Here is a 57,671-nt window from a genome sequence, read left to right as displayed (position 1 = left end):
GCGGGTAAGGCAGATGTTGCGCGTGCCGAAGCGCAGCGCCTGTTGAACAGCATGGCCGATGAGCCGGGGTTTGTGTGGTTGGTGGGTGCCGGGCCTGGAGCTGAGGATCTTCTCACGCTTCGGGCTCAGCGCCTTCTTCAGGAGGCTGACGTCATTGTCCATGATGCCTTGGTCCCGGCCGATGTGGTGGCCATGGGGCGCCGGGATGCGGAACGGATTTCCGTCGGCAAGCGCAAGGGCGCTCACTCCGTGCCGCAATCCGAAATCAGTGAACTTCTGGTCAAGCTGGGATCCGAAGGCCTCAAGGTTGTCCGCTTGAAAGCCGGGGATCCGATGATCTTTGGCCGGGCGGCAGAAGAAATGGAGGCGCTCCGCGCCGGCGGGATCGGCTTTGAAATCGTTCCCGGTGTGACAGCAGCCTTTGCCGCCGCAGCCTCGGCGCAGATCCCGCTGACGTTGCGCGGTGTGGCCTCCAACCTGGTCTTTGCCACAGGTCATAATGCGAAGTCGGAGACACTGCCTGATTGGGCAGGTCTGGCGCTAAAGGGCGCAACCGTTGCCGTCTACATGGGTCGGACCGTTGCAGCGTCCGTCGCGGACCGTCTCATTGGCGCGGGCATGACCCCATCCACCCCCGTTGCGGTCATCGAGAATGCCGCGCATCCCGATGAACGTCAGTTTGCCGGTGATCTGTCAGAGCTTGCGGTCCTGTCGAACCGCGCTGAGATCGATGGCCCGGTTTTGATCGTGATTGGCGAGGCCGTCGGCCATGCCGCCCTTGAACAGGCCGAACCGCTGGCGCCGCAGCTCGTGCGCGCTGTTGCTGCGGCTTGAGGAGAGAAGTTTATGAAAGTCATTACAGCCAATCGCCTTTTGGATGGCGATGTCGTCTGGCTCGGTGAAAATGATGTTTGGGTCGAGCGTGTCACGCTGGCTCGAACCTTTGACGGCAAGGATGCTGTTGCCGAAGGCCTTTCCATTGGCGCAGCGGCAGAAAAAGACCAGAAGGTCGTCGGCGTCTACGAGATGGATGTGACCATTGAAGACGGCGTCATTGTCCCCGTGCGCTTGCGCGAACGTATCCGGGCGAAAGGTCCGACCACCCATCCCCAATTCGGAAAACAGGCTCAGGCCGTTTCCGCCTGACATGAGCACACGCGGCGGGCAGCGCCAGATCGAGCAGCGCCCGGCAGGAGAGACAGATGTACCGTTACGATGAATTTGACGCGAGTTTCGTCAACCAGCGCACAGAACAGTTCAAGGACCAGGTCCGCCGCCGCATGGTCGGTGAATTGTCCGAGGACGAGTTCAAGCCGCTGCGCCTGATGAACGGCCTTTACCTGCAGCTTCATGCCTACATGCTGCGTGTTGCCATTCCCTATGGCACGCTGAACGGTCGGCAGATGCGCAAGCTGGCGCATATTGCTCGGACCTATGACAAGGGCTATGGCCACTTCACGACGCGGCAAAACATCCAGTTCAACTGGCCGAAGCTCGAGGACACTCCGAAGATCCTCGAAGAGCTGGCGGAAGTGGAGATGCACGCCATCCAAACCTCCGGGAACTGCATCCGCAACGTGACCGCTGACCATTTTGCCGGCGCTGCAGCCGACGAAATCGCGGATCCACGTCCCTATGCGGAGATCTTGCGTCAGTGGTCCTCGCTCCATCCGGAGTTTTCGTTCCTGCCACGCAAGTTCAAGATCGCGATTACCGGCGCACCGAATGACCGCGCGGCCGTTCAGGTGCATGACATCGGTCTGCAGTTGACCCGCAACGAGGCCGGTGAGATCGGTTTTGAGGTCTTTGTTGGCGGCGGCCTCGGCCGCACACCGATGATCGGCCGCAAGGTCCGCGACTTCCTTCCCGAAGAAGACCTGCTTGCCTATTCCGAGGCAATCCTGCGCGTATACAACCGCTACGGCCGCCGGGACAACAAGTACAAGGCGCGGATTAAGATCCTTGTGCATGAAACCGGCTTGGAAGACCTGAAAGCGGATATCGAAGGTGAATTTGAGAAGATCCGCTACGGTGTTCTTCGTCTGCCGGACGAAGAAGTGCGTCGGATCGAAGCTTACTTTGCGCCTCCTCCGCTCGAGGTCGGGTCAGACATCTCGTCCAAGGTCGAAGTGCGCCGTGAGACGGACGCTGCTTTTGCACAGTTCCTTGCCCACAATCTCAATCCGCACCGCGTGCCGGGCTACACATCCGTGACCCTGTCTATGAAGCCGATCGGCGGTATCCCGGGCGATGCATCCGATGCGCAGATGGATGTGATTGCGGATCTTGCCGAACGGTATGGACAGGATGAAATCCGGATTTCCCATGAGCAGAACGTGATCCTGCCGCATGTGAAACTGGATGACCTGCCGGCTCTGTTCGACCAGTTGGTCGCAGCGGACATTGCCGAGGGCAACGCCGGGCTGATCACCGACATCATTGCCTGCCCGGGCATGGATTACTGCGCGCTTGCAACGGCGCGCTCAATCCCTGTGGCTCAACGGATTTCCGAACGCTTCGGCACAGCTGAGCGTCAGGCCGAAATCGGTGAGCTGAAGATCAAGATTTCAGGCTGCATCAACGCCTGTGGGCACCACCATGTTGGTCACATCGGCATTCTCGGTCTGGAGAAAAAGGGCGAGGAGTTCTACCAGGTGACGCTGGGTGGCTCGGCCAACGAGAACGCATCGATCGGCGAAATCGTCGGGCGCGGGTTCTCCTCTGAAGAAGTCGTCGACGCGATTGAGACACTGGTCGACACCTATCTTGAACTTCGGTCCGGTAAGCACGAAACCTTCCTAGATGCGTACCGCCGGGTCGGGGAGGCGCCATTCAAGGAGGCCCTTTATGGCGCTGCATGAGACCTTCAGCCTCGGTGTTGATCCGGAACTCGGGCTTCAGGCGGAAATTGCCGCGCTGAACGCCCAGTTCGAGGATGCCGTTGCGCAGGACATCCTTCAGGCGTCCATACGGCACCAATTCGCCGGGGAAATCGCCATGGTATCCAGCTTTGGGGCAGATTCTGCGGTGCTCTTGCACATGGTTTCGCAGGTGGATCCATCCACGCCGGTATTGTTCGTCGATACGGTGAAGCTGTTTCCGGCAACAATCCTTTACCGGGATGAGTTGGTTGCCAAGCTTGGCCTCACCGATGTGCGCACGTTCAAGCCATCCAAGGATGACCTTGCCGAAAAAGACCCAGCCGGCATGCTCTGGATGAGCGATACGGATGCGTGTTGTCACATTCGCAAGGTCGTGCCGCTCGAGCGCGCATTGCATGGTTTTGAAGCCTGGATTTCGGGCCGTAAACGCCATCAGAGCTCGACACGGTCTGAGTTGGATTTTTTCGAAATCGACGCCGGGCGAGTCAAGATCAATCCGCTCGCCGACTGGTCAGCGGCTGACGTCCTGGACTATGCGAAGAGCCACGACCTGCCGCCGCACCCGCTGGTCGCCGAAGGCTATCCGTCAATCGGTTGCTTGCCCTGCACAAGCAAGGTGGCGCCGGGCGAAGATCCGCGCGCGGGGCGTTGGCGCGGACAAGACAAGACTGAGTGCGGCATTCATTGGCCGACCCATGGCAAGGAAATTGACGGCAGCGGCATTTGAGCTGCATCGCTGAGAGAGTTTGAGGACGCTTAGAAATGGCAACGATCTACAAAGACGGTGAGTTCGTCGAGGAAACCTGGGTCAGGGCAGACAGTGAAACCGGTCCGGTTGCAGACGGGGATCTGCTGGTCCCGGTGTCGCTGTTCCTTGAAGCGCCGGGAGCGTACCTAAGCCGCGCCGGGAAAACGGCGTTGCTGGTCGAGGCCGGGGAAAAAGTCGGACTTGCTGCGGAACATTTGCGCAAATTTGCGTATGTCGCTGTGGCTTTTCCGAGCTTCGCCGATGGCCGTGGATTCTCCACGGCCCGCGACCTGCGGGAGCACCTGAATTATCAGGGCGATATCCGCGCGGTTGGCAATTACATCCTGGACCAGGTGCCGCTCGCCCGCCGTTGCGGTGTCTCCAGCTTCGAGATCTCCAAGCCGGAAGTGCTGAGAGCTCTGAAAGCCGGGGAGTGGCCAGAAGTCACCAAGTACCTGCAGCCGGCTTTCGGCTCGATCGAAGAAATCCCGGAAGGCACCCGGCCTTGGGCCCGCCGCTCGCACCGGGATGTAGCCATCGCGGCAGAATAGCTGCGCAAACAATGAGCACTGATAAAAAAGACCGGGGCCAGCGCTGCTGCCCCGGTCTTTTTGTTTATTCAAAGCTCGCCTTAAAGGCCGCGCCAATCTCCGCTAGGGCCTTGTTCCGGGCTTGGAACTCTGCCTCATTTTCGGTGACATAAACGGCAAGAGCGACGGGTGTGTGGTTGGGCGGCCAGATGATCGCAATGTTGCCGCGGGAACCATAAGCTCCGGCACCTGTCTTGTCTCCGATGCGCCAGTCATGCGGCAGGCCTGCACGAAGCGTTGCATCACCGACCTTGTTCGCCTCTAACCATTGTATCAGTTGTTTGCGGGACGATACGCTCAACTCATCCGAAAACAGGACCTTGTAAAGAGACTGAGCTGCGGCCAACGGTGTGGTGGTATCGCGTGGATCGCCTGGAGTTCCTTCGTTCAAGCTTGGCTCATAGCGGTCCAGGCGGGTGACGTCATCGCCGATGGAGCGCATGTAGGTCGTCACCCTGATTGGACCGCCAAGTTCCTCCAGAATGATATTCGCAGATGTGTTGTCGCTGATCGTGATGGTCGCCTCGCAGTGATCGGCGAGAGTCATATCCGCTGTGTTGATATGTTTTTCTGTAACCGGCGAATAAGAGACGATCATATCGCTGGTGATTATGCTGCGCTGATCGAGACTGCTCTGCTTCTTGTCGACCCGGTCCAGCAGTGCCGCGCAGGCAAAGGCCTTCATGGTGCTGTTCATCGGGAACCGATCGTCGCCATTATAGTTCCAGTTCAGCCCGCTGGCCGGATCGAAGACGGCAACGCCAATGCGTGTGTTCAAACGGCTTTCGATCGCCTTGGCGGCTTTGGAAAGTGGCGCCGGATCGAACTCTGGTCCACCGGAATACGCTGATCCTTGAAGAGCCAGAAACAAAGCGGCTGCGCCCAACGTGAGCGCTTTGGGAAACGTCATGAGAAGTGTCCATTCGTTTTCAATGATGGGCGCTCCAGCCGCGGTTCTGAAGCAATGCCGATCGGTGAAGAGGAATATGATTGCAGCTCAAGGGATCGACAAATGATGGTTTCTCTGGTTAGGCATGAGAATAACTTAGCCTTGGATAGGCCTTCATGAATATTTCGCAATTGCCGTTGAACGCTCTTCGGGCGTTTGAAGCGTCTGCGCGCCTTGGAAGTTTCACAAAGGCGGGCATGGAACTGCGGGTATCCCAGACCGCCGTCAGCCATCAGGTAAAGTCGCTTGAGACAATTCTGGGTGTGTCGCTGTTTGACAGATTGCCACGTGGCGTCGTGCTGACAGATGAAGGCCAGACACTTCTACCAGTCCTAAGCGATGCCTTTGGCCGAATGAGTGCAACGCTTAGCCGCTTCGAACATGGCAATTTTCAAGAGGTGCTCACGATCGGTGCCGTTTCTACTTTCGCTTATGGCTGGCTGATTGATCGGCTCACTAGTTTTTCGCAGGCTTATCCCGATGTCGATGTGCGGCTGAAGACCAACAACAACCGGGCCGATTTTCTTGAAGATGGCCTCGACTACTTTATCCGGTTTGGAGATGGGGCCTGGCACAGCACCAATGCGGTTCAGTTGATCAATTCGCCTTTGTCTCCGGTTTGCGCACCTTCAATGGCGGAAGCCCTGAAGTCACCCGCTGACCTAAAGGCTGTTCCGCTCTTGCGGTCGTATAGGTTGGATGAATGGAGCCGGTGGTTTGAGGCGGTAAATGTGGAACCACCGAGCATTAGAGGTTGGATGTTTGATTCATCGGTGACAATGGCTGCCGCAGCCGCCAAAGGCGCAGGTGTTGCGCTCGTACCTGTGACGATGTTTCGGGAGGAGTTGGAGACGGGCCGGCTGAAACAGCCATTCCCGCAAACCGTATCGCTCGGTCGGTACTGGTTGACCTGGTTGAAATCCCGCAATGAAACACTGGCGATGCGCCAGTTCAGGGATTGGATCGAAGGGCAGGCTTCAGCTTCCTAAAGCCTGCCCGATGGTGTCAGCCCATCCACCCATCGCGCTTTAAGATGCGATAGGTATCGTTCAGTGTTTTTTCCGCAGTCGCGACTAGATGATCTGCCTCTTCGTGGGACAGCACCAAAGGCGGTGAGATGATCATGCTGTCACGAACGGCGCGCATCACCATCCCATGTTCAAACGAAACATCGCGGCACAGCGTGCCGGGCACGCCGACATCTGAGAATTTCTTGGTCGGGTTCTTTTTGTCCGGGACCAATTCCAGAGCGCCAACCAAACCCGTCATGCGGGCTTCACCAACGAGGTCATGCTCGCCGAGTTTCAGCCAACGTTCCTTGAGATACGGACCAATATCGGTCTTGACCCGGTCCACCAGTCTTTCGCGTTCAATGATCTCCAAGTTTGCGAGCGCGGCAGCGGCACAGACCGGATGTCCGGAATAGGTATAGCCGTGGTTGAAGTCATCACCGGCCAGCATCAAGCCTTCGACGACGCGGTCAGAAACCAGAACACCACCCATCGGCAAATAGCCGGAGGTGAGCCCTTTGGCGATCGGCATCAGATCTGGCTTCATGCCGTAATAGGTTGAGCCGAACCATTCTCCCAAACGGCCAAAGCCGCAAATGACCTCATCCGACACAAACAGGATGGCGCGTTCCTCAAGGATGCGTTTGACCTCAGGCCAGTAGGTTTCCGGCGGGATGATAACGCCACCCGCACCCTGGATGGGTTCTGCAATGAAGGCCGCGACCTTGTCCTCGCCAATCTGGTCGATGGCTTCCTCTAGTTTTCGGGCCACATGAACACCGAAGTCTTCCGGGCTCATGTCCTGACCTTCACCGAACCAGTAGGGCTGGTCGATATGGCGGACACCAGAAACAGGCAGATCCCCTTGTGCGTGCATGGCTTTCATGCCGCCAAGGCTGGTGCCGGCGAGGGTCGAACCGTGATAGCCGTTCCAGCGGCCGATGATCACCTTCTTGTCCGGCTTGCCCATCTTGTCCCAATAGGTGCGCACCATGCGGAACACAGTGTCGTTCGCTTCCGAGCCGGACGAGCAGTAGAAAACGGTGTTAATATGATCGGGCGCGAGCTTGGCGAGCTTTTCCGACAAAGCGATTGCGGGTGGGTGGGTCGTCTTGAAGAACGTGTTGTAATAAGCCAACTCGTTCATTTGTTTGGTGACGGCCTCGGTGATTTCCGAGCGGCCGTGTCCGACCTGTACGCACCAAAGCCCGGCCATTCCATCGAGGATCTTGTTGCCGTTGGAATCCGTCAACCAGACACCATCTGCGCTGGTAATCACCCGGCTGCCTTCGGCGTTCAGAGACTTCATGTCCGAAAACGGGTGCCAATGGTGTGCGGCGTCCAGTTCCTGAAGCGCCTTGGTCGGATAGATGTTGGAATGGGCAGTCATAAAAGGATGCTCCGGAAGAAGGCCAATCACACGTTCAGCAGAAGGTATTCCCGCTCCCACGGGCTGATTACCGACATGAAGGTTTCGAATTCTTCGTATTTGATGGCGCGGTAAGTCGCGACGAACTTCTCTCCAAAGACCTCGATCATGTCTTCAGAGTTTTCGAACAACGTAAGAGCTTCCGGCAATCCGCGCGGCAGAGATTTTGTGAGCTCGGTGCAATCATCCATGCGGGGCGCATCCGGTTTCAGGCCCTTGACGATCCCGAGATAGCCGCAAGCTAGAGATGCCGCGATTGCAAGGTAGGGGTTTGCGTCAGAGCCGGGGATACGATTTTCCAGGCGCCGCGCATCCGGACTTGAATACGGCACGCGCAGCCCGACTGTCCGATTGTCATAGCCCCAGTACACGTTGACCGGCGAGGTCGAGGTCTTTGAGAACCGGCGGTAGGAATTCACGAAGGGCGCCATTATTGGGGTGACCTGCGGCAGATATACCTGATGCCCGGCAATGAAGGACAGGAATGCCTCCGTTTCCATGCCGTTCTCGCCGGCAAAGATGTTCTGACCGGTTTCCTTGTCGATCACCGATTGGTGGATGTGCATCGCCGACCCGGGCTGGTTCGACATCGGTTTCGACATGAAGGTCGCATACATCTCATGCCGCAGCGCGGCTTCCCGGATCGTGCGCTTGAACAGGAATACCTGATCTGCAAGCTCCAGCGGATCGCCGTGGCGCAGGTTGATCTCCATCTGCGCAGCGCCTTCCTCATGGATCATTGTGTCGATTTCCAGTCCCTGCTTTTCAGAAAGGTCATAGATGTCGTCGATCAAGTCGTCGAATTCGTTGAGGGCCGAAATCGAATAGGACTGACGGCCAACCTCAGGACGGCCGGAGCGACCTGTCGGCGGTTCCAGCGGATAGTCGGGATCGGTGTTGGGACGGACCAAATAGAACTCGATTTCCGGCGCGACGACCGGTTTCCAGCCCTTGTCATCATAGAGTTTAAGAATATGCCGCAAAACGTTGCGCGGGGCGGTTTCAACAGGGGCCCCTTCGCGGGTGTAGGCATCATGAATGAGCTGCGCCGTTGGGTCGCTTTCCCAGGGCACTGTCGTCAGTGTGCTGTAGTCCGCCCGGAAATAGAGGTCGCCGTCAGTCGGATTGTGTTGGAAGCGCTCGTCGTCCTCCGGATAGTCGCCGGAAATCGTCTGCGCGAAAATCGAGGCAGGCATGGTCATGACAGGGCCGGAAAAGAATTTTTCCGTCGGCATCATCTTACCCCGGGCAACGCCCGCCAGATCCGGAACGATACACTCGATATCCTGAATGTTCCGATGATTAAGCCAATCTCGCGCGGCATCAACGTCTGAAACGCCGCGGAGACTTTCTTCCTTGTGCGGGGTCGAATGGGCAGGTGGGGTTTCAGTCACGCGAGGCTCCAGAGATTTTTGTCCGTGATCGGCGGAATCGAACAGCCGTGAAAATCACGAAATAGCCGCTGTTCAATGGCTATCCGAATGTCGTCAGAACTATTTTGTGATCACAAAATGACACAAGGTCGGGGCGGGATCAACCGGGCTCTTCGCCTTGAAGAATTTCCCGGCCGAGGAGGCCCATGCCATCGGCGATATCTGCCGTGATCGCTTCACGCAGTTTATTGGCATCTTGCACTTCGATCGCACGAATGGCGGCCTTGTGCTGGTCGATCAAGTTCACTGTGCCAACCCGCCCGTAGACGGTGCGCATGAAGGGGGCGAACTGTAGCCAGAGACTGTCGATCAGCGGCAACAAAACACGGGAGCCGGATGCTCGATAGATATGGAAGTGAAAGGCGTGGTTCAGCCGCATATAGGCTTCCGCATCGCCAGAGCTCAGCCGCACGTCAATGTCGTCATCAATGCGCCTCAGTTCTGCAATGTCGCCGGAACTAAGGTGAGGCATGGCGCGTACGGACAGTTCCGGTTCGAGCAGGAGACGGGCCATCAACACCTCGTCAAATCGCTCCGGTGTCATGTCGGGAACCTGGATGCGCCCATTGGGTTTGACTTCAAGAGCGTTTTCAGCAGCCAGCCGTTGAAGCACCTCGCGCACCGGCATCGGGCTGACCCCGAGCTCTGCTGCAAGACCCCGCAGCGTTACCGCCTTTCCGGGAATAAACCGTCCGGTCAGCAGGCCAGATCGCACAGCGATATCCACTTGATCGCGGGTTGCGCTGCGCGTTGAAGCGGTCGTTTGGGTCTTATCAGGACCCGCATTGAGTGCGGAGCGCCGGACCGGCAATAGTGATATCCTTCTACGTCGGATTTGCGAATTCATCGCGATTGTCTTGACAGTCTATCTAGAAAGTGATCACATTTTTTTCGATACCGCAATCATAAGCTGGTGGTCCAAAGAACCAACAAGGCCAGCAGAAACACAGGACGTAAATGAACGAGCTTCCTCACCAGATTCTGGAACATCCGGCGGAGCCCGGTTGGAAGTCGGCTTTCGAAGCCTTTTTGGAAGAACATCCAGACTTGGATACACTCGAAGTAGTTCTGCCGGATACGAACGGGGTTCTACGCGGAAAATGGCTGCCCGGAAAAGCGCTGGCGAAAGTCTTCGAAGGCGGTGTCGCGTTTCCTTATTCCCTGTTCGGGCTGGACGTGTGGGGCCGGGAAGTTGAAGCGACCGGTATGCACCTGGAAACTGGCGACAAGGATGGTGTGTGCTGGCCAATTCCGGAATCTTTAAAGCTCGTCCCGTGGGCGGATCGAAAGACCGCTCAGGTGCTGTTGTCGATGTACGATCGCGATGGTGAACCTTTCCTCGCTGATCCGCGGCATGTTCTTGAAAACACCGTGGCGCAGATGAAGGAAGAGTTCGGCGTTACAGCCACATGCGCCTTTGAGCTGGAGTTTTACCTTTTCGAGGAGAGTGACGGCGACTGGACCGAGCAGCCCAAGCCTTTGTTCTCGACCCATCTCGGGCCAGCACGGCAAAACATGTATGCACTTTCAGATCTGGAAGCGTTGTTGCCAGTGGTCGATGACTTGCGTAAGGCCTGCGAGGCGCAGGGCATTCCTGCAGACGCAGCCGTTTCGGAAGCCGCGCCCGGACAGTTTGAACTGAACTTGCATCACCGGAACAATCCGCTTTTGGCCGCCGATGATGTCGTGCTTCTTCGCCGCCTTGTTGCCGGCGTTGCGCGAAAACACGAACTGAAAGCGTCCTTCATGGCCAAGCCGTTTGTGGAATGGCCCGGCAATGGCATGCATGTTCATGTCTCGATGGAAGATGATAACGGCAACTTGTTTGCAGATCCGGAACATGGCCGCGAGAGGCTTGGATATGCGATCAATGGCTTGTTGAAGACGATGCCGGAAGCTCTGTTGCTCTTCATCTCAACATTCAACGGGTTCCGGCGCATGCAACCGGGATCCTACGCTCCGGCATCAATCTGCTGGGGGTTTGACAACCGTTCTGTGGCTCTACGGGTTCCCGCTTCTTCTCCAGAGGCCGCACGCGTGGAGCACCGGATTGCAGGCGCGGATGCCAATCCATATCTGGTTCTCACCGGGATCCTTGCAGGCATGATGGAGGGGCTGCGTCTGAAGAAAGATCCACCAGCGGCAGTAACGGGCAATGCGTATGAAAAGCGCAAAAAACGCCTGACGCCTTGGATGGACGAAGCCATTGATGCGTTTGAGGCTTCCAAATTGATGAAGAAGGCGGTCGGTCCTGAAATGCACAAAGTGCTGACGGAAATCAAACGGGAAGAATTGAACGAGTTCGGCCGTGAAATTTCCTCACTCGAACGACAGACATATCTGTAAGCAAACCGGAAAACGAACATAAGCTAAGCAGGCTTGCCCAAAATCGACTCTGGACAAAAATACCGTGCGTGGCAAAGTTCGCGTCAAACCAAAGGGAACCGCAAACGGTTACCGCCGTTTGCAAAAAGATGACGGTCAACGTCCTCCGAAACAAAACAGGGGAACATGAATATGAAACTCAAGACAATGCTTCTCGCCGTAACTTCACTCAGTGTGCTGGGTGGGGCAGCGCTGGCTCAGGACCGCACGGTCAATGTCTACAACTGGTCCGACTATATCGATGAGTCGATTCTGGAAGACTTCACCAAGGAAACCGGCATCAACGTTGTCTATGACGTGTTTGACTCCAACGAAGTGCTTGAGACCAAGCTTCTGGCTGGAGGTACCGGGTATGATGTTGTGGTCCCGACCGGCACGTTCCTGTCGCGCCAAATCCAGGCAGGTGTCTTCGACAAACTCGACAAATCCAAGCTGAGCAATATCGGAAATATGTGGTCTGATATCGAAGCGCGGGTTGCCAAATACGACCCGGACAACGCCTATTCCATCAACTACATGTGGGGCACAACCGGCCTTGGGTACAATGTCGAGAAGGTAAAGGCTGCACTTGGCGAAGACGCACCGGTTGACAGCTGGGACCTGTTGTTCAAGCCGGAAAATGCCGCAAAACTCCAAGAATGCGGTATCCATGTTCTTGATGCGCCGACCGAATTGTTCCCAGCTGCACTGAACTATCTTGGACTGGACCCGGACAGCAAGGACACCGGCGAAATTGAAAAAGCGACTGAGCTTTTGAAATCGGTCCGGCCCTACGTCCAAAAGTTCCATTCCTCGGAGTACATCAACGCGCTTGCAAATGGTGACATCTGCCTGGCCGTCGGTTGGTCTGGCGACGTTCTGCAGGCCCGTGACCGTGCAGCAGAGGCCGACAATGGCGTAACCGTGGAATACGCCATTCCGAAAGAAGGTGCACTGATGTGGTTCGACCAGATGGCGATCCCGGCAGACGCAAAAAACAAAGAGGAAGCGCATGAATTCCTGAACTACATCATGCGCCCGGATGTGATGGCGAAGGCCTCGAACTACGTCTACTACGCAAACGGCAACAAGGCCTCTCAAGAAATGCTGAATGACGATGTCATCGGCGACCCGGCGATTTATCCGCCGGCAGAGGCTGTCGAAAACCTCTACACCGTGACGTCCTACCCGCCGAAGGTAAACCGCGTTGTGACACGGTCCTGGACCTCTGTGAAAAGCGGACAGTAACCCAAGACAACCACCGGACGGCGTTTGCTGTCCGGTGGACTTTTTGTGTCTTAGTTCTTCGTGGGGTGGGGGCTAACTTGGCTAAAAAGACGATCGGACCAGTGCGCCGCGAATTTGTTCCCTGGGAAGATCCAGAGCAAAAGCCGTTTATCGAATTTCGCAATGTTACCAAGAAGTTTGGTGACTTTATCGCGGTCAACAATCTCTCACTCAAGATCTACAAGCGGGAGTTTTTTGCGCTCCTTGGCGGGTCCGGCTGCGGCAAAACCACGTTGATGCGCATGCTCGCCGGGTTCGAGACGCCCACCTCCGGTGAGATCTTTCTCGATGGCCAGGATTTGTCTGGCATTCCGCCTTTCCGGCGGCCATCCAATATGATGTTCCAGTCCTATGCGCTTTTCCCGCATATGAGCGTTGAGAAAAATATTGCATTCGGCCTGGAGCAGGACAATCTGCCGAAATCGGAAATTGATGATCGGGTCGCCGAAATGCTGCGGCTGACCAAACTTGAGCAATTCGCCAAACGCAAGCCGCACCAGTTGTCCGGCGGTCAGCGGCAGCGTGTTGCGCTGGCTCGGTCTCTCGCAAAACGCCCTAAGGTCTTGCTGCTCGATGAACCACTGGGCGCGCTGGATCGCAAGCTGCGCGAAGAAACGCAGTTTGAGCTCATGGCGCTGCAGGAAGATTTGAAAATGACCTTCCTGATCGTGACGCACGATCAGGAAGAAGCAATGACAGTCGCCGACCGGATCGCTGTCATGGATCGCGGTGAACTTGTTCAGGTGGCAACACCCTCAGAGATTTATGAAGCGCCGAACTCCAAGTTTGTTGCCGACTTTATCGGCGATGTGAACTTGATCGAGGCGAAGGTTCTGGAGAAGGCCGATAACGGCACGCGTATGCAGGCGGTTGTTGGCGACTTTGCCATTGATACGGAGCAGACAACGGCTGCTTCTGTCGGAGATACAGTCTGGTACGCCATTCGACCGGAAAAGGTTCGGATTGCGCAGGGGCAGCCAGAAGGTTCGGTGACCAATCAGATTGGTGGCATCGTTTGGGACATCGCCTATCTTGGCGACGTTTCCATCTTCCATACGAAGGTTGGTGAAGACGGTCACGACATTTTACGTGCCACCAAGGCCAACATCTCGCGCATGGTCGAAAACCCGATCACATGGGATGAAAATGTTGTCCTGACATTTGACCGGGACGCCGGTGTAATCCTGACTGGATGAGGAGGGCGGCATGAGCAAAGCGGCATCTAAATCCAAACGGGGTCTCGGCGGCTGGGGGATAATCGCAGTTCCTTATCTCTGGCTGCTGATTTTCTTCCTCGCGCCGTTCCTGATCGTCTTCAAGATTTCCCTGTCACAGGTCGCGGTTGCGATACCGCCTTATTTTCCAACGTTCGATTTGGCCGAAGGCTGGCAGGCTTTTTGGGAAGGACTTGGCGAGCTCTCCCTGGAGAACTACGTCTGGCTGACGGAAGACGCCCTCTACTGGAAGTCCTACGTCTCCTCGGTCTACATTGCCGCGGTTTCCACACTCATAACCCTCCTGATCGGTTACCCGATCGCTTACGGTATGGCGCGGAGCCCGGAAGCCTGGCGGCCTACTCTGTTAATGCTTGTGATCCTGCCTTTTTGGACCAGCTTTCTCATTCGCGTCTACGCCTGGATCGGCATTCTCAAAAACGAGGGTCTTCTCAATCAGTTTCTGATGATGTTGGGCCTGATTGACGAACCGCTGGTGATCCTGAACACCAATGCCGCGGTCTATATCGGCATCGTATACTCCTACCTGCCGTTCCTCGTGCTGCCGCTTTACGCCAGCCTTGAAAAGCTGGATGGCAGTTTGCTCGAAGCCGCAGAAGACCTTGGCTGCCCGCCATGGAAAGCCTTCTGGAAGATCACCGTTCCCTTGTCGCTTCCAGGTGTTATCGCGGGCTGTTTTCTTGTCTTCATTCCAGCTGTTGGTGAGTTCGTGATCCCGGACCTTCTCGGCGGATCGGAAACCCTGATGATCGGCAAGACGCTGTGGGTGGAGTTCTTTAACAACCGCGATTGGCCGGTATCTTCTGCGGTCGCAGTGATCCTCTTGCTGATCCTTGTGATCCCGATCGTTCTTTTCCAGAACCAGCAACAGAAAATGGCGGAGAAGAACCAATGACTCGCGGCCCTTCCTGGTTCAATGTGACGTCGATCGTCCTCGGCTTTTCGTTCCTATACCTGCCAATTGTGCTTCTGGTCATCTATTCGTTTAACGAAAGTCGGCTCGTGACGGTGTGGGGCGGGTTTTCCACCAAGTGGTATGCGGAACTCCTTCAGAACGACCAGTTGCTGGATGCGGCGTGGGTGACGCTTCGTGTTGCCTTTGTTTCGGCATCTGTCGCGACGGTGCTCGGCACAATGGCCGCATTGGTCTTGGTGCGTTCAGGGCGGTTTATGGGGCGCTCAATGTTTTCGGGCATGATCTTCGCCCCGATTGTTATGCCGGAGGTGATCCTCGGGTTGTCGCTGCTGCTTCTGTTTGTGGCGATGGATCAGGCGCGCGGGTTTTGGACAGTGATCATAGCGCACACCACGTTTGCCATGTGCTACGTGGCTGTGGTCGTGCAATCGCGGTTGGTCGGGTTCGACAAATCCGTCGAAGAGGCGGCCGAAGATCTTGGGTGCCCGCCTGTTAAAACGTTCTTCTTGATCACGCTACCGATCATCCTTCCAGGTGTTATCGCAGGCTGGATGCTGGCATTCACCCTGTCCCTGGATGATCTCGTCATTGCAAGCTTCACAACGGGGCCGGGTGCAACCACCTTGCCGATGAAAATCTATTCCCAGGTCCGCCTTGGCGTAACCCCGGAAATCAATGCGGTCTGTACGATCCTGGTCGTGCTTGTGTCGATCGGTGTGATTGCAGCGTCCATTGCCACCAAGCGGCAGCAGGTGCAGCGGGAACGGGATGAACGGGCAGCCTTCGGCGCGGACGGTTGAGGTTTATGCGCGCGGCGGGCGGAACAGGTAAATCACCAGCCAAACCGGCACCACGATGAACGCGCCGAGGATCATGTTCGGGATCGCCCAGTCCCGGAACTCAAGCATGTAGATCCACAATTGGATTGGGCTGAGACCGACGGAGCCGAGCACATCTTCTGCCGTGATGTTGATGAACGACAATCCGGCGCCGACCAGCAGCGAAATCACCGCAATCTTAAAAAGGGTCGACAGGAATTGATACAAGGTGGCAGCGTCTCTCGTTGATAATCTTGGTTTGACCGTTAAGGAATTACATACCATATCCGGTCCGGCACAAAACCATATCCATGGATCAAGATGCTGTTCGCATACGACAATCCGCAAAAAGGGTAAACCTTGCGATCTGAATGAAGGTTCATGTTTTTCGCTGCGATGCATCATTGCCCCTTGACCGAAGGAAAACTTGCAGCGAATGTGCCGCCGATGTGCCTTACGACACCAAACGGGAGTGAAAAATGAACAAAGTCTACCCGGACGCAAAGGCTGCCCTGGAGGGCCTGACCTTTGACGGAATGACTGTGATGGCCGGTGGCTTCGGCCTTTGCGGGATACCGGAGAACCTTATTGTGGCTCTGCGGGAATCCGGCGCCCAAAACATCACCGCGATCTCCAACAATGCCGGCGTGGATGATTTTGGTCTGGGCTTGCTGCTGCAAACCCGCCAGATCAAGAAAATGGTGTCGTCCTATGTGGGCGAGAACGCAACCTTCGAAAAGCAATACCTCAACGGCGAGCTGGAGCTCGAGTTCAACCCGCAAGGTACACTTGCCGAGCGGATCCGCGCTGGCGGTGCAGGCATCCCGGGTTTCTACACCAAGACCGGTGTGGGCACGCTGATTGCCGACGGCAAGGAGCACAAGGACTTCAACGGCGAGACCTACATCATGGAGACCGGCCTTGTGTCCGATGTTTCCCTGGTTAAAGCTTGGAAGGCCGACAAGGAAGGCAACCTGATCTACCGGAAGACTGCGCGGAACTTCAATCCGATGATGGCGACTGCCGGCAAAACCACTGTCGTGGAAGTGGAAGAGCTGGTTGAGGTCGGTGAACTCGACGCGGACAACATCCACACCGCCGGTATCTTTGTCGACCGCATCATTGTCGGCAGCCATGAGAAGCGCATCGAAAAGCGCACCACCCGCGAAGCCTGATCGAGTTGAGGAGATAAAAACATGGCCTGGACACGTGACGATATGGCCGCGCGCGCGGCAAAAGAACTTCACGACGGCTTTTACGTCAATCTCGGTATCGGCATTCCGACACTGGTTTCCAACTACATTCCGGATGGCATGCATGTCACCCTACAGTCGGAAAACGGCATGCTCGGCATGGGCCCGTTCCCGACCGATGATGAGGTTGATGCCGACCTGATCAACGCCGGAAAGCAGACAATCACCGAACTGCCGCAGACAAGCTATTTCTCCTCTGCCGACAGCTTCGGCATGATCCGCGGCGGTCACATTGATCTGTCGATCCTCGGCGCGATGGAAGTCTCCCAGAACGGCGATCTCGCCAACTGGATGATCCCGGGCAAGATGGTCAAGGGCATGGGCGGTGCAATGGATCTGGTCGCCGGCGTAAAGCGTGTCGTCGTCATCATGGACCACACTTCCAAGGCTGGCGATCCGAAGCTTTTGAAAGAGTGCACCTTGCCGCTGACCGGCGTGCGCTGCGTTGACCGGGTGATCACCGGCCTTGGCGTCTTCGACATCACACCGCATGGTCTGACGGTTGTGGAACTGGCTCCGGATGTTTCCCTGGATGAAGTCAAATCCAAGACCGAAGCGAACGTTGTCTGAGTATCTGAAACTGATGGTTTCCACTCTGCCGTCCCGGCCTCCGAGCCGGGACCTCGGGCATTGACGAGGCCCCGGTTCAAGTCCGGGGCGGCAGATGTGAAAGTCAAAGATCTGGAAAACGCCCGCAGTTTGCGGGCGTTTTTGTTTGCTCACTCCGCCGCTGCGGCGGCGTTGCGCTCGGCGATGGGGCGGATCGCCGGGAAGTCCTGATCGGTCAGGGTTTCCTTGGTCAATAGCAACTCCGCACCGGCATCTAGCTCGGACCGGTGATCGTTCAGGATTGCTTTTGCTCTTGCGAAGGCCGCCTCCACCCGGGCGCGGATTGCCAAATCAATCTCCCGCTGGGTTTCTTCTGAAACATCCGCCCTGTCCGGCACAGGCTGGCCAAGAAAATTCTGCTGCGGGCTTGCGTAAACCCGGTTCCCGAGTCCGCCTTCCATGCCATAGCGCATCACCATATCGCGGGCGACTTCAGTGACTTTTTGAAGATCGTCCGACGCCCCGGTCGATATCTCATTGAAGATGATTTCTTCTGCCGCACGCCCGCCCATCAAAACAGCCATCCGGTTTTCCAAGTCCTGTGTTGACAGCAAGAACCGGTCTTCGGTCGGCCGCTGCATTGTGTAGCCGAGCGCTCCGATGCCCCGCGGGATGATCGAGATCTTGTGCACTGGATCGCAGCCTTCAAGATTGGCGGCAACAAGCGCATGGCCCATCTCATGGAAGGCGACTGTCTTGCGTTCCTTTTCGGACAGAACCCGGCTGCGTTTTTCAAGCCCTGCAATCACGCGTTCGATGGCCTCGTTGAAGTCTTTCAGGGTAACGGCATCCGCATTTCGGCGGGTCGCGAGCAGGGCGGCTTCATTGATCAAGGTTGCAAGATCGGCTCCAGAGAAGCCGGCTGTCAATTGGGCGACCTGATCAAGGTCCGTGTCAGGCGCGAGTTGGATCTTCTTGACATGGACATCGAGGATGGCCCGCCGCCCGCTTTTGTCGGGGCGATCCACCAGCACCTGCCGGTCGAACCGGCCGGCACGCAGCAGTGCCTGATCCAGTATCTCCGGCCGGTTGGTCGCGGCCAGCAGAATAATGCCGCTTGAGGGATCAAACCCGTCTAATTCGGTCAGAAGCTGATTGAGGGTTTGTTCCTTTTCATCATTAGTACCCATGGCACCGCTTGACCGGGCACGCCCCAGCGCATCGAGTTCGTCGATGAATATGATGGCCGGGGCCGCCTTGCGTGCCTGTTCAAAGAGGTCCCGGACACGGGCCGCGCCAACACCAACGAACATCTCGACAAACTCGGAACCCGAGATCGAGAAGAACGGAACACCTGCTTCACCGGCCACTGCTCGGGCAAGCAACGTCTTACCGGTACCCGGAGGGCCCACCAGGAGAATGCCCTTTGGCACATGCGCGCCAAGCCGGCCGTAGGACTTCGGGTCTTTCAGGAAATCGACGATCTCCTTCAGTTCCCGCTTGGCCTCATCAACCCCGGCGACATTTTCAAAGCTGACCTCAACGTCGGTCTCCACATAGACTTTCGCCTTAGACTTGCCGACAGTCATCATCCCGCCAATGCCCTGCTTTTCGGCGAACTTCCGGATGAAGAACATCCAAAGGCCAAAGAGCAGCAAAACCGGCAACACCCAGGAGAGAATGTCCCGGATGAGCGTGCTCTCGATCACCCCGGTGAACTTTACATCGTATTTCGTGAGTTCTTCAGCGAGCGGCAGTTCCACGCGGGTCGTCACAAAATACTGTTTGCCATCCTTCAGAGGCTCCTTGAATTTGCCTTGAATGGTGTTTTCCTTGACGGAAATCTCCTCGATTTTCTTGTCCTTGAGGTACTGTTCGAACTGGCTATAGGGGATCTCTTCAATGGTCTTATAGGCCGTCCACCAGCTCTGAAAGGTCAGCACCAGCATCATTGCGATGAAGGCGTACCAAAGATTGATCTGGTGCTTCTTCTCCATGGGAAGGGAGTCCTCTAACCGTTGAATTTGACGATGCCCATTGGTGGGTTTCGGCACAAATGTGTCAAGCCGGTTGGCGGTCCCTTTCCCCGCCAACCGGTATGATGCCCTGGTGTCTTTTGCCTGGAGTGGACGTGCAATCAGATGCGCATACGGGGCACGTCATGCGGATCAAGCCGCAACTCGATCAGGATTGGTCCCTTGCGGTTTTCCAATGCATTCAGCGCTGTTTGAAGCTCGTCATCCGACCGGACTTCAACGCCCGTTCCGCCAAGCGAAGTCGCGACCTCGGCGAAGGACGGCCACTGGAATGTCGTGAGGCTCGGGTCCATTTGACGATCGAGGAACTGGATGTGTTCAGCGCCATAGGCAGAGTCGTTTGCCACGATAATGATTAGGTCCAGCCCAAGGCGAACAGCCGTGTTGAACTCGTTGATGCCGCCCATCATGAAGCCGCCATCGCCGGTAAACAGCACAACCGGACGGTCGGGAGCTGCAACCCCTGCACCAATTGCTTCCTGAAGGCCGAGGCCAATGGAACCGAAATTGGCCGTGTTCACGAAACTCTTCGGGTCGGGGGCGGAGATGCGGCACCACACCTCAGTCATGAAGCGGCCGCCATCGGATACAAGAACCCTGTTCTTGGGCAGTGCTTCTTCAAACCGCTCCAAGGCGCCGACATAATTGACGAAGCCGTCAGCCGTTGTTTTCTTGTCCACCGGATGTGCCATCAATGTGGCGGTGTCGAGTTCGCGGGTGAAGCCACTTGCCGGAATTTCTGCCTCGTTGAGCCAATAAAGGATCGTTTCGGCTGTCAAACCGGCATCTGCAAGAAGCGCAGCGTCCGGGTGAAGCGCGCCGCCGATGGCCGTCGGTTCGACATCCACTTGCACAATCCGCTTGTCTTTCATCAGCTTGCCGCGATCCGTTGTGAAGTCGTGGAGTCCGGTTCCGAAACAGACAATGCAGTCCGTTTGCGCAATCAGATCGTAGGCGGCTGGCGTTGAGAGCGTTCCAAAAATATCAATGTTGTATGGATGGTCCTTGAAAAGGCCCTTCGCTTTCAGGGTCGTTGCAAGCGGGGCTTCCAGCCGGTCGGCAAGTTTGATCAATTGGTCCCGTGCATCAATGGCCCCACCGCCGGCGAGGATCATTGGACGGCGTGCCGATGCGATCATACCAATGGCTTCATCCAGAATGCCGCCTTCCGCAACACCGCCCGGAGCGGTGAAGACGTCCAGGATATGCTTTTCATAAGCAGCTTCCTGCCACATGAAATCTGCTGGCATGTTCAAGACGATCGGACGGCGCTCCACCTGAGCGCGGTAGAAGGCCCGCGCGACATCCATGGCGACCGTCTCCGGTGTGCGCAGCTGCTCAAAACCTGCGCCCGTTGCCTTGATTAATTCGCGCTGGTCAATGCCTTGCAAGTGCCGCGGGTTTTCAGCAGGCGTGTCCCCGGCAAACAGAACGATTGGCAAGTGTCCGCGGACACCTTCCGTGATCGCAGTAAGACAGTTCGTAAGCGCGGGGCCATGGGTTACCGTTGCAACACCAACGGCTCCGCTCACATGGGTGTAGGCGAGAGCCATGAGGACAGAACTTCCTTCATGAGCAGCTGGAACGAAGCGGCCACTGCAATCCCGCACAAAGCTGTCGACCATGAACAGATTGGCATCGCCCATCAGGCCGAACATTGTCTCAACGCCATGGTCTTTGATCGCCCTGGCAATAGATTGATAGACATGCAGCTTTGTCGTCACCGGTCGTACTCCTCATGAAATATTAGCTTACTCATAAACGATTTGTTGTGCGGGAACCGTGCATTTGCGGATAATGATCGGGGTAGAGTGCATACTTTGTGCAAAGTAGAGCGTAGGGCGCAGGAAACATGCGTTAGGCGCCTGTCCAGTCATTTGCTCCTGCTGGCAAACCGGAAGCGAGGGAGAGGTGCCCGGTAGATCCTTCAAACCTGATTTCAACGCGGAACTCAAAAACTGGAATGTTAGGTTCCGATTTTACTTGACCCAGCCTCAGATTTCTATACTTGAGAGCGCAGGTCATGTTTTGTCCTAACGAAATAACAGGGAGTGCCCAAATGCCTTCATTCCGTTCAACAGTATCCCGCGCCGGTCTGGCTGCTGCGTTGTTGATCGCATCATCCCCGCTTGCCTTGGCGACCGGTGAGCTGAACCTCTATTCTTCGCGCCATTACGATACAGACGAACGTCTGTACTCTGATTTCGAAGAACAGAGCGGCATCAAGATCAACCGCATCGAAGGTAAAGCGGATGAACTGCTGACCCGCATGGAAGCCGAGGGCCAAAACAGCCCGGCCGACATTCTTTTGACTGTTGACACGTCGCGCCTTGAGCGTGCGAAGGGTATGGGCCTTCTTCAGTCTGTAGAGTCCCCTGTTCTGGAACAGCGTCTGCCAGGTTATGTGCAGGACGACGATAATCAGTGGTTCGGCTTCTCTCAGCGCGCGCGCATCATCTTCTACGATAAGGAGAAAGTTGCCGAGCCGCCGCGGACCTATCAGGATCTGGCAGATCCGAAATACAAAGGCATGATCTGTATCCGCTCATCGTCCAACGTCTATACGCAGACCATCACGGCCGCTCTGATTGAGCACCTGGGTGAAGAAGCCGTGAAAGACTGGGCAACGGCCGTGGTCGGCAACTTTGCCCGCGATCCGCAAGGCGGCGACACCGATCAGCTGCGCGGTATTGTGTCCGGTGAGTGCGCGATCGCCATGTCCAACACCTATTACTTCGGCCGTGCGCTTCGCAAGCCGGTCAAGGGTCTGTCTGACGATGTTGCGAAAATCGGCTGGGTCTTCCCGAACCAGGACACGATTGGCGCTCATATGAACCTGTCCGGTGGCGGTGTTGCCAAGCACGCACCGAACAAGGAAAACGCTATCAAGTTCCTCGAGTACCTGGCATCTGATCAGGCACAGCAGTATTTCTCTGCCGGTAATGACGAATATCCAGCTGTCCCGGGCGTCGGCATCAGCCCGTCAGTTGCTCAGCTTGGTTTCTTCAAGCCGGATGATGTGGATGCATCTGCAATCGCGGAAAACGTACCGGCTGCCCAGAAGCTTCTCAACGAGGCTGGCTGGAAGTAACAGGTTCATCTGTACAACGCAGTTGAGATGAAACAAACCCCTTCGCGCAGCTGCGCGGAGGGGTTTTTTGTTTGGTGCAAGGGAGAAATGGATGGCCTTCGCGGACCCCAAGCGTAACACTCGAGAAAAGCGTGCGGCGCCAACATGCCAACTGACAAGGTTAGACTGCGCTGGGTCGGCTCGACTGGCGGCCTGGGCGCCGTGCCAGAGCCTTGCAAAGCAGGATGACGGGAAGCAATCCGACAGCAACAATCACCAGTGACGGTACTGCGGCGCCTGACAGGCGCTCATCGGATGCCAGCCTGTAGGCCTGTACGGCAAGTGTGTCGAAGTTGAAAGGACGCATGATGAGGGTGGCGGGCAGCTCCTTCATCACGTCCACAAAAACGATTAGCATCGCCGTAAATACGGTCGGCCGCAGAATTGGGAAGTGGACGCTCCAGAGCATGGTCATCGGAGACCGCCCGAGCGTTCGGGCAACTGCATCGGTCGTGGGGTGTATCGTCGAGAGTCCGGCTTCGACCGTGTTGAGGGCCGCGGCCATGAACCGCACCATATAGGCCATGACGAGCACCGTGATCGTGCCGGTGAACAAAAGTCCGGTCGATATGCCGAACCAGTCGCGCATCAAGCCGTCGATGCCATTGTCGAGTGCGGCAAACGGAACAAGCAGGCCGACAGCAATGACGCCGCCGGGAACCGCATAGCCAATCCGGCTGACATGTGCGGCTGACAGCGAGAGCCGGCCCGGATTAAGGCGCAGGTTGAACGCCACCAGCATGGCCGCAAGAACTGTCACAACGGAGGCAACGCCTGCCAGGATGATCGAATTGGTGATAAAACCGATGTACCTGCTGGAAAACAGGTCCTGCTCGGAGTCGAAGCTCATTTCTAACAGGAGCACCAGCGGCAGGATGAAACCGAAAAACACCGGTGCCCCGCAAGCGGCCATTGCGCCAATTTTTGCCCAGCCAGTCAGCTGCGTAGGGGGAACGCGTTCGATCCGTTTGCCGGCGTTGTGGGTTTTCGCCGCGCCGCGCTGCATTCGTTCCAGGATCGCGATGAACAAGGCAAATGTCAGCAGACAAAGCGCCAATTGGGCGGCACCCCCACGGTCAGCAAGGGAAAACCAACTTGTGTAGATGCCGGTCGCAAACGTCTGAATTCCGAAGTAGCTGACGGTTCCGAAGTCGGCGATGGTCTCCATCACTGCCAAAAGCACGCCGCCGGCAATGGCCGGACGGGCCATCGGCAGGGAGACAGTCCAGAAGGCGCCCCACGGGCCGCGGCCGAGAGATCGGGCTGCGAGTGTTGCCGTCGCGGATTCCTGTAAGAAGGCTGTACGGGCCAAGAGATAGACATAAGGATAGAGCACCAGGGTCAGCATCAGCGCTGCCCCTTCTACGCTCCTAATTTCCGGGAACCAGTAGTCCCGAGGTCCCCATCCGGTGACATCTCGCAAGAAGGTCTGGACCGCGCCTGGATGATCCAGAAAGTCGGTATAGGCATAGCCCATGACATAGGCCGGAAAGGCGAAGGGAAGGGCGAGTGAGATCTCAAAGAAGCGTACCCCTGGAAACCGTGTCATCGTCACGAGCCAGGCCGTGCCCGTCCCGATGATTGCGGTAAAGATGGCCACGAGCACCATAAGGGCCAGTGTTGTCAACGTGTACCGAAGCAGCACGGTGTCGATCAGGTGAGACAGGGTATCGAAGGAGCCGAGCGCCGCTGCGATTGCGACCGCAACCATCGGCAACAGGCACATTGCTCCGATGACGATTGTGCAAATGATCAGCGTTCGGCTACCCATTGCAGACCGTGTTCTGAACCACTTCGTCGCCGACAAACTGAAGCTGAATGTGGAACTGGACAGGATCTAACCTCAGCCGGAAAGCTATTTCGTTACTTGAAACTGGCTAACCCTTTCGAGATGCCGGTCCCCGCAGCATTGGTTTCTAGGAGCCGAAGCCTCTCACGATGCCAATAACCGTCGTGTTAACTGGCAAATAAGAGCCAAAAGGTCAAGTTATGCTTAGACCCCTTGGGCGTGTCATTCTGACAGCACGCGTTCGGTCGGAAATGTGATCTCGACCAGCGTCCCCTGATCCGGCGTGGAATCAATATGGAACTGAGCCCGGTTGGCTTCCGCCAATGCCTTGGTCAATGGCAAGCCCAAGCCGGTACCGCCGCCACGGCGGGCCGTATGGACTTGGCGGAACGGTTCCAACGCAGCGGCGAGTTGCTTTGGGTTCATCCCCGAGCCGGTGTCTCGGACACGGATGGAGACTTCGCCATTTGGTTCCAATGTGGTCGACAAGATCACTTGTCCACCGGACTTGTTGTACTTGATCCCGTTGGAAAGCAGGTTGAGCACAATCTGACGCAAGGAACGCGGATCGGCCACAATATTCGGCACTGCATCCGGCAGGCTGGCCCGAATGATGACCCGTTCCCGGTTTGCTTGCGGTTGCATGAGCGCGACGCACTCATTGATGATGTCGTTGGCGGAAACGGCCGAGAATTTCAGATCCTGTTTGCCGGCCTCGATCTTGGAAAGATCCAGAAGATCATTGATCAGGCTCATGATATGTGAGCCCGAAGTCCGAATGTCCTTCAGGTAATCCTTATATCGGTCGTTGCCGATCGGACCAAACCGTTCTTCCATCATGACTTCGGAGAAGCCAATAATGGCGTTGAGCGGCGTCCGGATTTCGTGGCTGATCTTGGCTAGAAAGTCGGATTTCTGGGAGCTGGCGTTTTCGGCCTGGCGCTTGGCTTGTGTCAGTTCTTCTTCGGCGGTTTTCCATTGGGTGATGTCACGCAGAACCACGCAGAACTTTGTGTCATCCTTGTCGCCGATCCGGCCCATTGTCATGAAAAGCGGGATCAGACCTCCGGTAGGTACCTTGCCCAAGACCTCCCGGCCATCATTCAAAATGCTGGCAACGCCGTTGCGCGCCAGACCGTCGAGATAATCTTCGGCGGAACGGTGGCTCTCTGGCGCCAGGAACTCGATGAACGGAGAACCAATCATCTCGCCGCGGCTCGCGCTAAATAGGGCTTCCGCGGATCCGTTGACCTTCAAGATCGTACCATGCTCATCCAGCACAAGAACGCCGTCGGTGGCCGTTTCGAGGATGGTTTCCATCTCGGAGATTTGCGTCCGGGCACCGTCCAGTTCGCTGCGGACTTCTTTGAAGAAATTGGGCGCTGTTCCTTCTGAAGCCGCCGGTGCAGGCTTGCTGGTCCGTTCGGTGATCGAAATCATGAGCCCGCGGCTTCCGTTCCAAGGTACGGAATGCATGTGGGCATCTACCGAGCGTACGCCGCCATCCGCGAGCCTGACTTTCATGGTCTCGTCGACCTCGCCTTCCATGCCGTCGGCATCGGGGAGGTCTTCAGCTTCATCAATGAAAAGCGCTTCCAGGCCGCCTGCTTCACTCAATTCACGGATCGATCGGTATCCCAAGATGCTCAAGAGCGCCTTGTTTGCATAAAGCACATCCCGGTCATGGGCGATGGCGATTCCGATTGGGAGACGGTCAAGGAGGCTTGGGTCAATCGGTCCTGCTTCTGGCACTTCAGGCGGCAGATCCGGCAGATCCTCTTCTTGGCTGTCTGCTTCATCCGCATCCGGTTCATCCCAGCCTTCCAGGTCCCCTTCCAGCCGGGCACCAAGCGCTTCTGCGATCTTCCGGAACGCCTGACGTTCCGGGCGCGAGAGGCCGGATGTATCAACCGGGACAACACGCGGGTTGACCGTTGCAAGCGGGATCACATTGTCGGAAGAAGGCTCTGGCTTGAGAATGTCGGCCGTATCGGTCGCCTGTAGATCTTCCTCAAACTCGGCCGCGAGTTCTTCGGCTTCAAAGGCGGCAGTTTCTTCAAAAAACTCACGCTCTTCGTTTTCTTCCAGATCAGTGCTCAAGAGGCCGGCATCGAAGGTCGCTTCGTCTGCTTCATCGACTTCGGCAACAGCCTCAACATCTGCCATATCATCGACAGCCTCTTCGAGGCCTTTGCCCTGGTCCTGAACTGTTTCTGTTTCCGCATCGACTTCTTGATCCGTCGCCGGGATTTCCGTTTCGGTGTCAGCGAACAAATCCTGTTCCGGCGCGGGTTTAGGTTCCTTCTTGAATGACTTTTGGAGCGAGCGGACAGCCGTTTCGATCTCTGAGGCGTCGAGCGGGGCTGGCCCTGAAATACCTGAAGGTTCTGGTGCCTTATCGAGTACTTCATGCTCAATGCTTTCTGAGGCTTCGGGCTCCTGCAGATCTGCGTTCTCAGGTTCCTGCGCGTCCGCACTGCTTGGTTCGACCGCTTCTGACAGGCTATTCGCACCGGCCTCGTCAGCTACTTTCACAATGTCGCTGTCCATTTCCGGCGTTTCCAGGTCGAAATCATTGCCGGACACACCCTGTTGGAGCGCTGCGTCCATTTTCATGGCAGCCTCAAGAGGCGAGTTCTGCTCCTCTGCAGTATCGTCAATGGTCGTTTGTTCGTCCGGCAATGGCTCTTCCGATGGGCTCGCAGACTGGCCGATTGCTTCTTCCACCTTTTCCGGTGTGTTTGGCTCAGGGGAGCTTTTCGGTGTGGTGTCTGAAAAGCGTGACAGGGAGCCAACCAACGCTGCCGCGCTCGCACCAATTGCCATCTTTCCGGCCAAAGCGTCCGGTTGTTTGGGCTTCAGGTCTTCTGCAGCGGGGACCGGTGATGCTTCGGTTTCTGAGCGCTCGGCTCTTTCGACCAGACGCCCTTCATTGACATTATGATGATCATCAACCGGCTCAGTCTCATTTGATGCGTGAGTGTCCTCAGCTTCTTCGTCAGCCTCTGAGTGCCCGCCTTCCAACTGCTCATCAAACGCTGCCATTGCCGGGCTGAGCGCGGCGATCCTTGCGCCGGGTTTGGCATCAGCCGCTCGGCAAACACCGAACCCGCGGTAGCCTTCGAAAGTCCGGTTCCGATCAAAAGCCGGAAGCGCTGCCATATCAACGGGGACGCGCAGGGCAGCGTCCGTGACTGGCCAGTCAACCGTTTTGCCACTCCATGTGTCACGGCGGTCAAGCGCTCTTGCAATGCTGCCGCGTGGGTCGAGATCAAATCGGTTGGCAACCTCGGCCCAGGTCAGTCCGACAATGTCCGCGCTGGCTGGTCCGACCACGTTGGCAAACTCATCAGAGAGGAACGTGAAACGCTGGTTGATATCCATCTTCCAAGCAAAACGGACTGGGCGCCTGCCAGGCTGGAACACAAAGTCAGATTCTTCTTCCGCGGCTGGGACGCTTTCTGGATCATTGGCACTGGCGTCGAGATCTTCGGAAGCCTCCAACGCCTGCGGGCTGTCTATCAAGGCAGTGTCATCTGAAATATCTGCAGGTTCTTGTTCCTGGTCGTCCCCATCTGCGGGTGACTGGGCAGCCTCGGCTTGGTCAGCAGAGACCTCTGTGGCCAACTCAAGGCTGTCTCGTGGTTCCGCAGTTACCACTTCGGGATCTGCCACGGCCACGGAAGGCAGCGCTTCTGCAGCTTCCTCGAGTACATCGGCGCGAGCCCACACAGATCCTGCTGGGTCAGCCGTGACATCGACTTCGGGCTCTTCCACCTCCGGCGCTTTGATCCGTTCATTGTCCAACGCGATCAGTTTCTGGTCCTTGGAGAGTTGAAAAAGCGCGCCTTCGTGCAGTGAGCCATCAAGTTCAATTGGACCAAACACCGCGCGATGTCCGTCCAGCGGAGCCATGTCCTCTGGGGTGCCGGTCAAAGGTCCATAGTTTGCGGAGACAATGCCTCTGTCTGTGACGAAGACAGTTACGTCGGTATTGCTCACAAGCTGAGCGAAGGTCACGACCGGATCTTTCGTCGTCGAGAAGCCTTTGTCAGCGCAGATGATGAGGGCTGCAGCCGATCCGTCCTCAAGAACAACCTTTTTACACTGACAGGTGAGCAGCATCACGCGCAGGCCACGATAGAAGCGCAGCCGGTCGATGCTGAACCGATCTTCAAATCCGGAGGCTGCAATACGCGCAATATGCGGGCGGGCCGGGGAGCGCTCGAGCGAATTCAGGTTCGCCAATGCAGAAACGGAGTCCGCTGAGAAGAATGCTGCACCAGCGGCATTCGCCCACAAGACGCGCCCTCCGTCAGCGGACCATAACCAGGCAGCGCGCCGATCCGCCACAAGCTCGACCAGGTCGTTCATGCCTGTCAGGTCAAGAAAGGTACGGGTCTGATGGTCCATGCTCTGCTCCAAAGGATCAAGTGGCACCGGGCGCACGACGCAATAACCCAGCATTTTTCAGCAGCGTTAACACTCTGTTAATACCGGGAAACAGCGTCACCGTCCACGATAAGCATGGTTGCTAAAGGGGTTACATGAAGGCGTGGTTAATCGGCGCATGCGAATTTGCGGCACTGCCATATGCGTGTTACGAATTTTTGGCATGGAAATATCTCACGAGATCACGTCCTATCCATTTTCGATATCCAAGGAGCGCAATGATGACTGCTGACAAAACCGGCTTTGAAGTGCCCGAACAAATGCGTGACTTTGCCGAAAAGAGCGTTGACCAGGCGCGCAAGGCTTTTGATGATTTCATGGGTGCCACCCACAAGGCCGTAACCAATGTTGAAGAGAGCGCCAACGTCGTTCAGGCCGGAGCAGCTGATGTCAACAAAAAGGCGCTTGGATATGCAGAAGAGCATGTAAATGCGGCCTTCAAGTTCGCGCAGGATTTAGTGAAGGCATCGAATGTCGAAGACATGATGAAGCTGCAGCAGGACTACCTTCGGACCCAGATGGAATCCCTTGGCGAACAAGCTCGTGAATTCTCCAACTCCGCGACGAAGGCTGTCTCTGACGCCACCAAGGCCGCTCAGAAAGATTGAGTCTCTCATGAGTGTCTGATTGACGCTGGCGCAGATTATCTGCGCCAGTCAGTGTTGGTCCGAACCCGACTATATGTGATCGTGTCGGAGCTGGTTCTGTCCCCGACCTTTTCTGCGTGGCTCGTCCAGGTGATATGTGTTGACGCGTTTATTGCCAGCCATGCCTGCGCCCGGCCAAAAAAACTCCCGAAGACGCAACGGAAATTTTATTGTGCGCTGCAAAAAAATATTGCAATGCAGCAAAAGATGTCCTATGTAGGGGATGCGGATGACGACAGGGTCCGTCGGGAGATGACCGGCGGAAATCATATTCACCAATGATCGCATCCGAACTCTAGGAGATGAGATCATGACTGACACGACAACTGCTACCAAAACAGCTTCTAAAACCCGCGCAACCAAAGCAAAGGCTGCACCGGCTGCTGCTTTCCCGGATTTCGAAGCATTCGCAATGCCGAAAATGGAAGTTCCGGCTGCTTTCCGTGAAGCAACCGAGAAGAGCATCGAGAGCGCACGTGAGACCTACGCTAAGGTCAAGACTGCTGCTGAAGATGCAACCGATCTGATGGAAGACACCTTTGAAACTTCCCGTCAGGGCGTTGTTGAATTCAACCACAAAGCTGTTGATGCTGCCAAAGTTAATGCCGACGCTGCCTTCACTTTCATCAAGGACATCATGTCCGTGAAGACCCTGGCAGAAGCCATCGAGCTGCAGTCCACGTTTGCACGTCAGCAGTTCGACAGCCTCAGCGCTCAGAGCAAAGAAATGCAGGAACTGGCAACCAAGCTGGGCACCGACGTTTCCGCTCCGGTTAAAGAAGCTATGGAAAAAACCTTCAAAGACATGAAGGTAAACTAAGTCTATCGGCACATGGTGTTTGGACAGCGTATTGTGCCCGGAGCTGAAAGCTCCGGGCATTTGCTTTTCAACAAGCAAAAATTTCTGAAAATTGACGCTTGCCGGTCCGGCAAAACGGCGTTAGAAGACGCCCTTGAAATTGGTGGACGGAAGCTTCACACCGTGCCAATTTAAGGACCTTGTGCAGACGTAGCTCAGTTGGTTAGAGCGTCGGATTGTGGCTCCGAAGGTCGGTGGTTCGAATCCACTCGTCTGTACCATTACTCTCCCACACACAATTGTTCGCCCTCAATATCCTGATGGGTCGCAGAACTCCCTTAACGGAACCGTGTTAGCTTGCATCGGATTTTGAGATGCGGCGGCTATTCGCGCGTCCGCCCATCAGATTTTCAGGGAGTGAGTTTTATGGCGAAGGAACGGCTGGGATTGTGGGGCAGACTGATCCGGTTGCCCGGGAATTTGCTTCTGGCCTTGATAAACGCAACGGCTCTTCTGATCATTGTGGCCTGTGTTCTGGCTCTTCTGGTGATGAACAAGGTTGAGGAAACCGGAACCCGGGTTGCAGGGGCCGTGACTGGAGCAACGCTTGCCCGTCTCCAGGTCACACCGGCTGAATTCAAAGACAATTTGGAAAGCCTGGACACCAGACTGAGCGAGATTTCCGAGCGCCTGAAAAATCGTGGAGAGGAATCTGATGCAGCACTCCGGCGTCAGCTCAGTGAATTGAATGCCAATTTGGTCGGCTTGCGTCAGGCCGCAGATGGCATCCGATCTGCTGGGCCGGACATAACCGCAGCCGCGTTTGACCAGGCGGGCGATCTTTTGACAGATTCGCTCTACACCTTACGCGGCTGCGGTGTCCCCACCAATGTGGTTATCCAGGAGGATGCGGACGGGGCCGCACAAGGATCATCCAATTAAGGTCAGCCTTGAAAGACGTCGGCCCATTCGGGGTGTTTTTGCCGCTGAGCATTCACATAAGGGCATAGCGGCACGATCTTGATGCTGTGCTCCCGCGCATCTGCCACGAGCCTTTCCACAAGCGCCTTTCCAACGCCCATGCCGCGCATACTGTCGGGAACCCCCGTATGATCCGCGATGATCATGTGATCGCTGACAATCGAAAATGTTAGCTCTGCCGGCTCGTCTATGCCGGCAACCGTTGCAACGTAGCGCCCCTTTGCGCTGTCTTTCGTCAGCGTGATTGTGATTTCGGCGGAATGCGACATCATGAACTCCTTGAAGATCGGCGCGCAGAGTACCTCTGCGCGCACTTTATAGCCTGTCGTGTTCAATTGAATGCAGACTGCTTCAGGTTTCGCGTACGAGACAAAGCCGAGTGGCAGCGAAACCTGAATCCGTTTGAACGTGACTTGCTCTAGGATGTAGGGCGGTTACGCCGCCAAATCGAAGAGCAGGAACTCAGAATCTTCCTGAGCGCTCAAGGAGACGGCGCCTTGCTCCAGGAGACCGAGACCGTCGCCGGCGTTGAGTTGTTGTCCGTTAACACTCAGTGCACCCTTGACGACCTGCAGCCAGACCTTTCTGCCTGGGCGGATATCAAATGCAAGACTGCGATCGGCGGAAAGGAGCGACCCATAAAGGTCGAGGTCCTGATGAATAACGAGCGATCCCTCACGGCCGTCACGGGACCCGATCAGCCTCAGCGCATTCTGTCGCTCTTCAATCGGGAACGCCTTTTGGTCGTAGCTCGGCGCGAGTCCATCCTGCTCTGGTACGATCCAGATTTGCAGGAAGTGGACGGGATCCGTGTCGGAAGCGTTGTATTCGCTGTGGCGGACGCCTGTTCCGGCTGTCATGCGTTGCAGTTCGCCGGGGCGGATGACGGAGCCGGTGCCAATGCTGTCTTTGTGCTCCAGCCCACCAGAGACAACATAGGAGATGATCTCCATGTTCTCATGCGGATGAGTTGGAAAGCCGGCAGACGGTGCGACACGGTCTTCGTTGATGACGCGTAGCGCTCCGAAACCGATGTAATTCGGGTCGAAGTAGGAGCCGAACGAGAAAGTGTGTTTGCTTTTCAGCCAACCGAAGTCGGCATCGCCGCGGGCGTCAGAGGCGCGATAAATCTGGGACATGGTGACGATCCTTTTCATACTTTGGCGGGGATGTCCCGCGCTGCTGGGGCTAAGATCGTCATGCGTACTGTTTTATACAATGAGCCGAGTGTTTAACGATTAGTCATCGTTTTTTGAACAATCACATGGATTGCTGATGGCATCACGCAATATCAGCGAGGGCTCCGTTTTCTCTTGCGATGGCTTTTACCCGAGCCGCATCCGGTTTGACGGTTTGGCCATCCGGAGCAAAGGCTTTTTTGAACGAAAACGCCCTGACGTTTGGCCCATTGTCCATCAAATCCTCAAATCGGCTAACCGCTTCCGTCCAGTCCGGCTGGTGGCCAGCCGGGATCCACCACAAGACATATTCCGGGACACCGGGTCTTGCTAGATGCCATTTGCTGCCCTGCCGATAGGCGTCTCCATGGTGTCCGTGGTAAGTCGCCGCCATGAGGGCCTCGATCGTCTCCCAGACTGACAGGGTGGAGGGTGCCCAGCCGTCACCATTGCTGTTCTCCCAGCATTTGGGAAAGACCTGCGGTCCCCAGCTCATCGGACCTTCCTCGCCCTCGTATCCTGACCGCGCGATGAATCCGTTCGCGCGCTCCATTTCCGCGAACGCGCCGGGCTCGGCGTCGCGAAACCCTTTGACCGCATCCGATTGATAGGGAGCGATGAACTGATTGAATGTATATACGGCCAGGTGATGCGACTGCATTAAGCCTCCTTTTTTTGCGAAAGCATCAAAAGAGGCGTCGCCCAATAATATCAATTAAAAATTGCGCCCATCATGCGTGTTTGTGAACTGGTGCGTTCCATCAGCATCAAGAGTTCGTGCTCAATCTTGTGTCGGAGCCGGCGTAATTCTCCCTGCGAGCAGCTGTACTTTTTGTGCATCAGGATTCGTTCGCCGTCCCGCCGGATCAAAAACCTGTTTGAAGGAAAAGGCGGACGCGCTCGGGCCATTGTCCAGTAGGCCTTCATACCTTCCAACGGCCTCTGCCCAGTCTGGTCTGTGGTCTTCGGGTACCCACCACAAAACGTAAGAGGGGATGTCTTTTTCCCGAATATGCCATTGGTGACCGAGCCGGTACGCATGACCATGATAGCCGTGATACGTAGCCGCAATCAGTGCTTCAATTGAAGTCCAAAGCGAGAGGGTCACTGGGGCCCAACCGTCGCCGTTCAAATTCTCCCAGCACTTTGGCATGACCATTGAGCCCCAGCTCGCCGGTCCGTCTTCGCCGCGATACCCGGAGCGCGCGATGAACCCCTCGCATTGTTCGACAGCCGCGAAGGCTCCAGGCTCGACGTCGCGATAGGCCTTGTTCCTGTCCGCAAGAAACGGCGCAGCCAATTCATTGAAAGTGTATACGGCAAGGATTTTGGACTGCATTTCAGCTCCGCTACTTAAGCTGCTTCCGGAAAGATATGGCGCGCAATTCAGAAGTGCCAGTGTTGTTGCGTCGTACCGTGCGAACCAGGCTCGGGGTTCAAATGCATATCTATGCCGAACCGGAAACGCAGTTGTGGCCTTTTGTTTCTGACCAAGCTGACTATTGTGCGCGCTGCGGACCGTTTGACTTTCGGCGGGGTTTTCGATCACCGATATCCGCTCAGGAATACGACAAGGAGCCTACGTGGAAGATCTCAGTTTTGTTTCGCTCGCCTTGCTGGCGGGCGCGTTGCTTGCGACAGGCCTTGTCGCCGGGATTATCGCAGGCCTCCTTGGTGTTGGCGGCGGCATCGTGATCGTACCGGTGCTTTATTACATGTTCACCGCTTTGAAGATCGATCCCGCGATCCTGATGCATGTGGCCGTCGGCACCTCTCTTGCAACTATTTTGGCAACTGGTACCTCTTCCGCGCGGGCACATTACAACCGCGGCAGTGTTGATATGGACCTTCTAAAACGTTGGTGGTGGGCAATCGCGATTGGTGTGATTTCAGGTGCCATGATTGCCGGAAACATGTCCGGCGGCGCGCTGACCCTGGTTTTCGGCGTCGTCGCTCTTTTGGTCTCGGCCAACATGTTGTTGCGCAAAGAGGGCTCGGCGCTCGCAGACCAACTGCCGGGATCTCCAATCAAGGAAGTGCTTGGTTTCCTGATCGGCGGGATCTCGGTCATGATGGGCATTGGCGGCGGAACGCTCGGTGTTCCGACATTGACTTTGTTCAATTATCCAATCCGCAAGGCAGTCGGGACCGCGGCGGCAATCGGACTGATCATCGCGGTGCCTGGCACATTATTGTCAATCTTTTTTGGCTGGGGCGCGGAAGGCCTTCCTCCCTTGTCACTTGGTTACGTGAACCTGATCGGATTCTTTCTGATCATTCCAGCGTCAACTTTCGCCGCGCCGCTTGGGGCGAAAATTGCGCACGCGATTGATCCATCCAAACTCAAACTGATCTTTGCCTTGTTTCTCGGTTTCACGGGCTTGCGCATGATTTACGATGTCATGATGTGAGCGGGTCAATTCAGCAAATTTGGTGATCATCTTGATGAACAACTTTCATTGGTTCTTGTGTTCCGGATCAGGGACAATGACCGACAGTTGTTCATCAGCGATCGCAATTTGCCGACGACAGGAATGAAATGTTGGAACGGAGTGTCACCCTGAGCGTCAAGGGCTGTGTTCAGGGAGCTTTGCTTTGTGTGCCCGTGTTTCCGGGGGTAATTGCGCTGGGGGCCGTGTTTGGCACTATCGCAGCGCAAAAGGGTCTGACCTTTTTGGAAACCATTCTGATCAATTCCTTGGTCTTTGCCGGCGCGAGCCAGTTCGTGGCGATGGAAGTCTACAGCGATCCGCTGACCTGGGGGTCACTGATCGCGATGGTTGGTGTGACTGCCGCTGTCAACATGCGCATGCTGTTGATTGGCGCGAGCCTGCGGCCCTGGTTGGGGCAGGTGCCGGGTTACAAGACCTACCCGTCGCTGTTCTTCCTGACCGATCTCAACTGGCTGATTTCTCTTTCGGAGTATGACAAGGGCACCCGGGATTGGGGCATCTATCTCGGCAGCGGCTTGATCACATGGGCTGTGTGGTCGTTGTCCGTGATCCCAGGCTACTTTGCAGGCAGCCTCATCTCCGATCCAAAAGTGTTTGGCTTGGATGTCATATTGCCGGCTTTCTTTGCCGCGCTGCTGGTTCCGCTCTGGAAAGGAAAACGTCAAACCGTCAGCTGGCTGGTCGCAGGTGCCGTGGCCACGGCAACGTGGTTGTTGGTCGGCGGATATTGGAGCATCTTCACCGGTGCGATAGCAGGTGCGTTGGCGGGGGCTTATCTCGATGACTGAGGGGATGTTTTCCGCTGACGCAATGTTTGTGCTTGCCGTGCTCGGCATGACCGTTGCGACATATACGTTGCGTGCCGGTGGGTATTGGGTCATGGGCCGTCTTCCTTTGACCCAGCGGGTTCGCCGCGGACTTGAAGCGCTGCCGGGAGCCATCATTGTCTCGACCGTTTTGCCAATCGTTCTACAGGGTGGACTGGCGGTCGGGCTCTGCCTGATTGTTGCCGCCGCGGCGCAGATCAAGCTCCGCAAGGAATACATTGCCGTTTTCTGTGCCGCGGCTGCCGCCGCCGGCATGCGGGCCGCCGGGATCTAAATCACAGACCTGGCACGTTCCAGCGTCGTCTGCGCCGGGCCGCCCGCATCAATTATCTCCCAGAACATGGCGCCAAGATCATAGGTCAGTTGCCGGTCGACAATTTCGGCCGTTGCATCCGAAGCATCGCCGGACCGGGCGGCAACGCGGCTTTTGAGCGTATCGGGATCAGCGTCTAGCCAGATGCCGTGAAACTCGGATTCCACCCGGGCGGCTATGGTCTCGATCGCGGCCCGTTCCGTCGCCGATGCAAAGACGGCATCAAAAATTGCAGAATGTCCGGCAGCCAGCGCGGTTTGAATATCGCTATCGATAGCTTGGTAGACCTTGTCTGACGCTTCCCGCGTGTAGGCGCTTTGCGGGGCCTTTTCTGTTTCGGAAAGGCCGAGCAGACGTTTGCGTTTGACGTCTGTTCGCAGGACCCGCGCACCTGGTGCGCGGCCGACATCAGGAGCGAGCCCATAGGCAAGTGTGGTTTTTCCGGTGCCGGACAACCCGCCGACTGCGATCAGTTTTGTCGGCGTGGGTTCCAGGAAAGCCAAGGCATAGCCGAAGTATTCTTTCGCCTGGTTTTGCTGATGTTCTTTGGTGACGGGATCGGCTTGATTAAGCGCGGAAGCCGCTGCGATCTTGGATCGGATTGCAGCTCGCATCATCATGTAGAAGGGCAGCGCGGCCAAACCCTGAAGATGTTCGGGCAGATTGCTCAAGTCCAAATACCGATTGAAGACCCGATTGGCCGCTGTTCGTTGACCGCGCTCCCAGAGATCCATCAACAAGAAAGCCAAATCGTACAAGACGTCATTTGTCGCGATGGCGTCGGAAAACTCAACGGCATCGAACAAGACCAATGCATCCTCGATCAGTACGATGTTTCGCAGGTGCGCGTCGCCATGACAGCGCCGCACAAAGCCCATATCCCCGCGTCTTAGAATTAGATCGTGAATTGAGGAGAGCGCGGTACGCGAAGCAAGCGTCAGATGTTGAACGTCGTCCGGCGGGAACAGGTCCGGATGTTCCCGGAAAGCCTTGTCATTTTGCTCTACGTAGGACGTGAGTTCTGCAAAGAAGTCACCGCCTTTGCGAAGCGGGGCATTTGCATGGGCTTCCACCATCATCTTGGAGAGCTTGTCGCAAAGATCGTTGGAGAGGTCTGTGGTTTTTGCCAGGATATCCAGCTCGTCCCGGCGTTCGAACCGGTTCATTTCAACAGCCCATTCGACGGGCTCTCCGGTGCCATCCAAGGCCAGTGACCCGTCCCTATGGCGTGTTATTGCCAATGCGCGCCGGTACACTTGCGGAGCATTTGCCTGATTGACCGTGATTTCCGCTTTGCAGGCCTCTTCGCGCAGCGCCAATGTCGAATAGTCCAGGAAAGGGAACTTGACAGCCCGTTTGACCTTGTAGGCCTTGGAACCCACGAGAAACACGATGTTCGCATGCGTGTCTATGCGAACGACATCCGGGCGCGCCGGATCGTCAGACGGAAGACTGTCAAGAAAGGCAAGCGCTTCGGTCTGTGTCTCTGCATGATCCATATCGGGTCCTTCATCTGTCAACGCGTAGTCTGCCGCTTAAGGGCGTTCACAGGTTTGATTCTTCTCAATGTCAGGCAACAGCGATGTGGCACATATAGACTTCAATGTCAGTACAAGGAGGGCACCATGAGCGACTTTCCAGCTTTGAAAAAGATCAGGCTGAACCTGGCCCGGACGAAAGAGTTCCCGCAAGGCTCGGCGCGCCATGGGTATGAATTCACGGCACCGTTGGACGAGACCGGGCATATCGATGCTGGCCTCTGGAAAAAGGAGCGCGATCATTGCCGTGTCCGGCGGTTTTGGGGCGATGAAGTAGAGGAAATCGGTCACTTGATCCACCGCCCGGGCGGGTCTTGGGCGTTTCACTATGACATCGACGGCGACGACGATGACGAGGCGGGATACCGGTTCGGGACACACGCTTTCACACCGGGTGAATATGTGTCGATCAAGGATGAGGATGGGGACTTGCACACCTTCCAGGTCGTGACTGTTCAATCCATCTGATCACGACATTTGTTGCGAACAATCACGAAAGAGCGCCATTTCCGGCGCTCTTTTTGTTTTGTATGGGGCTTAAGTTTCTTACCAGTTGGAATGATCTTATTGCCAATTAATCTGATAATTCCCTCTCACCCGACTGTGTTTGTTACGCTATAGAATGACCATTAGTTTTTTTAGGCTCGGGACAATGAACATGACACAGAAAACCGGTGGCCAATTGTTGGTGGACGCTCTTGAACGCCATGGTGCAGAGCGGGTCTTTTGCGTGCCCGGCGAAAGCTACCTTGCCGTTCTGGATGCCCTACATGATGCGTCGATCCCGGTCACGGTCTGCCGTCAGGAAGGTGGCGCCGCGATGATGGCGGATGCACACGGCAAACTGACAGGCAAACCGGGGATCTGCATGGTGACGCGTGGGCCGGGCGCCACCAACGCTTCCGCAGGTGTTCATGTGGCAGCCCAGGACTCCACGCCGATGATCCTGTTCATCGGCCAGATCGAGCGCGGCATGCGCGAACGAGAAGCCTTTCAGGAAGTAGACTATCGGCAAATGTTTGGCGGTATCGCCAAGTGGGTGGCCGAAATCGATCATGCTTCGCGTGTGCCTGAATTTATCTCCCGCGCGTATCACGTTGCGACCTCCGGCCGTCCGGGACCTGTGGTTCTGGCGCTTCCAGAAGACACCCTCGTTGAACTCGCCGATGCGGCTCAGCCACCTGCCTGGCAACAGGTCGAAACGCATCCGGGACTGTCTCAGATGGCGGATCTGCAAAAGCGTCTCTGGGAAGCGGAACGCCCGATTGCGATCCTGGGCGGAAGCCGCTGGTCTGAAGATGCGGTTGCCGCGTTCACCCGTTTTGCCGAGCGCTTCGATCTACCGGTGGCCTGTTCCTTCCGCCGGCAAATGCTCTTTGACAATCTTCACCCGAACTATGCCGGCGATGTCGGTATCGGGATCAATCCGAAACTGCTGGATCGTGTAAAATCCTCAGATCTGATTTTGTTGGTGGGTGGCCGCTTATCTGAAATGCCGAGCCAGTCTTATACCTTGCTGGACATCCCTTCGCCGACCCAGCAGCTGGTACATGTCCACGCTGATCCGGAAGAACTAGGCCGGGTGTACCGCGCTGATCTTTCCATCAATGCCAGCCCGACCGGGTTCTGCAAGGCGGTCGAAGGTCTCCAGCCGTCAGCCGAGCTAAAAGGGGCAGGCGCAGCCGCCGCGGCACACCAGGATTATTTGGAGTGGTCCGGTGCCCGCCCGCAAACGCCGGGCGATCTGCAAATGTCGGGTGTCATGGAGTGGCTGGAAAACAATCTTCCCGAAGATGCCATTTGCACCAACGGGGCAGGAAACTACGCCACCTGGCTGCATCGGTTCCATCGCTTTCGCCGGTTTGGAACCCAAGCAGCGCCAACATCCGGATCGATGGGTTATGGCCTGCCGGCAGCTGTTGCGGCCAAGCTGACATTTCCGGAACGCGAAGTTGTGTGTTTTGCCGGCGACGGATGCTTGCAGATGACCATGCAGGAATTTGGAACCGCCTGTCAGGACGGCGCCAACATCATCCTGTTGGTGATCGACAACGGTATGTACGGCACCATCCGCATGCACCAGGAACGGAATTATCCAGGCCGACCGTCCGCTACCAAGTTGGTCAATCCGGATTTTGCGGCGTTGGCCCGCTGCTATGGCGCATTTGGAGAGACGGTACAAACCACGGATGAATTTGGACCTGCTTTCGAGCGGGCGCGTGCCTCAGGCAAACCGGCCATTTTGCATCTGAAACTGGATCCGGAAGCAATTACGCCGGCGGCCAGCCTTTCACAAATCCGGACTGCCGCCCAGAAGAAGTAGTCTCAAGTCACGTGTGGAATGACAAAACGTCGGGCGATTATATCAAACTGCCCGGCGCGCCGTGGTGTCAGCTGTCATCTTCCGGAAGATCGCTGACCGGCAACACCACGTTTGAGATCCCCGGATCATCGAGAGATGTCGTGATCTTGAAGCCGAGCGCCTGGCACATGGAGATCATCGACGTATTCTCCTTCAGGACTTCACCCTTGATGGTCTGAATCCCATCGGCCTTGGCATACCGGATGATCAGTTTCATGAGCGCCCAGCCAAGGCCGAAGCCCTTCAGGTCTGAGCGGATCATCACGGCATATTCACCGGTCTGGTGGTCAGGATCTGCGTGCAGGCGGACCACACCCAGAAGCGACCCGTCATCCGGATCCAGGGCGGTGAACGCCATGGCCCTGGCGTAATCAAGCTGCGTCAGACGAGCTAGAAACCGGTGGCTGAATTCCCGAACCGGCGCGAAGAAACGCAGGCGAAGATCTTCCGGTGAAATCTGTTCAAAGAATGCCTTGAACATGTCTTCATCTTCCGGCCGAACAGGCCGGACGAAAATCTGCCGTCCGCCTTTCACGGTCAGTGTTTGTTCCCATTCCTTTGGGTAAGGCGCGATCGCCAGCCTGGATCCGCCTGTCCGGCCGGGTTTTTTCTCCGGGTGGCACAGGGTCATACGGGCGTCCAAAGCGATCAATCCACTCGGCAGCAACACCATTGGATTGATGTCGAGTTCCTGAATTTCCGGAATGTCGATCGTAATTTGAGAAAGTTTGACCAAAGCTTCTGCCAGAGCTGGTTTGTCGAGTGAGGGACGGGACGGGCCGCCGCCCAAGAGGCGTGAAATCCGGGTCCGGTCGATTTGCGCTTCGGCCAATTTGAGATCGAGCGGCGGCAGCTCAAAGGCGATGTCCTCGCTTTCTTCAATAGCCGTGCCTCCTTGGCCGAAGACAAGCACCGGGCCAAATTCAGGGGTTTCAGCAAGACCAAGATAAAGCTCGAGCCCGTGCCGGTCTTCAAGCATGGGGTGCACGGAAACTCCTGATATGCGCGCGTCCGGGTAGTTTTTCTGTGTCTTGGCAATCAGTTCGCGCGCCGCATCTTCAACGGCAGCTGGGTTTTCCAGACCGAGCCGGACACCATCGATTTTCGACTTGAAGGGCAGGTCGGGAGAAATGAGCTTGGCAACGCAGTGTTTGGCTGTTTTGAAAAACGGTTCCGACAAAGCGCCGACATCCTCAGGCTTTTCTGCCATATCGGTCGCCATGATGGGAATGTCATAGGCCGCCAAAATATCGCAAACTTCCTTCGGTGTGAGCCAAATGCGCTCTTCCGCGAGGGCCGCTTCGACGATTGCCCGGGCCTGTGCGCTGTCCGGCGTAAAATTGGCCGGTAAACTCGGTGGGGCCGCCATCAGGAATTCCCGAGCCTGAGCATCATGGGCCAGATGCATCAGGCTTCGAGCGGCTTCCGCAGGGCTTGCGTAATTCGGAACCTTGGCTTCCGTCAGAACTTCGCGTGTTGCACTGTCGCCGCCGATCAGCCCGGCAACCAGAGCTTTCCGCCGTCCCGGCCGTTTCCGGTCCAAGGTCGCGGCTTCTGCAACGGCCGTTGCCAGGACGGGGAGGGGCTGGAACGCACTTGCGGCCTGCAGGACGACCGCACCATCGACATTCTTGTCTTTCAAGACAGTCGTGATCGTTTCCGTAAGATCTTCGGCAGCTGTTGCTTCGCGCAAGATGACGGACGCTTGCGCGGCGGATGTGTCGTCCAGATCGTTCGATGGGCCAAGGAACGGCTGCAGGTGTTCAAGCGTCTCCGGGCTCAGCGACGCAAATTGAGCGCCGAGGGCGTCTAGCCGGTCATACGCGAGGTTTGCCAGGCTCCGGCCGTTCGCAATGACGGCAAGGTTCCGGCATTGAGGAACGCGGACATGAGATAGCGTTTCAAGCGCTTCGAACATCTCGTCAAGGTCGTAAACCCGAAGGAGGCCGGCGCGGCGGAACGCCGTTTCATAAACGAGATCCGGCTTTGCGAGACGACCGGCGTGCGTCCGGCCCGTCCCGCCCGTATCACGGCTGCGCCCGGAGCGCAGCACGATGACGGGTTTGCCGCGGGCTGCAGCCCGGGCGGCAGACATGAACTTATGCGGAACCGCGACGCCTTCCAGATGAAGAACAATGGCACGGGTCCGGTAGTCCTGTGCGAAATAATCAATCAAGTCGCTGACATCGACGTCGATGCGCGCGCCGAGTGAGACGATTGATGAAAACCCGGTGTTGTGGGTCTTCGCCCAGGACAATGTCGCGTTCAAAACAGCGCCGGACCGGGAGAAAAAAGCGATGTCACCTTTGCCGGGCACTTCGGCACTCAACAGCGCATTCAGCCCCTTTGCCGGAACGGAAATGCCAAGACTGCCTGGTCCGATCAGCCGGAGCGTGGTCTTGCGGGCAGCCTCCCGGCAGGCCTGCATGATTGGCTCCGGCCAGTCTTCATAACCGGGCGAGGGGATTAGAACCGCGCGCGTTCCGCGGTCTCCAAGTTCTTCAATCACCTTGGGCAGATGTTCGGCCTTGGCGAGGTAGATCACCAGATCAGGCGCGTGGTCCAAATCGGCCAACGACAGGACGCTGGTCCCGTTGAACGGCACCGAATAATCGATCCCGACCAGGGTAACCTTGTGTTGGGTTTCGATGGCCTGAAGGCATTCGATGAGCTTGTCAGTCAACACGCCCGGATGTCGGCAGGGACCAAGGACGGCGATGGACGTTGGGGCAAAAAAACCATCGAGATTGCGGATGGTCACGTCGGGATCCTTTCCCGGTCAACTGCAGGCATTAAGGAGATTAGCGGAGATTTAAGACAAAAAAATACCCGCACCCAAAAAAGTTGGGTGCGGGATTGTGGCATATCGACGGGCCGTTAGTGGGCCATCAGCACCGGCACTGTCATGGCTTCCAGAATTTCGCGCGTCGCTCCGCCAAACAGGAATTCACGCATACGGCTGTGGCCATAACCGCCCATCACAACAAGATCGTTGCTGTTGTCCGATACGTAATTGAGCACCGTGTCCGCAACGCCGGTTTGCGGGTTGGAAACGACGTCAATCGTCACATTCATGTTGTGGCGGGCGAGATAGTTCGCAACTTCCGCGCCAGGCTGACCTGCCTCGGAGTTTGTCTTTTTCTCGATCACCAGAACTGTGACCTTGTCTGCCTTTTCAAGCACTGGGATCGCCGCGTGGATGGCCCGGGTCGCTGTCGAGCTGCCATCCCAGCCGATCAGCACATTGTTCGGCTCAAACGATTTGCTGCCGATATAGGGCACCAGCAGAACCGGGACGCCACTTTCGAAAAGGATTGTCTCGATCAGGAGTTCGCGCATCGGCTCCGGTTTGTCCGGATTGCTTTGGCCGATCATCACCAGATCCGTTGGTCGGCAATGCGCCAAAACATTATCAAGCGGGCCGCCTGTGAGGATCTCGGCCAAGCGGCTTTCGCTCTTCACCCCGGCCAGGCGGGCAAACTCGTCGAACTGTTCTTTGGCGTCTTTCGCTGCCGCTACGGCCTGATCATGGGCTGCTTGAAGATAATCGACGGGCATTGGAGCTGCGGCAAATGCCGGCACAACCGGTTCGAACGAAACCGCCAGACCGGTCACGTGCGCATCATGCACCCGCCCGAACTCCAAAGCATATTTTGCTGCCGGCTGATCGCCCGCCAAATCCAGGACCGTCAAAATATCTTTAATTGGCATAATACCCTCCTATGGCTGGCAGTCAGTTTTGCCCCAGCCTTGTGAAAAATCTATATGCCTCTGCAAATTGGCGTCTTTGACCCTTATCAATTCAGGCTTGGAATAGCGGCGTGCTGGCGGCTTGGAGAAAAATCGGTAATAAGAAGCCATGTCGACCCGTTGGCTCATACTCTTGCTGCCGCCTGTATTGATGGTGGTTTGTGCGGCTGTGCTCGCTCATGTCTTCCAGGAACTGGATGATGATAACGTTGACCGCTTAGCCGCAGAACGGTTGACGCTCTACCGGCAAACCATCATCGGTGAGTACCAGAAATACCGGTATCTTCCTTACATGATTGCCCGGGACCCGCGAGCGACCGCCGCGATTGGTCTCGGCCAACCGGTGGAAAGTGCCAATCGTTTTCTGGAAGAAATGGCGGAAAATTCCGGTGCAGACCTTCTTTATGTCATGAACGCTGCTGGCACGACACTGGCGGCTAGCAACTGGCAAAAGCCACTGTCCCTTGTCGGTCGGAATTACGGGTTCCGGCCTTACTTCACGGCGGCGATGCGAGGTGAGGAGGGGCAGTTTTTTGCCATTGGTTTGACCACCGGCCGGCCCGGTTTGTTCCTGGCCCGGCCGACCCCGGTGGAAGGGGATCCGGTTGGGGTGGCCGTTGTTAAGGTGGATACCAGCGAGCTTGAAAACGCCTGGGCCGAAGGTGGGGAGCTGGTCTTTGTCACCGATGCGGACGGTGTCATTTTTCTATCAAGCCAGCCGGAGTGGCGCTATCGCACTTTGGCCGAGCTTCCGGCTGCAACGCGGGATGCGATAGCCAGTAGCCAGAAATACGCAAATGAACCGCTTGCTCCGATCAGTGACGCGCCAGTAACCGGGCCAAACCAGCTGACTATTGGCGGGCAGGCCTATCGGCACAATTCGACTGATGTGGATCTGCTCGGCTGGAAACTGCATTTTCTTGTCCCGCAGGCAGAAGCGCACAAGAGCTTGTTGCCGATATGGGTGATCACGCTGACACTTTGCCTTCTCTATGCGGTTATTGTGCTTGGGCTGCGCGGGCAGAGGCTTCGCCGGGCCTCCGCGGCACTCCGTCAGGAATCAGCGGATCTGAAGGAACTGAACCAGCGGCTGGTTGGCGAAATCAAGGAGCGCCGCCGTGTTGAACACGCGCTTCTGGAGGCACAACGGGGCCTTGCGCGCTCCAGCCGTCTCGCTGCAGTCGGTGAAATGTCCGCTGCCGTCGTCCATGAACTGAGCCAACCCCTGGCGGCGCTCAGAATGTTTGTTGCAGGCACCCGCAAGTTCCTTGAAAAAGGCGACACTCGAACGGCTGCAGAAAACCTGCAGGAAATAGAATCCTTGCAAATGCGCATGGCGAGCCTGACCCAAGAGCTTAAGAGGTTTGCCCGTCCGGGTGAGAGCCGGATCGAAACCGTCGACCTTCGCGACAGCATTCTTGCAGCCGAAAAAATCGTCCGGCCCAGGTTTGAAGAAACGGGTGTTACGCTGAAAATTGCGATGCCGGACCAGCCCTTGATCGTAGAGACGGCCCCGTTGCGGATCGAGCAAATCCTGGTCAACTTGTTGCGCAACGGCGCAGATGCGGCCGCCGCAGAAGACAGTGGTGAAGTTCGGCTGCATATCGTTGAGACTGGGGACACGGTTGTCGTGCGGGTGCTCGATAACGGGCCAGGGATCCCCATGGATCTACGTGAACGTATTTTCGATCCGTTTTTCTCAACCAAAACAAGTGCGGAAGGGATGGGGCTGGGTCTGGCCATCTCCATGCGAATTGCAGAAGACCTCGGCGGTGATTTGGCGGTCTCCGCAAACGTGCCGCGCGGTGCTGCCTTTGAACTCACGGTGCCGGCTGTCAAATCGGCAGAAATGACGGATACATCTTTTGTCCGTCTGGAAGCAGAAGTTGCTGAATGACAAGGCTTAATTCAAAACCATCTCAATCCACGAACACCCCGGTTCTGATTGTTGACGACGATCCGTCCATGCGCGCAGCGCTTCGCCAATGGATCCGCCTTGCCGATTTCGAGACGATCGAAGTGGCGACCGCCGACCAGGCGATGGCGGTTCTCAATCCGGACTTTGGCGGCTGCATCGTCACGGACGTGATGCTGGATGGCGATGACGGCATGACATTGCTGCGCAGGATTGGAGAACTGGACGGTGATTTGCCGGTCATCCTGATCACCGGCCATGGCGACGTTCCGATGGCGGTGGAAGCGATGCGTGCCGGTGCTTATGACTTTGTCGAAAAGCCTTTCGATCCGGACCTGATCGCCGAGGTTGTTCGGAGGGCCTGCAACCGCCGTGCGCTTGTTCTGGAGAACCGGGCGCTGAAGACCCAGATCGCGGACAGTTCGAGCCTTGAAAGTCGGCTGATCGGCAACAGTCCAGCCATGCAGGCGTTGCGGCAACAGATCCTGCATTTTGCGCAAACGGATGCGGCGGTTTTGATTACCGGTGAAACCGGGACGGGAAAGGAAGTGATCGCTCAGGCACTCCATGATTACAGCGCCCGCAAGGACGCTCCGTTCATGGCGATCAACGCTGCCGCATTGCCGGAAACAATGGTCGAGGCCGAACTGTTCGGCCATGAGGCGGGTGCCTTCACAGGCGCGGACCGCCAACGCATTGGCCGGATCGAGGCTGCGAACTCCGGTGTCTTGTTTCTGGATGAAATTGTGTCGATGCCGCTGCCGCTCCAGGCAAAACTGCTCCGGGTGCTGCAGGAGCGGAAGGTTGACCGGATTGGTGGCCACCGGCCGGTTGACGTCGATATCCGGCTGGTAAGTGCGGCAAATGTTGATCCGCGCGAAGCGGTGGCTTCCGGCCGGTTGCGGGAAGATTTACTATTCCGGTTGAATGCAATCGAACTCGCAATTCCGCCACTGCGGGAGCGCGGCAGGGACAGCATCTTGCTGTTTGACACATTCCTCAACCGGTTTGCAGTTCAATACGCCATGGAGGCACCAACGCCGAGCGCGCTTGATGAAGCGTTTTTACAAACCTACGGATGGCCGGGCAACGTCCGTGAATTGCGCAATGCGGCCGAGCGGTTCGTTTTGAACGCGCAGGTCAATCCGCAACCGCTGGAAACTCTTGTCACCGGGCGGCGCGATGAGGTGTCGCTGATGGCAGCAGGCGGATTGAAGGATCTCATGGACGCTTATGAGCGGTCTTTGATCGAAGGGGCCTTGAGGCGTCATGGTGGTAAGGTTGCCGATGTCATGCGCGAGCTGAATGTGCCTCGCCGGACGCTCAACGAGAAGATGGCACGTCTCGGATTGAGCCGGGATCAAGCGAGCGACCCGGAAACGGGAGCGGCCTGAAACTCAGCGATCGGCGAAAAATCGCCGACGCAATATGAGTATCGGCAAGATCTCGCCTAGGTGCGCTGCGGTAGTTTTGTGCTGAGCCCGAAAAAGCCGCCAGTTTGCCCAGTTTTCGGTTGTCAATTGAAGCTGGCACGGGTCATGCTTATTGGGCTCTGACTTGGTCAGCTCCTCATTGCTGGCCGGGTGGTCAAGAGATTGAGCCAATAATCTGGGAGGATTTCATGCTCACGTCACTCAAAGCCGCGACCGCGGTATCCGCGGGCGCCCTTGCCCTTATTTTCGCAACCGAGACTTTCGCTGCCGATGTCACCTGGAACGTGTCCCTTTGGGGCAAGCGCCGGGCGTTCACTGAGCATGTCGAGAAGCTTGCTGAGCAGGTCGCTCAAAAGACCGACGGCAAGTTTGAAATCGTCCTGCACTATGGTGGCGCGCTGTCCAAGTCCCGTGAGAACCTCGATGGTATCTCCTTCGGCGCTTTCGAGATGGCTCAGTTCTGCGCATCCTACCACGCCGACAAAAACCCGACATTGACCGTTCTTGAACTGCCGTTCCTGGGCGTTTCAGATCTTGAGACCGAAGTTAAGGTTTCCAAGGCGCTCTACGATCATCCGGCTGTCCAGCAGGATCTCGGCCGTTGGAACGCCAAACTTCTGATGCCGTCTCCGATGCCGCAATATAACTTTGCCGGCAAAGGCGATGCTCCGGTATCTGTTTCCGATTTCGACGGCATGCGTGTTCGCGCGCTGGGTGGTCTCGGCAAACTGATGGAAGCAGCAGGTGCTGTTCCGACATCCGTGACCGCATCTGAAACCTATCAGGCGATTGACTCCGGCACAGTGCAGGCCGCTGGCTTTGCTCCACATGCTCACCTGTCTTTCCGGGTCGTTGAAGTGGCCGATTGGTGGACCAAGAACCTGAATCCGGGCACCGTTCATTGCCCGATCGTTGTCAATACAGACGCCTACGCAGCGCTTCCGGATGACTTCAAGGCCGCCCTCGACTCTTCCGTCGATCCGGCCCTCGACCATTACCTGGCTACCTACGCCAAGGTTTACGACAAGTGGTGGCCGGAGCTGGACAAACTGGGCATTCAGCAGGTTGAATTCTCAGATGAGGAACTGTCGGCATTTGCCGAAAAGGCCGGTCCGATCCACGCTGCTTGGATTGAAGAGCAAACCGCTAACGGTTTGCCGGCTCAAGAGTTGCTCGACATGGTCAAAAAGACCATCGCTGAATAACGTCAGCCTCACTTGAACTCGAAGATGTCTCTCCGGCACCAACTGCCGGGGAGACTTTCCACAGGGCTGATTTCATGAACACTTCTCCTCAATCGGGCGGTTCAGACACCGACCGTCCCACAACATATATCCGGTTCGATGGATGGCTTGGTCACGTTGAAAACGGATTCAACATGATCGCTGCCTTCTCCATTTTGTCGCTGATGTTTTTGGCTGTTGCCCAGGTCTTGGGCCGGTTGTTCTTCAACACGCCGATCCCGGGTTTCATCGACATCACCGAACAGGCCATGGCGATTTTTGCCTTTGCCGGTGTGGCATATTGCCAAAGAGTTGGCGGTCACATCCGGATGGAAATCGTACTCGGCAAATTGCGCGGCAGAGCACTGTATATCTGCGAAATGATCGGTGTGATCGTGATCGCCTTTACGGTCGCCTTGTTGATCTGGGGTTCCTGGTTTCACTTCGACCGCTCCTGGTCGATTGGTGACAGCACCATGGATATCCGGCTCCCGACCTGGCCATCGAAACTCGTGATTCCCGTTGCGTTGAGCCTGCTGTTCTTGCGCCTCCTCATGCAAATTTACGGATATGCCCGATTGGTCCGCGATCCTGACCGTGAGCCGGTTGCCGTCCCTGTCATCGAGGACGTTGAAAAGGTCGCCCAACATGAAATCGAAGAAGCCTTTGGCGACGACGCTGTTGCAGGAGACACCAAATGACACCGTTTGAAGTAGGTCTCCTGATGACCGGCGTCTTGCTGGTCTTGGTCATCATGGGTGTCCGGGTGGCTTTTGCCGCTGCCTTCGTGGGGCTGGTTGGCCTTATCCTGCATTTCTCGCTGAAGATGGGATTTGAGCGCGGCTTCTTTGTTGCACTCAAGATGGCGGGAACAATCCCGCATTCCAAATCCGTCACCTACGCCCTCTCGGTTTTGCCGACCTTCATTCTGATCGGCTTCTTGGCGTTCTATGCAGGCTTCACGAAACAGCTGTTTGAGGCTGCGAAGCGCTGGCTTGGCTGGATGCCGGGCGGTATGGCCGTTGGCACGGTCTTCTCTACGGCAGGTTTTGCAGCCGTATCCGGTGCATCTGTGGCAACGGCTGCGGTTTTTGCCCGCGTTGCGATTCCGGAGATGCTCAAAGAGGGATACTCGCCAAGACTGTCCGCCGCTGTTGTGGCAGCAGGCGGAACGTTGGCATCTCTGATCCCACCATCTGCAATCCTGGTGATCTACGCGATTCTGGTCGAGCAGTCGGTTGGCAAACTGTTGATCGCAGGTTTCTTGCCCGGTGTGTTTTCTGCCTTGATTTATGTGGCGATCATTGTGGGGGTGTCCGCCTGGCGCGGGGATGCACCGGCCATTAAGGGGTTCACCTGGAAACAGCGGTTTGAGAGTGTCCCGGGTACCTTGCCGATTGTGGCGGTGATCGGGATCATTTTCTGCTCCTTCTTTTTCGGACTGGCCACGCCAACAGAGGCCGGCTCACTCGGGGCGTTCGTGGTTCTGATGGTCGCATTTGCAAAGGGCATGAAGTTCCAGCAACTCGGCCAGGCGCTCCATGAGACTGCCAAGCTGACGGTCATGATTTTCACCCTGATCTGGGGCGTTCTGGTTTATGTCCGCTTCCTCGGCTTTGCCGGGTTGCCGGAAGCATTCCGGGATTTCATCGTCGCCCTGGAGTTCTCTCCGTGGCTGATCATGATCTGCATTCTGCTTGCCTATGCCGTGCTGGGCATGTTCATGGATGCGATCGGCATGTTGATCCTGACATTGCCAGTGGTCTATCCGGCGGTTATGGCGCTGAATGGCGGCGAGGGCGTTTCGGCGGCCGACAGTACTTTCGGGATGTCGGGCGAAGCGTGCGCGATCTGGTTCGGTATTCTGGTGGTGAAGATGGCGGAGCTCTGTCTGATCACGCCGCCCATTGGGCTCAACTGTTTCGTGGTGTCGGGCGTGCGCCCGGACATCCCCGTTCAGGAAGTCTTCCGCGGCTGTATCCCGTTCTTCATTGCGGATGTTCTGACGATCGCCGGCTTGCTTGCCTTCCCGTCGATCATCACCTGGCTGCCATCGCTGATGGGGTAGATCTGACTTCGAGTTCGCCCAAAAAAGAAAGCCGCCGGATTTCCGGCGGTTTTTTTATTGGTAAGCCAGCGATCAAAGATCGTAGCGGTTGGCGCCTTTGGTTCCCGGGAGCAGACTGTTGGCCAACAACAGATAGACGTTCAAAAAGGGAACGAGGTAGCCAATACACCAATAGCCAGCCAGACCTCGATCTTGAAATCGGCGCGCTTCGAGAGAAAACCGCAGCATCATCATCACAAAGCAGAATGTCAGGAACCGAAGTACAAAACCGGGATCGTTGCTTGCTGTCGCGATGTCTCCCCAGTTAAAGGACCCGGCAGCTTGGGCAAACGCGATATATCCAATAGCTGAAGTGAATGTGTAGGCGGACCCGATAATCCAGTAATCGAGCCGGGACACGCGGCCCTGAAAGCCGAACAGTGTTCGGTAAACAAAAGACACGGCAGCCCATACCCCACGGCTTTTCGCGCCGTGGGCGTCACGTTTTGCCGGGCTGTAGGCCGGCGCAGTGAATGTCGCCGATGCCACCGGCGGCAGAGAAATTCCACGAGCCGTGTTTTGCTGTTTCAACTGATTACGCAAGTCCTTAGACGCTACCCGCATTGCCTAAAACCCGTTTTTCATCCGGCGAAACCTCTGTCGCAGGGCGTTTCGGCGTATTTTCAGCCGGCAACGTGCCTCCACAGGGCTCTGTTCTTATGGCGCTGCAGTTTAGGCGGGGCGCATTAAGTGAATAGAAAGAGAATGGATCAAATCGTTGTCAAATTGAAACGATCCGCGGTTGTTGGATCCACAGGGGCCAGGAGAACAACGAAAGCTGTCTAACTCTGTCTAGAACAGACTACCCTGGTCAGCCGCCGGCTTTTGTGACGCGGCTTTTTTCGGCGCGGTTGCCTTGGATTTCTTTGGCGCTGAGCCGCCGTTCATGGCAACAGCATCGATTGTACCGTCAGCCAGTTCAACGGAAAGCGCCGCACCGGACCCGATTGCGGACGCGGAACGGACCGGTTGACCGTCTGCATCGCGCACCACGGCGTAGCCACGGGCGAGCACATCCTTGTAGGAAAGCGACTTCAGAAGTTTCTGCAGTCCGTCCAGCTTGGCTGCACTGTCCTTAAGCCGGGTCAGGTAAGCCCGGTCAAGCCGGTCGCCGAGGCCAGTTACGCGTTCCTTGGAAAGCGCGGTTTGCTGAGACAGCCGAGAGGGTGTCAATCGGGCCACAACAGCGTCAAACGCCTGGCGTTTTTGCGCAATCCCGACAGATAGGGCCCGCTGCTGCCGGTCACCGGCAACCGAAAGGTCTTGCCGTGCCTTCGTACTGAGCCGCGTAAGCACGATGGGGGACAAGCGCGCCGAAGCGTTCTGATACGTAGAGCGGTGATGTTTGGTGTTGACGATCAGGCCGCGTTCCAGGCTGTTGGCCGCCGTGTCGAACCGCTGCCGGGGCAGAGCCAGCAAATCTCGGGGGGCGGGGAGGGCCGCGCTTGCGGCGCGCAGCTCCGTTCGCCGCGACCCGACAAACCTCTGCAAGCCAGTCGACAGTCTTCGCGCCCGGTCATCAACCATGGACATGAGCTCGGCCTTGACCGGAACCGCAATCTCGGCAGCCCCGGTCGGCGTCGGAGCCCTGAGATCTGCTGCCAGATCGATCAATGTCCAGTCGGTCTCGTGGCCAACAGCCGAAATCAGGGGGATCTGGCTTTCCGCCACTGCCCTGACAACAGCTTCTTCATTGAAGCCCCACAGGTCTTCGATGCTACCACCGCCCCGGGCAACAATAACGAGGTCCGGGCGTGGAATCGCCCCGCCAGGCTGCAAGGCGTTAAAGCCCCGGATTCCGTTGGCAACTTCCGCACCGCTTGTTTCGCCCTGAACCCGGACAGGCCACACAAGGACATGGACCGGAAACCGGTCGGAGATGCGGTGCAGGATATCGCGGATCACCGCCCCGGTGGGGGATGTCACAACGCCGATTACATTTGGTAATGATGGCAGTGAGCGTTTGCGCTCTTCGGCAAAGAGGCCCTCGGCAGCGAGCTTCTTCTTGCGCTCTTCAAGCAACGCCATCAGCGCGCCGGCGCCTGCTGGTTCCAGTGCGTCGATGACCATCTGGTATTTGGATTGGCCCGGGAACGTTGTGATCTTGCCCGTTGCGATCACCTCCAGACCTTGTTCTGGCTGGATCTTCAATTTGGACGCAACGCCGCGCCAGATAACACCGGACAAAACCGCGCGGTCATCCTTCAGATCCAGGTAAATGTGGCCCGAACCTGGCCGCGAAATACGCCCCAATTCGCCGCGCACCCGCACATAGCCGAACGCGTCTTCCATCGTGCGCTTGATGGAAAAGGAGATTTCCGAGACGGAAAACTCAGCGACGTTGGATGTGGTATCGGCCAATTGCGTGATTCCTTTTTGCCTCGTGAAATTGGCGGTTGGGATGACGCCGGTCAAGGGCAGGTCACAGCGTCAGATCACGAAGTTCGCGATTGCCTCATTGTCGGTGATGTCTTCCCAGCGAATGTCAGACCGGTCGAAGCTGTCGTGCAAAGTTTGGAAGTTTTCCGGCTGTTTTGTCTCAATGCCTATAAGAACCGAGCCAAAGTTGCGGGCAGATTTTTTCAGGTACTCAAACCGGGCAATGTCATCGTCCGGGCCGAGCAGAGACAGGAAGTCTTTCAATGCCCCCGGACGCTGTGGCAACTGGATGACATAGTATTTTTTCAGGCCGGAGAACTTTAGCGCCCGCTCTTTCACCTCCGGCAGACGTTCGAAGTCGAAGTTGCCGCCCGAAACCACACAGACGATCTTCTTCCCCTTCACCTCACCTTCGGGCAGCCGATTGAGCGCATCAATCGCAAGCGCTCCTGCGGGCTCCAGCACAATCCCTTCAATGTTGAGCATATCGATCATGGTCGCGCACACACCGTCGGTGGGGGCGAGGATTACGTCTTCTGGTGCGAAGGTGGAAAGCTGTTTGAAGTTTACTGTGCCGATTTGGGCAACCGCTGCGCCATCGACGAAGTTATCGACCCAGTCAAGCCGCACCCGCTCATTTGCTTGGAGGCTGTTGTAAAGACTGGGAGCGTTTTCAGGTTCCACCAAGCTAAATTTCGCGGTGAGCCCTTTTTCGGAAAAATAGCGGCTCACGCCCGCAGACAGTCCGCCGCCACCGACCGGAAGGATGAGCCGGTCCCAGTTGGTGCCTTCAGGGGTCTGTTCCACGATTTCCTTGCCGACGGTGGCTTGCCCCAGAATGATTGTTTCGTGGTCAAACGGCGGCACCATCAGGCCGTTGTTCTGAGCACAGTATTCCAGAGCGGCCTTGTTGGCTGCGTCAAAGCCGTCACCAATGAGTTTGATGTCTACGAGCGGTGCGCCAAAAGATCGGGTCTTCTGGATTTTTTGTTGAGGTGTTGTGAGCGGCATGAAGACGATGCCCGGCTTGCCGAAATGCCGGCAGGCAAAGGCAAAGCCCTGCGCATGATTGCCTGCGGAAGAGCACACGAAAAGAGCGCAGTCTGGGTCTTTGTCCAAGGCCCGATGGATAAACGCATAAGCCCCGCGCACCTTGTAGCTGCGCACCGGGGTGAGGTCTTCCCGCTTGAGCCAGATGTCCGCCTGGTGAAGGTCAGACAGGTATTGGCTGTACTGTAGGGGTGTCGGTTCCAGAACTCCGGACAGGAGCTCATGGATCCTGGAGACATCGTCGGCAAACTGTCCCACGTGAATTGCTTTCCCGGTTATCGAAAATTGATGTCCTACTCATCTGAACGGGCATCAAAAATCAAGACCCGCAGTTTTTAAAACAGTCCCGAGGATTGAAAATCGCCTGGAAACAGGAATGCTGTGAAGCATCTGACGTTTTGAAAAATCCGCCTTGAATCGAGCACATTCCACCGCCTACCTAAAACGCATGGGGAAATACGAGTTTAATATGCAACGTCTTTTTCTGCGTCACATCCTGGCTGATGGCGCCCGTATCGAAGCGGATCGCGGGCAGGCGAACTACCTTCTGAACGTCTTGCGTTTGAAGGACGGGGACTACGTTCTGGTCTTTAATGGCAGCGATGGTGAGTGGCTGGCGAAGATCCAGAGCAGCGGCCGGCGTGCCTGTTCGCTGCAACTCATGGAAAGGACGCGCGAACAATCCGCGCCAAATGACTTGATCTACATGTTTGCGCCGCTCAAGCACGCACGCCTGGATTACATGGTCCAAAAGGCGGTCGAGATGGGGGCAGGCAGTCTTATGCCGGTCATGACGCAGCACACACAGTCCAGCCGGGTAAATGTCGAGCGCATGGAGGCAAATGTCATTGAAGCGGCCGAGCAATGCGGCGTGCTTTCTGTCCCTAGTGTTTTGTCTCCGATGTCGCTCAAAGATGTCCTAACCGCATGGCCTGAGGCACATGCTGGACGGAAACTGCTTTTCTGCGATGAGGGCGAAGAGACCAACAATCCTCTTTTGACCCTTGTGCAGCTGAAAGAAAACGGACCACCACCGCTGGCCATTCTCATCGGGCCGGAAGGCGGGTTTTCGGAAGACGAGCGCGCACTTTTGAAAGACCTGGATTTCGTGACCCCAATCCCCCTGGGTCCAAGGATCCTAAGAGCCGACACGGCAGCAGTCGCAGCCCTTGCTGTTGTCCAAGCAACCGTCGGAGACTGGAAGTAGCCATGGACAAGGAGAAGCGCCCAGCAAAAGATATCTCTGCCCCAGGCAACGCTTCTCCAGCCCTTTCCCAGCACGGCGGTCCAATGCATTCGCGACGTGGCCGGAAACCTTTCAGAATTCCGGTTGGTGTGGCGCTCGGGTTGGTTTTCTCGCTTCTGCTAGTCGCAATTTGCGGATTGATCATTGCTTACATGGCAGCTGCGGACCGGCGGATTGCGGGCCGTTTGCTGGATCAGCAAGCGGCGGCCATCCTGAATGCCAATCAGGCTGTTTTGGAGAAGTTCTTCTCTGAGCAGGATGTTCTGCTTCGCACGATTGCAGTTCATGTAGCGGCGATGCAGCGGCACCTGAACGGCGACGATCTTGAGGCATATAAAAAGCTGCTTCCGGAAAATGCTGAGTTTGAACTTGGCCGATCGGTCATGGACGATGCACCGGCCGACGAATTGCCAGTCGTTGCGTGGTCCGCATTTAAATGGCGCGAGGGACAGGCGGAAGCCGTGAAAACTGCTGAATTGGACCTTGGAAACGGTCAGAGCCTGTTCGTTCGTTATCCGCGGGCCGTGTTTCTTGATGTCGCCAGGGCCATGACCTGGGACAGCCAGCAGCAAGTATTTTTGCTCTCAGGCCGCAACAACGTGATTGTTGTCCACGGCTTGGAGGGAGTGGATTACTCGGCATCGCCGGAGACGCCATTGCCATCGCTCAAAAAAATGACGGAAACACCGTTACACCTGATCTGGGATGTAGGGCGTCAGGCGCACATGATTGACGGGCAGATTAGTGGACGTTTGTTTCCAGCTTTTGGGGGCTTCTACACCGCGATTTATATGGAGCTCGACACAGGACCTGCCGACGGTTGGATCATCGGAACGCTTTATCGAGCCGACCAATTCGGAGAAGCATTGGATCAGACCCAAGTGGTGCTCTACGCAGCATTGGCGGCGCTGCTCGCTGGAGCTGCCTTGTCTTTCATAGTTGGGCGCAAGTTGGGGCGTCCGCTGGGACGGTTGGCTGAAGCGGCCGCCGATCTCCGCAAGCTGGAATTTCATGAAGAACACCGCTTGCCGTCTTCGCCTTTGGCTGAACTCAACGATGTTAATCAGGCCTTCAACGGGTCGATCGGTGCCCTCAATGCCTTTGCCAAATATGTGCCGCGTCAGCTTGTAACCCGGCTGATCGAGGAAGGCATGACCGACAGCCGGAACATTGAACTCCGGGAAATGACGATTGTGTTTACGGACCTTGCAGGTTTCACCAGTTTGGCATCAAATTTGAGCGCAGAAGAAACGGCGGCCTATCTGAACGGCTATTTCGAAACGGTCTCAATAGTAATCGCCGACAGGGACGGGACCATCGACAAGTTTCTTGGAGACGGTGTCATGGCATTTTGGGGGGCTCCGTCCGACCAACCGGACCATGCCTCCAAGGCAATCGCGGCTGTCACGGCATTGGCTGAGCAGATTGAAAAGGACAGCGCGTTGAACATGCGCCTCAGGATCGGCATTCATACTGGCAAGGTTGTTGTTGGTGACATCGGGTCTGCCTCGCGAATGAATTATACGGTCATCGGTGATGCGGTTAACGTTGCAGCCCGCCTACAAGAGTATGGCAAGCACGTTGACCCAGGTGCTAAGGTAATCGCGCTTGCAAGCGGAGACACCATGGCGCAATTGCCTGAAGGAGTGAAGGCAACCAGCCTGGGTCCTGTAAAACTCAGGGGCCGTGAGGAGGCTTTGACGGTCTTCAGGATTGCGTGAGGCGCACCTGCGTGTTGCATCTGCGCTTGCATTCTACTTTCAAGACTCCTAAATCACCGGAACTCATAAACGCCGGAAAAGGCATCGGATCATCGCGGTTTTAAGGGGGCTGGGCTCCTTATGATTTGCACCGCAAACACTGAAGGATGGTTGTATGGCCCGCGATACGGTCGATGCCACACCGATTGAAACCGTCGCTGATCTGGCGGCAACACTGGAAGCAGGTTGCAAGCCGACTAGCGATTTCAGGATCGGGACCGAACACGAGAAGTTCGGCTTCAATATAAAAGACAATTCGCCAATCCCCTACGGCGGCGCCAATGGCGTCGAAGCTGTGCTGGAAGGCATGGAGCGCCTACTCGGTTGGGAACGGATCGAAGACGCTGGAAAGATCATTGGCCTCGCCGATGATCAGGGCGGCGGTGCGATCTCCATCGAACCAGGTGGCCAGTTCGAATTGTCCGGCGCGCCGCTCGACAATCTCCACCAGACCTGCCGCGAAGCCAACCAGCACCTGGCCCATGTCCGTCAGGTTGCAGAGCCGCTGGGGGTCGGTTTCCTGGGTATTGGAATGGCGCCAACCTGGGCCCGGGCAGACATGCCGCGCATGCCGAAGTCGCGCTACGACATCATGACAAATTACATGCCGAAGGTCGGATCCCTTGGTCTCGACATGATGTACCGCACGTCGACGATCCAGGTGAACCTGGATTTTGAAACAGAAGCGGACATGGTCAAAAAGATGCGTGTCGGTCTGGCGCTCCAGCCTATCGCGACGGCAATCTTTGCCAATTCCCCGTTCACCGACGGCAAGCCGAATGGCTTCAAGTCGTTCCGGGCCCAGATCTGGACCGATACGGACATGGACCGCACGGGCGA

49 protein-coding genes and 1 tRNA gene (2 of these 50 only partly in view) are annotated in these 57,671 nt (G+C 56.6%); 31 read left to right on the top strand and 19 right to left on the bottom strand.

Features of this window, described 5'->3' with window-relative positions:
* The 5 genes in view from cysG to ACQY4Z_RS08310 are tightly spaced (at most 56 nt apart) and all read left to right on the top strand, a layout consistent with a single transcriptional unit that may run on beyond the window.
* Positions 1 to 834: the 3' portion of a siroheme synthase CysG gene (gene cysG, locus ACQY4Z_RS08330; RefSeq protein WP_428528318.1), read on the top strand. It extends 630 nt beyond the left edge of the window; the window shows 834 of its 1,464 coding nt (coding positions 631–1,464); the start codon falls outside the window, past its left edge; the stop codon is at positions 832 to 834.
* 12 nt (positions 835 to 846) lie between these two features.
* The gene (locus tag ACQY4Z_RS08325; RefSeq protein WP_209179295.1) at positions 847 to 1,146 is read left to right on the top strand and encodes a DUF2849 domain-containing protein; all 300 of its coding nucleotides are present in this window, start codon (positions 847 to 849) and stop codon (positions 1,144 to 1,146) included.
* Between the two features lie 56 nt (positions 1,147 to 1,202).
* The gene (locus tag ACQY4Z_RS08320) at positions 1,203 to 2,861 is read left to right on the top strand and encodes a nitrite/sulfite reductase (protein WP_428528315.1); all 1,659 of its coding nucleotides are present in this window, start codon (positions 1,203 to 1,205) and stop codon (positions 2,859 to 2,861) included.
* Entirely contained in the window at positions 2,848 to 3,609 is a 762-nt protein-coding gene (locus tag ACQY4Z_RS08315) for a phosphoadenylyl-sulfate reductase (protein ID WP_428528313.1), read from the top strand. The genes ACQY4Z_RS08320 and ACQY4Z_RS08315 overlap by 14 nt, the downstream gene beginning before the upstream one ends.
* A gap of 35 nt (positions 3,610 to 3,644) precedes the next feature.
* A complete protein-coding gene (locus ACQY4Z_RS08310) occupies positions 3,645 to 4,181 on the top strand; it encodes a DUF934 domain-containing protein (protein ID WP_428528311.1) in 537 nt (178 codons plus the stop codon).
* 64 nt (positions 4,182 to 4,245) lie between these two features.
* Here ACQY4Z_RS08310 and bla read toward each other — a convergent pair whose 3' ends face one another.
* Positions 4,246 to 5,130 carry a class A beta-lactamase gene (gene bla, locus ACQY4Z_RS08305; RefSeq protein WP_428528309.1) on the bottom strand — a complete coding sequence of 295 codons (885 nt, stop codon included), beginning with the start codon at positions 5,128 to 5,130 and terminating at the stop codon, positions 4,246 to 4,248.
* A gap of 155 nt (positions 5,131 to 5,285) precedes the next feature.
* On the opposite strand from bla, the gene ACQY4Z_RS08300 reads away from it, so the two are divergent.
* On the top strand, positions 5,286 to 6,158 hold the full coding sequence (locus tag ACQY4Z_RS08300) for a LysR substrate-binding domain-containing protein (protein ID WP_428528307.1): 873 nt from the start codon (positions 5,286 to 5,288) through the stop codon (positions 6,156 to 6,158).
* Positions 6,159 to 6,174: 16 nt separating this feature from the next.
* Here ACQY4Z_RS08300 and ACQY4Z_RS08295 read toward each other — a convergent pair whose 3' ends face one another.
* The 3 genes from ACQY4Z_RS08295 to ACQY4Z_RS08285 form a co-directional block, all read right to left on the bottom strand.
* On the bottom strand, positions 6,175 to 7,569 hold the full coding sequence (locus ACQY4Z_RS08295; RefSeq protein ID WP_428528305.1) for an aspartate aminotransferase family protein: 1,395 nt from the start codon (positions 7,567 to 7,569) through the stop codon (positions 6,175 to 6,177).
* 26 nt (positions 7,570 to 7,595) lie between these two features.
* Complete coding sequence (locus ACQY4Z_RS08290; protein ID WP_428528303.1) at positions 7,596 to 9,002, bottom strand: glutamine synthetase family protein; 1,407 nt, start codon at positions 9,000 to 9,002, stop codon at positions 7,596 to 7,598.
* A 139-nt stretch (positions 9,003 to 9,141) separates the two neighbouring features.
* Positions 9,142 to 9,756 carry a GntR family transcriptional regulator gene (locus tag ACQY4Z_RS08285; protein ID WP_428528301.1) on the bottom strand — a complete coding sequence of 205 codons (615 nt, stop codon included), beginning with the start codon at positions 9,754 to 9,756 and terminating at the stop codon, positions 9,142 to 9,144.
* A 242-nt stretch (positions 9,757 to 9,998) separates the two neighbouring features.
* Here ACQY4Z_RS08285 and ACQY4Z_RS08280 point away from each other — a divergent pair, with 242 nt between their 5' ends.
* The 5 genes from ACQY4Z_RS08280 to ACQY4Z_RS08260 all read left to right on the top strand — a co-directional run bounded on the left by ACQY4Z_RS08280 (position 9,999) and on the right by ACQY4Z_RS08260 (position 15,643).
* Positions 9,999 to 11,387: a glutamine synthetase family protein gene (locus tag ACQY4Z_RS08280; RefSeq protein WP_133948556.1), complete on the top strand. Its 1,389-nt coding sequence runs from the start codon at positions 9,999 to 10,001 to the stop codon at positions 11,385 to 11,387.
* A gap of 186 nt (positions 11,388 to 11,573) precedes the next feature.
* The gene (locus ACQY4Z_RS08275; RefSeq protein WP_371932323.1) at positions 11,574 to 12,653 is read left to right on the top strand and encodes a polyamine ABC transporter substrate-binding protein; all 1,080 of its coding nucleotides are present in this window, start codon (positions 11,574 to 11,576) and stop codon (positions 12,651 to 12,653) included.
* 77 nt (positions 12,654 to 12,730) lie between these two features.
* Positions 12,731 to 13,888 (top strand): ABC transporter ATP-binding protein, encoded by a 1,158-nt coding sequence (locus ACQY4Z_RS08270; protein WP_428528298.1) that lies wholly within the window; start codon positions 12,731 to 12,733, stop codon positions 13,886 to 13,888.
* 10 nt (positions 13,889 to 13,898) lie between these two features.
* Positions 13,899 to 14,822 carry an ABC transporter permease subunit gene (locus ACQY4Z_RS08265; RefSeq protein WP_428528296.1) on the top strand — a complete coding sequence of 308 codons (924 nt, stop codon included), beginning with the start codon at positions 13,899 to 13,901 and terminating at the stop codon, positions 14,820 to 14,822.
* Entirely contained in the window at positions 14,819 to 15,643 is an 825-nt protein-coding gene (locus ACQY4Z_RS08260; protein ID WP_428528294.1) for an ABC transporter permease, read from the top strand. Before ACQY4Z_RS08265 ends, ACQY4Z_RS08260 begins: the two co-directional genes overlap by 4 nt.
* A 3-nt stretch (positions 15,644 to 15,646) precedes the next feature.
* Here ACQY4Z_RS08260 and ACQY4Z_RS08255 read toward each other — a convergent pair whose 3' ends face one another.
* Positions 15,647 to 15,889 (bottom strand): DUF6460 domain-containing protein, encoded by a 243-nt coding sequence (locus tag ACQY4Z_RS08255; RefSeq protein WP_055670357.1) that lies wholly within the window; start codon positions 15,887 to 15,889, stop codon positions 15,647 to 15,649.
* A gap of 251 nt (positions 15,890 to 16,140) precedes the next feature.
* On the opposite strand from ACQY4Z_RS08255, the gene ACQY4Z_RS08250 reads away from it, so the two are divergent.
* Together ACQY4Z_RS08250 and ACQY4Z_RS08245 are read left to right on the top strand one after the other, a co-directional pair.
* On the top strand, positions 16,141 to 16,836 hold the full coding sequence (locus tag ACQY4Z_RS08250; RefSeq protein ID WP_008190021.1) for a CoA transferase subunit A: 696 nt from the start codon (positions 16,141 to 16,143) through the stop codon (positions 16,834 to 16,836).
* Positions 16,837 to 16,857: 21 nt separating this feature from the next.
* A complete protein-coding gene (locus tag ACQY4Z_RS08245) occupies positions 16,858 to 17,484 on the top strand; it encodes a CoA transferase subunit B (protein ID WP_133948546.1) in 627 nt (208 codons plus the stop codon).
* A gap of 149 nt (positions 17,485 to 17,633) precedes the next feature.
* Here ACQY4Z_RS08245 and ftsH read toward each other — a convergent pair whose 3' ends face one another.
* Positions 17,634 to 19,460, bottom strand: coding sequence for an ATP-dependent zinc metalloprotease FtsH (ftsH, locus tag ACQY4Z_RS08240; protein ID WP_133948544.1), 1,827 nt, complete (start codon positions 19,458 to 19,460; stop codon positions 17,634 to 17,636).
* Positions 19,461 to 19,600: 140 nt separating this feature from the next.
* Positions 19,601 to 21,223, bottom strand: a complete 1,623-nt coding sequence (locus ACQY4Z_RS08235) for a thiamine pyrophosphate-binding protein (RefSeq protein ID WP_428528291.1) — start codon at positions 21,221 to 21,223, stop codon at positions 19,601 to 19,603.
* Positions 21,224 to 21,558: 335 nt separating this feature from the next.
* Here ACQY4Z_RS08235 and ACQY4Z_RS08230 point away from each other — a divergent pair, with 335 nt between their 5' ends.
* Positions 21,559 to 22,590, top strand: coding sequence for a Fe(3+) ABC transporter substrate-binding protein (locus ACQY4Z_RS08230; RefSeq protein ID WP_208326700.1), 1,032 nt, complete (start codon positions 21,559 to 21,561; stop codon positions 22,588 to 22,590).
* Between the two features lie 160 nt (positions 22,591 to 22,750).
* Here the strand turns inward: ACQY4Z_RS08230 and ACQY4Z_RS08225 are convergent, their stop codons facing one another.
* Positions 22,751 to 24,400, bottom strand: coding sequence for an ABC transporter permease (locus ACQY4Z_RS08225; RefSeq protein ID WP_428528289.1), 1,650 nt, complete (start codon positions 24,398 to 24,400; stop codon positions 22,751 to 22,753).
* Positions 24,401 to 24,640: 240 nt separating this feature from the next.
* Positions 24,641 to 28,831: an ATP-binding protein gene (locus ACQY4Z_RS08220; protein WP_428528287.1), complete on the bottom strand. Its 4,191-nt coding sequence runs from the start codon at positions 28,829 to 28,831 to the stop codon at positions 24,641 to 24,643.
* A gap of 257 nt (positions 28,832 to 29,088) precedes the next feature.
* Here ACQY4Z_RS08220 and ACQY4Z_RS08215 point away from each other — a divergent pair, with 257 nt between their 5' ends.
* From ACQY4Z_RS08215 to ACQY4Z_RS08200, 4 genes are all read left to right on the top strand, one after another.
* On the top strand, positions 29,089 to 29,478 hold the full coding sequence (locus ACQY4Z_RS08215) for a phasin (RefSeq protein ID WP_133948536.1): 390 nt from the start codon (positions 29,089 to 29,091) through the stop codon (positions 29,476 to 29,478).
* Between the two features lie 349 nt (positions 29,479 to 29,827).
* Complete coding sequence (locus ACQY4Z_RS08210) at positions 29,828 to 30,337, top strand: phasin family protein (protein ID WP_133948534.1); 510 nt, start codon at positions 29,828 to 29,830, stop codon at positions 30,335 to 30,337.
* Between the two features lie 183 nt (positions 30,338 to 30,520).
* Positions 30,521 to 30,597, top strand: a tRNA-His gene (locus ACQY4Z_RS08205).
* 145 nt (positions 30,598 to 30,742) lie between these two features.
* Complete coding sequence (locus tag ACQY4Z_RS08200; protein WP_428528284.1) at positions 30,743 to 31,258, top strand: hypothetical protein; 516 nt, start codon at positions 30,743 to 30,745, stop codon at positions 31,256 to 31,258.
* 2 nt (positions 31,259 to 31,260) lie between these two features.
* Here the strand turns inward: ACQY4Z_RS08200 and ACQY4Z_RS08195 are convergent, their stop codons facing one another.
* From ACQY4Z_RS08195 to ACQY4Z_RS08180, 4 genes are all read right to left on the bottom strand, one after another.
* Positions 31,261 to 31,611, bottom strand: coding sequence for a GNAT family N-acetyltransferase (locus tag ACQY4Z_RS08195; RefSeq protein WP_428528282.1), 351 nt, complete (start codon positions 31,609 to 31,611; stop codon positions 31,261 to 31,263).
* Between the two features lie 120 nt (positions 31,612 to 31,731).
* Complete coding sequence (locus ACQY4Z_RS08190; RefSeq protein WP_428528280.1) at positions 31,732 to 32,436, bottom strand: pirin family protein; 705 nt, start codon at positions 32,434 to 32,436, stop codon at positions 31,732 to 31,734.
* 142 nt (positions 32,437 to 32,578) lie between these two features.
* Entirely contained in the window at positions 32,579 to 33,136 is a 558-nt protein-coding gene (locus tag ACQY4Z_RS08185; protein ID WP_428528278.1) for a DUF3291 domain-containing protein, read from the bottom strand.
* Positions 33,137 to 33,256: 120 nt separating this feature from the next.
* Positions 33,257 to 33,814 carry a DUF3291 domain-containing protein gene (locus tag ACQY4Z_RS08180; RefSeq protein ID WP_428528276.1) on the bottom strand — a complete coding sequence of 186 codons (558 nt, stop codon included), beginning with the start codon at positions 33,812 to 33,814 and terminating at the stop codon, positions 33,257 to 33,259.
* Positions 33,815 to 34,058: 244 nt separating this feature from the next.
* Here ACQY4Z_RS08180 and ACQY4Z_RS08175 point away from each other — a divergent pair, with 244 nt between their 5' ends.
* The 3 genes from ACQY4Z_RS08175 to ACQY4Z_RS08165 all read left to right on the top strand — a co-directional run bounded on the left by ACQY4Z_RS08175 (position 34,059) and on the right by ACQY4Z_RS08165 (position 36,029).
* A complete protein-coding gene (locus tag ACQY4Z_RS08175; protein ID WP_428528274.1) occupies positions 34,059 to 34,886 on the top strand; it encodes a sulfite exporter TauE/SafE family protein in 828 nt (275 codons plus the stop codon).
* Positions 34,887 to 35,014: 128 nt separating this feature from the next.
* The gene (locus ACQY4Z_RS08170; RefSeq protein ID WP_428528272.1) at positions 35,015 to 35,716 is read left to right on the top strand and encodes an AzlC family ABC transporter permease; all 702 of its coding nucleotides are present in this window, start codon (positions 35,015 to 35,017) and stop codon (positions 35,714 to 35,716) included.
* Positions 35,709 to 36,029 carry an AzlD family protein gene (locus ACQY4Z_RS08165; protein ID WP_428528270.1) on the top strand — a complete coding sequence of 107 codons (321 nt, stop codon included), beginning with the start codon at positions 35,709 to 35,711 and terminating at the stop codon, positions 36,027 to 36,029. The genes ACQY4Z_RS08170 and ACQY4Z_RS08165 overlap by 8 nt, the downstream gene beginning before the upstream one ends.
* Here ACQY4Z_RS08165 and ACQY4Z_RS08160 read toward each other — a convergent pair.
* Positions 36,026 to 37,567 carry an AAA family ATPase gene (locus tag ACQY4Z_RS08160; RefSeq protein WP_428528268.1) on the bottom strand — a complete coding sequence of 514 codons (1,542 nt, stop codon included), beginning with the start codon at positions 37,565 to 37,567 and terminating at the stop codon, positions 36,026 to 36,028. The genes ACQY4Z_RS08165 and ACQY4Z_RS08160 overlap by 4 nt on opposite strands.
* Before the next feature lie 126 nt (positions 37,568 to 37,693).
* On the opposite strand from ACQY4Z_RS08160, the gene ACQY4Z_RS08155 reads away from it, so the two are divergent.
* The gene (locus tag ACQY4Z_RS08155) at positions 37,694 to 38,074 is read left to right on the top strand and encodes a hypothetical protein (protein ID WP_008193842.1); all 381 of its coding nucleotides are present in this window, start codon (positions 37,694 to 37,696) and stop codon (positions 38,072 to 38,074) included.
* 190 nt (positions 38,075 to 38,264) lie between these two features.
* On the top strand, positions 38,265 to 39,929 hold the full coding sequence (locus ACQY4Z_RS08150) for a thiamine pyrophosphate-binding protein (RefSeq protein ID WP_428528266.1): 1,665 nt from the start codon (positions 38,265 to 38,267) through the stop codon (positions 39,927 to 39,929).
* 67 nt (positions 39,930 to 39,996) lie between these two features.
* Here the strand turns inward: ACQY4Z_RS08150 and ACQY4Z_RS08145 are convergent, their stop codons facing one another.
* Both ACQY4Z_RS08145 and ACQY4Z_RS08140 read right to left on the bottom strand, forming a co-directional pair.
* Positions 39,997 to 42,729, bottom strand: coding sequence for a bifunctional acetate--CoA ligase family protein/GNAT family N-acetyltransferase (locus ACQY4Z_RS08145; protein ID WP_428528264.1), 2,733 nt, complete (start codon positions 42,727 to 42,729; stop codon positions 39,997 to 39,999).
* Between the two features lie 116 nt (positions 42,730 to 42,845).
* A complete protein-coding gene (locus tag ACQY4Z_RS08140) occupies positions 42,846 to 43,679 on the bottom strand; it encodes a universal stress protein (protein ID WP_428528262.1) in 834 nt (277 codons plus the stop codon).
* A gap of 148 nt (positions 43,680 to 43,827) precedes the next feature.
* Here ACQY4Z_RS08140 and ACQY4Z_RS08135 point away from each other — a divergent pair, with 148 nt between their 5' ends.
* From ACQY4Z_RS08135 to ACQY4Z_RS08115, 5 genes are all read left to right on the top strand, one after another.
* On the top strand, positions 43,828 to 45,615 hold the full coding sequence (locus tag ACQY4Z_RS08135; RefSeq protein WP_428528260.1) for a sensor histidine kinase: 1,788 nt from the start codon (positions 43,828 to 43,830) through the stop codon (positions 45,613 to 45,615).
* A complete protein-coding gene (locus tag ACQY4Z_RS08130; protein ID WP_428528258.1) occupies positions 45,612 to 47,027 on the top strand; it encodes a sigma-54-dependent transcriptional regulator in 1,416 nt (471 codons plus the stop codon). Before ACQY4Z_RS08135 ends, ACQY4Z_RS08130 begins: the two co-directional genes overlap by 4 nt.
* A 227-nt stretch (positions 47,028 to 47,254) precedes the next feature.
* Complete coding sequence (locus tag ACQY4Z_RS08125; protein WP_209172603.1) at positions 47,255 to 48,271, top strand: C4-dicarboxylate TRAP transporter substrate-binding protein; 1,017 nt, start codon at positions 47,255 to 47,257, stop codon at positions 48,269 to 48,271.
* Positions 48,272 to 48,345: 74 nt separating this feature from the next.
* Positions 48,346 to 48,990 (top strand): TRAP transporter small permease subunit, encoded by a 645-nt coding sequence (locus tag ACQY4Z_RS08120; protein ID WP_428528255.1) that lies wholly within the window; start codon positions 48,346 to 48,348, stop codon positions 48,988 to 48,990.
* Entirely contained in the window at positions 48,987 to 50,357 is a 1,371-nt protein-coding gene (locus ACQY4Z_RS08115; protein ID WP_409689071.1) for a TRAP transporter large permease, read from the top strand. Before ACQY4Z_RS08120 ends, ACQY4Z_RS08115 begins: the two co-directional genes overlap by 4 nt.
* Positions 50,358 to 50,429: 72 nt before the next feature.
* Here the strand turns inward: ACQY4Z_RS08115 and ACQY4Z_RS08110 are convergent, their stop codons facing one another.
* The 3 genes from ACQY4Z_RS08110 to ilvA all read right to left on the bottom strand — a co-directional run bounded on the left by ACQY4Z_RS08110 (position 50,430) and on the right by ilvA (position 54,083).
* Positions 50,430 to 50,960 (bottom strand): DUF805 domain-containing protein, encoded by a 531-nt coding sequence (locus tag ACQY4Z_RS08110; RefSeq protein ID WP_428528253.1) that lies wholly within the window; start codon positions 50,958 to 50,960, stop codon positions 50,430 to 50,432.
* Positions 50,961 to 51,188: 228 nt separating this feature from the next.
* Complete coding sequence (gene xseA / locus ACQY4Z_RS08105) at positions 51,189 to 52,757, bottom strand: exodeoxyribonuclease VII large subunit (protein ID WP_428528251.1); 1,569 nt, start codon at positions 52,755 to 52,757, stop codon at positions 51,189 to 51,191.
* 69 nt (positions 52,758 to 52,826) lie between these two features.
* Positions 52,827 to 54,083, bottom strand: coding sequence for a threonine ammonia-lyase IlvA (ilvA, locus tag ACQY4Z_RS08100; RefSeq protein WP_428528249.1), 1,257 nt, complete (start codon positions 54,081 to 54,083; stop codon positions 52,827 to 52,829).
* A gap of 190 nt (positions 54,084 to 54,273) precedes the next feature.
* On the opposite strand from ilvA, the gene ACQY4Z_RS08095 reads away from it, so the two are divergent.
* From ACQY4Z_RS08095 to ACQY4Z_RS08085, 3 genes are all read left to right on the top strand, one after another.
* Complete coding sequence (locus ACQY4Z_RS08095; RefSeq protein WP_428529488.1) at positions 54,274 to 55,032, top strand: 16S rRNA (uracil(1498)-N(3))-methyltransferase; 759 nt, start codon at positions 54,274 to 54,276, stop codon at positions 55,030 to 55,032.
* A 2-nt stretch (positions 55,033 to 55,034) separates the two neighbouring features.
* Positions 55,035 to 56,792, top strand: a complete 1,758-nt coding sequence (locus ACQY4Z_RS08090; protein ID WP_428528247.1) for an adenylate/guanylate cyclase domain-containing protein — start codon at positions 55,035 to 55,037, stop codon at positions 56,790 to 56,792.
* Positions 56,793 to 56,946: 154 nt separating this feature from the next.
* Positions 56,947 to 57,671 carry the 5' portion of a glutamate--cysteine ligase gene (locus ACQY4Z_RS08085; protein WP_428528245.1) on the top strand. It continues 649 nt past the right edge of the window, so the window shows 725 of its 1,374 coding nt (coding positions 1–725); it begins with the start codon at positions 56,947 to 56,949; its stop codon lies beyond the right edge, outside the window.

The organism is Roseibium sp. (assembly GCF_965276855.1).
GTDB lineage: Bacteria > Pseudomonadota > Alphaproteobacteria > Rhizobiales > Stappiaceae > Roseibium.
Note: the sequence above shows the minus strand (reverse complement) of the source record. Positions and strands in the feature narration are given on the sequence as shown.

Bases quoted from the DNA above. Each gene is read 5' to 3' on its own strand.
- ACQY4Z_RS08280 (WP_133948556.1), top strand. From the start codon at position 9,999: ATGAACGAGCTTCCTCACCAGATTCTGGAACATCCGGCGGAGCCCGGT.
- ACQY4Z_RS08160 (WP_428528268.1), bottom strand. From the start codon at position 37,567: ATGGATCATGCAGAGACACAGACCGAAGCGCTTGCCTTTCTTGACAGT.
- ACQY4Z_RS08165 (WP_428528270.1), top strand. From the start codon at position 35,709: ATGACTGAGGGGATGTTTTCCGCTGACGCAATGTTTGTGCTTGCCGTG.
- ACQY4Z_RS08135 (WP_428528260.1), top strand. From the start codon at position 43,828: ATGTCGACCCGTTGGCTCATACTCTTGCTGCCGCCTGTATTGATGGTG.
- ACQY4Z_RS08260 (WP_428528294.1), top strand. From the start codon at position 14,819: ATGACTCGCGGCCCTTCCTGGTTCAATGTGACGTCGATCGTCCTCGGC.
- ACQY4Z_RS08265 (WP_428528296.1), top strand. From the start codon at position 13,899: ATGAGCAAAGCGGCATCTAAATCCAAACGGGGTCTCGGCGGCTGGGGG.
- ACQY4Z_RS08110 (WP_428528253.1), bottom strand. From the start codon at position 50,960: ATGCGGGTAGCGTCTAAGGACTTGCGTAATCAGTTGAAACAGCAAAAC.
- ACQY4Z_RS08120 (WP_428528255.1), top strand. From the start codon at position 48,346: ATGAACACTTCTCCTCAATCGGGCGGTTCAGACACCGACCGTCCCACA.
- ACQY4Z_RS08325 (WP_209179295.1), top strand. From the start codon at position 847: ATGAAAGTCATTACAGCCAATCGCCTTTTGGATGGCGATGTCGTCTGG.
- ACQY4Z_RS08315 (WP_428528313.1), top strand. From the start codon at position 2,848: ATGGCGCTGCATGAGACCTTCAGCCTCGGTGTTGATCCGGAACTCGGG.
- ACQY4Z_RS08200 (WP_428528284.1), top strand. From the start codon at position 30,743: ATGGCGAAGGAACGGCTGGGATTGTGGGGCAGACTGATCCGGTTGCCC.
- ACQY4Z_RS08245 (WP_133948546.1), top strand. From the start codon at position 16,858: ATGGCCTGGACACGTGACGATATGGCCGCGCGCGCGGCAAAAGAACTT.
- ACQY4Z_RS08095 (WP_428529488.1), top strand. From the start codon at position 54,274: ATGGGGAAATACGAGTTTAATATGCAACGTCTTTTTCTGCGTCACATC.
- ACQY4Z_RS08130 (WP_428528258.1), top strand. From the start codon at position 45,612: ATGACAAGGCTTAATTCAAAACCATCTCAATCCACGAACACCCCGGTT.
- ACQY4Z_RS08220 (WP_428528287.1), bottom strand. From the start codon at position 28,831: ATGGACCATCAGACCCGTACCTTTCTTGACCTGACAGGCATGAACGAC.
- ACQY4Z_RS08090 (WP_428528247.1), top strand. From the start codon at position 55,035: ATGGACAAGGAGAAGCGCCCAGCAAAAGATATCTCTGCCCCAGGCAAC.
- ACQY4Z_RS08155 (WP_008193842.1), top strand. From the start codon at position 37,694: ATGAGCGACTTTCCAGCTTTGAAAAAGATCAGGCTGAACCTGGCCCGG.
- ACQY4Z_RS08250 (WP_008190021.1), top strand. From the start codon at position 16,141: ATGAACAAAGTCTACCCGGACGCAAAGGCTGCCCTGGAGGGCCTGACC.
- ACQY4Z_RS08310 (WP_428528311.1), top strand. From the start codon at position 3,645: ATGGCAACGATCTACAAAGACGGTGAGTTCGTCGAGGAAACCTGGGTC.
- ACQY4Z_RS08180 (WP_428528276.1), bottom strand. From the start codon at position 33,814: ATGCAGTCCAAAATCCTTGCCGTATACACTTTCAATGAATTGGCTGCG.
- ACQY4Z_RS08150 (WP_428528266.1), top strand. From the start codon at position 38,265: ATGACACAGAAAACCGGTGGCCAATTGTTGGTGGACGCTCTTGAACGC.
- ACQY4Z_RS08210 (WP_133948534.1), top strand. From the start codon at position 29,828: ATGACTGACACGACAACTGCTACCAAAACAGCTTCTAAAACCCGCGCA.
- ACQY4Z_RS08230 (WP_208326700.1), top strand. From the start codon at position 21,559: ATGCCTTCATTCCGTTCAACAGTATCCCGCGCCGGTCTGGCTGCTGCG.
- ACQY4Z_RS08185 (WP_428528278.1), bottom strand. From the start codon at position 33,136: ATGCAGTCGCATCACCTGGCCGTATATACATTCAATCAGTTCATCGCT.
- ACQY4Z_RS08295 (WP_428528305.1), bottom strand. From the start codon at position 7,569: ATGACTGCCCATTCCAACATCTATCCGACCAAGGCGCTTCAGGAACTG.
- ACQY4Z_RS08140 (WP_428528262.1), bottom strand. From the start codon at position 43,679: ATGCCAATTAAAGATATTTTGACGGTCCTGGATTTGGCGGGCGATCAG.
- ACQY4Z_RS08125 (WP_209172603.1), top strand. From the start codon at position 47,255: ATGCTCACGTCACTCAAAGCCGCGACCGCGGTATCCGCGGGCGCCCTT.
- ftsH (WP_133948544.1), bottom strand. From the start codon at position 19,460: ATGGAGAAGAAGCACCAGATCAATCTTTGGTACGCCTTCATCGCAATG.
- ACQY4Z_RS08190 (WP_428528280.1), bottom strand. From the start codon at position 32,436: ATGTCCCAGATTTATCGCGCCTCTGACGCCCGCGGCGATGCCGACTTC.
- ACQY4Z_RS08170 (WP_428528272.1), top strand. From the start codon at position 35,015: ATGTTGGAACGGAGTGTCACCCTGAGCGTCAAGGGCTGTGTTCAGGGA.
- ACQY4Z_RS08215 (WP_133948536.1), top strand. From the start codon at position 29,089: ATGATGACTGCTGACAAAACCGGCTTTGAAGTGCCCGAACAAATGCGT.
- ACQY4Z_RS08320 (WP_428528315.1), top strand. From the start codon at position 1,203: ATGTACCGTTACGATGAATTTGACGCGAGTTTCGTCAACCAGCGCACA.
- ACQY4Z_RS08300 (WP_428528307.1), top strand. From the start codon at position 5,286: ATGAATATTTCGCAATTGCCGTTGAACGCTCTTCGGGCGTTTGAAGCG.
- ACQY4Z_RS08115 (WP_409689071.1), top strand. From the start codon at position 48,987: ATGACACCGTTTGAAGTAGGTCTCCTGATGACCGGCGTCTTGCTGGTC.
- bla (WP_428528309.1), bottom strand. From the start codon at position 5,130: ATGACGTTTCCCAAAGCGCTCACGTTGGGCGCAGCCGCTTTGTTTCTG.
- ACQY4Z_RS08275 (WP_371932323.1), top strand. From the start codon at position 11,574: ATGCTTCTCGCCGTAACTTCACTCAGTGTGCTGGGTGGGGCAGCGCTG.
- ACQY4Z_RS08225 (WP_428528289.1), bottom strand. From the start codon at position 24,400: ATGGGTAGCCGAACGCTGATCATTTGCACAATCGTCATCGGAGCAATG.